The following is a 57,671-nucleotide window of genomic DNA, read 5'->3' as shown; positions in this document are numbered from 1 at the left end:
ATACCACTCCCCCAGTGGCGGCAGCGAATATTGCGCTGACGAACAACGATGGCGCCACGCCGGTGGCGATCGTCAGCGGCAGCATCACCACAGATAATACGCCGTTCCTCAGCGGCACCGCAGAGCCGGGCAGCGTGGTGACAATTCTGGACGGAACCGCAATCCTGGCCAGCGTGACCACCGGCAGCAACGGACAGTGGGGCTATCAGCTGCCGGCGCTGGATGATGGCAGCTACAGCCTCACCACCACCGTGACCGATGCGGCCGACAACACCGGTCCGGCCTCTGAGCCTGTCGCCTTTACCGTGGACGCCACGCTGCCGGATGCCACATCGCTGGTGGTCAGTAACGACAACGGCACGGTGCCGCAGCCTCTGACAAACGGCGCGCTGACCACGGACAATACGCCACTGCTGAGCGGCACGGCGGAACCTGAAAGCCTGATTACGCTGTATGACGGCGGCGTGGTGATTGGCTCGGTGACGGCGGACGGCGACGGCAGCTGGAGCTTCAGCTCACCGGTACTGACCGACGGCCAGCACACGCTGAGCGCCACGGTCACCGATGAAGTGGGCAACGTCAGCGCACCGTCCGGTGCGCTGACCATCACTATTGATGCCACTGCGCCGCAGCCGGCAGGCGATCTGCTGCTGCGGAATGATACAGGTGAGACGCCGGTAACCATCAATAGCAACAGCGTAACTCCTGATGCGACGCCGCTCATCAGCGGTACCGCAGAGGCAGGAGCGACCATTATTGTGTATGACGGTGCGCAGGAGGTTGGCAGAACCACCGCCGATCCTTAGGGGGCCTGGAGCCTCAACACCAGCGCGCTGGCTGAGGGGGCGCACACCCTGACGGTGACCGCCACCGATGTAGCGGGCAACGTCAGCGAGGTGGCGTCGACGGTCAGCTTTACGGTCGATACCAGCACGCCAGCCGCGGTGCTGAGCTTTGAGATCTACAACAACGCCAACATCACGCCGGTGCTGGTGGCGAACAACGGCTTCGCCAGTGACAGCACGCCGGTGCTGCGCGGAACCGGCGTCGCCGGCACGGTGGTGAATATCATTCAGGATGGAGCCATCGTTGGCACCACAACCGTGGGTGAGAATGGCGTCTGGCGTTATGAATCCGCAGCGCTGGACGATGCAACCTATGCCTTCAGCGTCTCGGTCAGCAACGCGGCGGGCACCGCCGGCCCGGTTACCGGCCCGATTACCATCACTATTGATACGGTGGCACCGGACGCTATCCCGGATCTGGTCGTTACCGACAGCGTCGGCGGCGCTGAAGGTCCGCTGACGTCAGGCGCGATCACTGATGATAATCTTCCGGCCTTCAGCGGCACGGCGGAGGCGGGCAGCACGATAACGGTCTATGACGACAACGTGCTGCTGGGAACGGCTACCGCTGACGAAAACGGCAGCTGGAGCTTTACGCCAGACGCCGCGCTGTCAAACCGCGTGCATAGCTTTACGTTTACCGTGACCGATGCGGCGGGTAACGTCAGCCCGGCTACTGACGTCTTTACGCTGACCGTTGAAGCCAATCTGCCACCGGTCGACAGCACGCTGCAGATCACCGATAACAGCGGCAGCACGCCAGTAACGGTAACAGAGGGGACCGCTATCCGCGACAACACGCCGGTCCTGCAGGGAACGGGGCCGGCAAATGGCACCGTGTCTATTCTGGATAATGGTGTGCCGATTGGCAGCGCTAACATTAACGCTGACGGACAGTGGAACTTCACGCCAACGCTGGGGCAGGGACCGCACGCAATTTCCGTCATCAGCACGGATGAAACCGGCAATCCTGGCGCTCCGTCAGAGGCGATTAATTTCATTGTCGATACCGTTATACCTGACGTCGTCACCGATCTCGCGGCGGCGAATAACAACGGCGCTACGCCGGTGCCGGTAACGGATAACAGCGTGACTAACGACAGTACACCACAGCTCAGCGGCACGGCGGAAGCGGGCGGGCTGGTGACCATCTACGATGGCAATACGGTAATCGCTTCGGTCACCGCTGACGGCGACGGCGCATGGAGCACTACGCTGCCGCTGCTGAGCCAGGGCGCGCACGCGCTCAGCGTGACGGTGACCGATGCGGTGGGCAACGTCAGCGATCGCTCCGGCACACTGAATATCACGGTTGATACGGTAGCTCCTGTGGCCGGCACGGTGAACGTCACTGCGGGTGATTCGGCTACGCCGCTCACCAGCGGAGCAACCATCAATGACAGTACGCCAGCGCTGAGCGGCACCACGGAGGCAAACGCCACGGTCAGCGTGTATGACGGCACCACGCTGCTCGGTACCGCTATCGCCAGCGGCGCAGGTGCCTGGAGCTTTACCCCTGCCGCGCTGGGCGAGGGCAGTCACGCCCTGAGCGTGCGCGTCACCGATGTGGCCGGTAATACCGGTATCGCTTCTGCCGTCACCACGGTGGTGGTGGATACCGTGGCGCCAGCGGCTATCTCCGGCCTGACGGCGGTCAATAACAACGGCAGCACGCCGCTGACTATCGCGGCTGGCAGCACCACCAGCGACAACACGCCGCAGCTGAGCGGCACCGCTGAGGCGGGCAGCATCGTTACCGTGCGGGACGGCACCACCGTGCTCGGCTCGGTAACCGCCGGCACCAACGGCGCGTGGAGCTTTACCACCGCCGCGCTGGCGGATGGTCCGCACACGCTGAGCGTGAGTGCCGCCGACGCGGCGGGCAACGTCAGCCCGGTGAGCGATATCAGCTTTACCGTGCTGACCGCAGCGGTTGCCCCGGTCACGGCACTGACGGTAACGGATAACGCCGGCGCGATTCAGGGGCCGCTGACCAGCGGTACGCCGACGGACGATACCACGCCAACGCTCTCCGGCAGCGCCGCGGCAAACAGCGTGGTGGTGATCAGTGAAGGCACTACGGTGCTGGGATCGGTGGTGGCAAACGGCGACGGAGCCTGGAGCTTCACCCCTGCCGCGCTGAGCGAAGGTACGCATCCGCTCAGCGTCACGGTACGCGACGCGGCGGGCAGCAGCAGCGAACCGGTGAACTTTACTGTAGTAGTGGATACCACTGCGCCAGCCACCTCAACGCTGGTGGTCACCAACGATGTGACCAGCGCAACCATCCCGGCGGGCGGCTACAGCAGCGATGCGACGCCGACCTTAAGCGGCGTGGCGGAAGCGAACGCCATTGTCACGGTACGCGACGGTAACGCGGTGCTGGGCTCGGTGACCGCTGATGCGGATGGACGCTGGAGCTATATCAGCACTACGCTGAACCAGGGACTGCATACCCTGAGCGTCACCGCCACCGATGTGGCGGGCAACGTCAGCGGCGCGACCAGCACCACGCTGATCGTGGATAGCGTGGCGCCAGTCGCCGTGAGCGGCCTGAACGCGGCTAACAACAACGGCAGCGCGCTGGTGGCAATTGCCGCCGGCGGCACCACCAGCGATGCCACGCCGCTGCTCAGGGGCACGGCAGAGGCGGGCAGCGTGGTGACGATCCGCGACGGCGACACCGTTCTCGGATCGGTAACGGTGGGCAGCGGCGGCGCGTGGAGTTTTGTCACGCCGGCGCTGGCAGAGGGGGCACACACCTTTAACGTTACCGCCAGCGATGCGGCCGGTAACGTCAGCCCGAATGCGACGCTGACGCTGACGGTCGATACCACTCCGCCAGCCGCAGTAAGCAATCTGGTGGTCACCGATGACGCCGCGCCGAACACCGGTCCTCTGACTAACGGCGACGTGACCAACGACACCACGCCGGTGCTGAGCGGTACGGCAGAGGCGGGGGGCGTGGTCACCGTCTATGACGGCACTGCAGTACTGGGTTCCGCTGTGGCCGACGGCAGCGGCGCGTGGAGCTTTACGTCGCCCGCGCTGAATAATGGTCCGCATGCGCTGAGCGTCACGGTGCGTGATGCGGCAGGCAACGTCAGCGCGGCGTCGCCCACGGTCGCAATCACCGTGGACACCGTAGCGCCGGCTGCGCCAACGCTGGTCGTGACTAACGACGTGGCGAACACCACGGTGGCGAACGGCGCAGCAAGCGGCGACAGCACGCCAACCCTGAGCGGCAGCGCCGAGGCCAATAGCCTGGTGATTATCCGCGACGGCACCACGCTACTCGGTTCAGTCACCGCCAGCGGTACCGGCAGCTGGAGCTTTACCCCTGCTACAGCGCTCGCTGAGGGATCGCATACCTTCAGCATCACCGCCACCGATGCGGCAGGCAACGTCAGCAGCAGCGTCAGCTCAACGGCGATCATTGATACCGTTGCGCCAGGTGCGGTTACCGGTCTGGCTGCCGCCAACAACAACGGCAGTACGGCGATCGCGATTCCCAATAATAGCGTGACCAGTGACAGCACGCCGCTGCTGACCGGATCCGGTGAGGCGGGCGCACGCGTAACTATCCTTGACGGCAATGTTGCGCTGGGCACGGCGATTGTCAGCAGTAACGGCAGCTGGAGCTTTGTCAGCCCGGTGCTGAGTGAAGGCAGTCACACCCTGAACGTGACCCAGACCGATGCCGCCGGAAACGTCAGTCCGCCAGCCAGCATCACGCTGACGGTGGATACGGTGGCGCCGGCAGCGGTCAGTAACCTGACGATCACGGACGATGTGGCGCCGGTGACCGGACCGCTGGCAAATGGCGCGGTCACCAATGACGCGACGCCAACGCTGAGCGGGACGGCGGAGGCGAGCGCGGTCGTCACGGTGTATGACGGCAGCACGGTGCTGGGATCGGTGGTGGCAGGCAGCGACGGCGCATGGAGCTTTACGCCAGCTGCGCTGAGCAACGGCGTGCATTCGCTGAGCACGACGGTACGTGACGCCGCGGGCAACGTCAGCCCGGCGACGCCGGCGGTGTCGATTACCGTTGATACCGTGGCCCCCGCTGCGCCAACGCTGGTGGTCACCAACGACATTAACAACACCACGGTGGTAAATGGCGGCGCGACGCGCGACAGCACGCCAACCCTGAGCGGCACGGCCGAGGCAAACAGTCTGGTGATTGTGCGCGACGGCACCACTGTCCTGGGGTCGGTGACCGCCAGCAGCAGCGGCAGCTGGAGCTTCACGCCGGGAACAGCCCTCTCCGAGGGATCGCACACCTTCAGCATCACCGCCACTGATGCCGCGGGTAACGTCAGCAGCAGCATCAGTTCGACGGCGATTATCGACACCACGGTGCCGGTTGCCGTAACCGGCCTGACCCTGGCTAATAACAATGGCAGTACGGCGATCGCTATCCCCAACAATGGCGTGACCAATGACAGCACGCCGCTGCTGAGCGGATCGGGCGAGGCGGGTGCACGCGTCAGCGTTTACGACGGCACTACGCTACTGGGAACTGCGACCGTCGGCGGCAGCGGCAGCTGGAGCTTCATCACGCCAGCGCTGGGTAATGGCCCCCATACGCTCAACGTGACGCAGACCGACGCGGCGGGTAACGTCAGCCCGCAGGCTTCGGTCACGCTGCGGGTTGACACCGTAGCGCCGGTGGCCAGCACGCTCACCATTACGGATGATGCGGGCAGCGCGCCGGTAACGCTGACCAGCGGTGCCTTTACGCGCGATACCACGCCGACGCTGAGCGGTACGGCAGAAGCGGGCGCGCTGGTGACCATTTTTGACGGCACGACCGCACTGGGTTCCGTCACGGTAGGTACGGGCGGCAGCTGGAGCTTTACCACCGCGGCGCTGAGCAACGGGGCGCATACCCTGAGCACCACGGTGACTGACCCGGCAGGTAACGTCAGCAGCACCAACGTAGCGACCACCATCACCGTTGACACGGTTCCACCGGCGGCGGTATCCGGATTGCTGATCAACAGCGCCGGCACCAGCGTCACCGGCAGCGGCGAGGTCGGCGCAACGGTGACGGTCCGCGACGCCAGCGGCGTCACGCTCGGCACCACCACGGTGGGCAGCGGCGGCAGCTGGTCAGTGGCGCTGAGCACTGCGCAGACTACCGGTGCCACACTCTCGGTGACGCAGAGTGACAGAGCGGGCAACGTTTCGCCATCGGCGTCGCTGCTGGGAGCCATCCGCGTTGTGGCGACCAACGATGTTAACGAGGTTGATTACGGCACCACGCAGGCCACCATCAATAACGGCACCGTGAACTCTTCGCACACGGCGCTGCTTACCCTGGGGGTCGGCTCGCTACTGGGCGCCAGCGTGCTCAATAACGGTAACGCCTATATCTTCAATGTGGGTCAGGACGATTTCCGCACGGTAACGCTCTACGGCTCAGTAAACAGTATCGGCGTGGCGGCTAACTACTCGCTAAACCTCTACACGCAGCTGAGTAACGGCTCCTGGCAGCTGGTGAGTTCGCAGAGCAACTACATCAGCTCTCTGCTCTCAATCGGAACGATTCGCGGCGGTAACGTCACCTACAGCAATCTGAGTACCGGTAACTACGCGGTAGTGGTCGGCGCGAATACCAACCTCAGCGTACTGCCCACCACTACCGTGAGCACGGTGTCAGACTTCACCACGCTGGCGGTGACCACGGCGGCCACCGTCACCGGTAATCTGCTGGCGAACGACACCAGTTCGATAGCCGGTACGGTACCGGCCGGTGTGGCGGTTACAACGGCGGGCGGCGCAACGGTTGCTGGCACGGGTAATACGGTGATCAACAGCAGCTACGGTACGCTGACCCTGGATGCGCGAGGCAACTATACCTATGCGCTGAAAGCGGGACTGAATATCGACACGCTGCCGGCGACGGATACCTTTACCTATTCAGTGCGGGACGCCAGCGGCACGGTAACCTCCGCCACGCTGACGGTAACGCTGCATAACGGCCCGGCGGCCACGCTGTTTGCCGCCACCAGTCTGCTGGCGGAAAGCAGCAGCGCTGAGCATGACGCGAGCGGCAGCATCTGGGCTGACAGCGCCGGCACGCACAGCGGAACCTTAACCATCACTAATGCTCTGGGGGCGGAAACCACGGTGGGAGCGGCCGGTATGACGCAGGTAGCCGGTGAGTTCGGCGTGCTGCAGGTCAGCGCCAGCGGAAGCTACACCTACTCACTCAATGCGGATGTTAACGTCCAGAACATTACGCATAAGGAGGTATTCAGTTACACCCTGGCGGGCCGGGACGGCACCCTGACCAGCCACAGCTTCACCATTGAGCTGCACCCGACCATTAACGGAACCGGCGGTAACGATACGCTGACCAGCAGCGCCTACGATGACACCATCACCGCTGGCGCCGGCGCAGATACGCTGGTTTACCATCTGCTGGATCGCGCTGACGCCACCGGCGGCAACGGCCACGACACCTGGACCGACTTTAACGTCGCCCAGGGAGACAAGATTGATATCAGTGAACTGCTGATCGGCTGGAATGATTCCACAAGTAATATTAATGATTTCGTGAAAGTGGACCATACTTCTGATGGCAGCACCGTGCTTTCAATCGATCGTGACGGTAGCGGGACGGGCTACAGCACTACGCAGCTGATCACGCTGGAAGGCGTTAACGTGTCACTGGAGGAGCTGCTGCAGCAACCGCACCAAAACCACACGGCATAGTGGTGTGTGACGCAGGGAAGCATCACGGGCACAGGAGGTGCCCTTTCTCTATTCTGACTGGTGGATAATCGATGGATCTGATGCAATCCGGCGCACCTTTTCGCCGTTCCTCTCTGCCCGCCGCAGTAAGCGCGGGCTTTCTGTTGTTTTACAGTGCGCATCTTAGTGCCGCCAGTGAGACGCTGATACGCGCTGGATCTATTACGCAAAGCGAGCTGGTTCAGCAGCAGGAGCTGCCGTCGCTCGCCGGTGAAGTCGCCGAACCGGCGCTAAGCCGCGTGCCGGACACCCTGACAATTGAGCAGGCGGTGCAGCGTGCGGTGCAGTGGCATCCTGATATCGCGCAGGCGATCGGCACCATGCTGGAGCAGGCGAATCAGGTCGATGTGGCAAAAGCAAAATATTATCCGCAAATCAGTGCGGGCATGAACAATGGCTATAGCAACAGTTACAGCGGCAGCGGCTTCAGCCCCTCATTTGTGCTGTCGGTGTCGCAGATGCTTTATGACTTTGGCAAAGTCAGCAGTTCGGTGCGCTCTGCCGAGGCGGGCGTGGCGCAGGAGCAGGCAAACGTGCTGGTGAGTATCGATAGCGTGGCGCACGATACCGCAGCGGCACTGGTTCAGGTGCAGGGCTATCAGCAGCTGGTAAAGATTGCCCGCGATCAGCTCAGCGCCCTGAGCCGGATTGGCGTACTGGCGCGGCAGCGTAATGAGGAGGGCGCCGCCTCGCTCTCCGACGCGACCCAGACCGATGCGCGTATTGAAGGCGCGCGCACCACCCTGACGCAGTATCAGGCGAGCCTTAACCGCTGGCGCGCAACCTTAGCCACCTATCTGGGCTGGCCGCTGGTAAAGCAGGTCAGCGACCAGTTTCCCGCAACGCTGACCCGCGGCTGCGCCAGTGGCAAAGCGGATGACAAAACCAACCCGGCGGTACTGGCCGCGTGGGCGCAGGCTAATCAGGCGCAGGCCAAACTTGATAATGCCAGTGCGCAGAACCTGCCGACTATCTCGCTGGAACCGCAGGTTACCCACTATCTCAACGATCGCTACGCCGGCAGTCAGTCGCTGGACCGCACGCAGTACTCTGCCTTTGTCAAAGTCGAGATGCCGCTTTATCAGGGCGGCGGGATCACCGCCGCGCGCGACGCTGCCGCCAGCGCGCTGCAGGCGGCAAACGCAGCGGTAAATTCCGCACGGCTAAAGGCGCGCCAGCAGCTGAGCGAGTCGCAGAATGAGGCGCTCAGCCTGTCGCAGAGTCTGGCGGTCATGGGGCGCCAGCAGGCGCTGGGCGAGAAAACCCGCCAGCTCTATCAGGATCAGTATCTGCAGCTTGGCACGCGCCCGCTGCTGGACGTACTCAATGCCGAACAGGAGGTGTGGCAGACCCGCTTTACGCTACAGCAGACCGTAAGTCAGCTGCGATCGCTGCAGCTCGACTGTCTCTACAGCACCGGACAGATCCGTTCAGCCTTTACGCTCAATAACCAGCGCATCCAGACCGTGGAGATCCAGCCATGACCCAATTACACATTCCGGACGCGCCTGAGGGCCAGTCCGCCAGCGGCGGCGGCGAGCTGCCGCTTAACGGCTGGGCCACGGCTATTATTCAGATCGCGACCCACTACCGGCTGCCCTGTTCGCCGGGCATGATCATGGCGGCAGCAGAGTGGCAGGGCAAACAGACGCGCGATAAAGCGCTGCGCCATCTGGCACGTCAGGCGGGGCTGTCGCTGCAGCTGTTTGCCGAGGAGAGCCAGGAGATCACGCGCTGGCGCCTGCCGCTGGCGGTAGAGCTGGATGATGGCCAGGTCGGCGTGGTGACGGCGTTTGATGGTGATGACCGCGTTCGGGTGCACTTTTCCGGCGATGAACAGCCGACGCCGGTGATGCTCACCGATCTGCTGCCCGCCCTCCGCGTGGTGGCCGCGCTGCGACCGGTGGCGGCGGCGAAAGATAGCCGGGTCGATCGCTATCTCGCCACCGTTCGCCCCGACTGGCTGCGGCGGCTGGTGCTGCACGATCTGCGTCCCTACGGCTATGTGATGCTGGCGTCCTTCTTGATCAATCTGCTGGCGCTGGTAGGAATTGTGTTTTCGATGCAGGTCTATGACCGGGTGATCCCGGCGCAATCTTATCCCACGCTCTATGTCCTCTATGCTGGCGTGATCATTTCGGTGGTATTTACCTATATTCTGCGCGTGGGCCGCGATCACGTCACCGATCTGCTGGGCAAGCGCGCTGATATGCGCGTCTCCGATCGGGTGTTTGGTCATGCGCTGCGGCTGCGCAACAGCGTGGTGCCGGGCCTGCTCAGCCAGAAAAAACTGGCGAAGCTGGCGCAGCAGGCGCTGAAAGAGTCCACGCTGCGTAACGCAGTGCTGGTGGAGAGCGTACAGGGGCTGGAGGATATCAAGCTGATGCAGGCGGAAGATCGCTTTCTGCAGCAGTGGAACAGCTATATCCGTATCACCGCGCAGTCGGGCGTGGCGATGCGTAAGGTGATGCACTCGCTCATTAGCTGGGGCGTAACGGTGCAGGGGCTGGTTTACGCCAGCGTCATTGTGGTGGGCGCGCCGATGGTGATCAACGGCGATATCACCACCGGGGCGATTGTCGCGGCGTCGCTGCTCTCCTCGCGCATGATTGCGCCGATGGCAACGCTGTGCGGCGTACTGGCGCGCTGGCAGCAGGTCAGGGCGGCGAAAACCAGCCTCGACGGCCTGATGAATCTGCCGGTAGAGAACAGCAGCGATGAGACGCGTATTCACTGTCCGGTGCTGTTTGGCCACTATCAGTTCACCGACGCCATGTTTCGCTACTACAGCGACTCGCTGACCATGGCGCTGCGCATCAAATCCCTGACCATTCAGCCTGGGGAGCGTATTGCGGTGCTGGGCCGCAACGGCTCCGGTAAATCCACGCTGCTGCAGGCGATGGCGGGCGGCATGGATCTGGTGAGCGGTGAGCTGCGGCTTGATAACCTCAGCCTGCCGCACATTGACGTGGCCGACGTGCGGCGCAACGTCGGGCTGCTGACGCAAAACGCGCGTCTGTTTCACGGTACGCTGCGTGAAAACCTGACGCTCGGCGCGGCGCACGCTACCGACGACGCCATCTTCTCTGCGCTGACGGTGAGCGGCGGAGCGGAATTTATTCGCCGCCTGCCGCTGGGGCTGGATCACCCGATCATGGAGGGGGGCACCGGCCTCTCCGGCGGGCAGCGGCAGTCGCTGCTGCTGGCGCGCATGCTGCTGCGCGATCCTAATATCGTGCTGCTGGATGAACCCACCGCCGCGCTCGACGACCATACGGAGAAAGAGTTTATTGAGCGCCTCGGCGCATGGCTGAACGGCCGCACGCTGATCGTGGCGACGCATCGCGCCGCGATTCTGTCGCTGGTGGATCGGATACTGGTGCTGAAAGAGGGGCAGCTGGTTATGGACAGTCCGAAAGAGAAAGCGCTGCCGCCAGCGCGCAGCGGCGGAAATCTGCCGGAGGTGAACGCATGAAGCAGCTGCCGGCAAAACTGCGGCTGGTCACGGCTGCTGAAACAGACGCGTCAGACGATCTGCTGGGCGAACTGAAATCGGAAACGCACTACAGCGGGGCGGTGCGGCTGATTGTTATCAGCGCCGCGCTGATGCTGGTCGCGCTGATCTGGGCGTGGTTTGGCGTGCTGGATGAAGTCTCAACCGGGACCGGCAAGGTGATCCCCAGCTCGCGCGAGCAGGTGCTGCAGTCGCTGGAGGGCGGTATTCTGACGGAGCTGTACGTGCATGAGGGCGATCAGGTGCAGGCGGGTGAGGTGGTGGCGCGTCTCGATCCGACCCGTTCCCAGTCAAGCGTGGGTGAGAGCGCGGCACGCTATCGCGCCGCGCTGGCGGCGGCGTCACGCCTGCGGGCAGAGGTTAACGACACCCGGCTGACCTTTCCGGATGAGCTCAGCGGCTGGCCCGATCTGATCGCGGCAGAAACCCGTCTCTATAATACTAAACGGGCACAGCTCAACGACGCGACGAAGCAGTTTAACGCGTCGCTGGCGCTGGCTAACCGCGAGCTGGCGATTACGCAGCGGCTGGCAAAGAGCGGGGCTGCCAGCAATGTGGAGGTGCTGCGCCTGCAGCGTGAAAAATCCGATCTGGAGCTGAAGCTGACCGATATGCGTTCGCAATATTATGTCCAGGCGCGTGAAGAGCTGGCCAAAGCGAGCGCGGAAGCGGACAGCCTCGCTGAAGTGATTAAAGGACGCGAAGATACGGTGACGCGACTGACGATCCGCGCCCCGATGCGCGGCATCGTTAAAAATATTAAAGTCTCCACGGTCGGTGGCGTGGTGCCGCCTAACGGCGAGCTGATGAACATTGTCCCGCTCAACGACCGGCTGCTGGTGGAGGCGCGCCTGTCGCCGCGCGATATCGCCTTTATTCATCCGGGGCAGCGCGCGGTGGTGAAGATCTCCGCCTACGATTACGCCATCTATGGCGGCCTCAACGGCGCAGTGGAGAGCATCTCACCTGACACTATCCAGGATGAGGTGAAACCAGAGATCTACTACTATCGGGTGTTTATCCGCACCGATAACGACTATGTGCAGAACAAAGCGGGCCGGCGCTTTTCTATCACGCCCGGCATGGTCTCCACGGTGGATATCAAAACCGGAGAGAAAACCGTGATGGATTATCTGGTCAAGCCGTTTAATAAAGCTGAAGAGGCGATGCGCGAGCGCTAAGCGGATGAGGATTGCAGGGGAGTATATTCCCGGCGATAATCACGCCATCAATCCCTTCCTCGTCGGGCTTAACGACGCGGAAGGGATTTTTTTATACCTGACCCGTAATCAGGCCGGTGCTGCCTGACGTAAAGAGGATGAATTATGTACAACACCCTGGGCAATCAGTATGACAACTCCCTGGTTTCCAACGCCTTTGGCTTCATGCGTTTTCCGCTCAACTTCCAGCCGTATGACAGCGATGCTGAGTGGGTGATCACCGGTGTGCCGTTTGACGCCGCTACGTCGGGCCGTCCGGGCAGCCGTCTGGGGCCGGGCGCGATTCGTCAGATCTCCACTAATCTGGCGTGGGAAGGGTGCCGCTGGCCGTGGGAGTTTGATCTGCGTCAGCGCCTGAATGTCGTGGACTGCGGTGACCTGGTTTACGCATTTGGTGACTCACAGGATCTCTCAGACAAACTGCAGGCGCATGCGGAAAAACTGCTGGCCAGCGGCAAGCGCATGCTGACCTTTGGCGGTGACCACTACATTACGCTGCCGCTACTGCGCGCTCACGCGAAGCATTTCGGCAAAATGGCGCTGGTGCATTTTGATGCGCATACCGACACCTACTCTAACGGCCCGACGTTTGACCACGGCACCATGTTTTTCACTGCGCCAAAAGAGGGGCTGATCGATCCGCAGCACTCGGTACAGATCGGTATTCGTACTGAATATGATAAGAGTCTGGGCTTTAACGTGCTGGACGCGGCGCAGGTTAACGATCGCAGCGTGGATGATATTCTGGCGGAGGTGAAGCGCACCGTGGGCGACCTGCCGGTCTACCTGACGTTTGATATCGACTGCCTCGATCCGGCGCACGCGCCAGGCACCGGCACGCCGGTGATTGGCGGCCTGAGCAGCGACAAAGCGACCAAACTGGTGCGCGGTCTGCAGGGAATGAATATTGTCGGCATGGATCTGGTTGAGGTGGCGCCGGGTTACGATCACGCCGATCTGACCGCGCTGGCAGCGGCTACGCTGGCGCTGGATATGCTGCACGTGCAGGCAGCGAACAAAGGCTGATAGCAGCAGCCCTTCTCCCGCCGGGAGAAGGGCTGCATCAGGCGCTTATTTACCGTCTGCGGCGATACGATCGCGGATATGCTGCGCGCGCGCTTCTGAATCAGGATGGGAGTCAAACATTGAACTCTGATGCCCCTGATCCATCTTCGCCAGCTTCTCAAAGCTGGTGGCTAAACCGAGCGGGTTAATGCCGCGCTTTTTCAGCAGATCATATGAGTAGTCATCTGCCTGCGACTCCTGAGTCTGCGAGAACTGCGCGTTAACCAGCTTCTCGCCGATATCGCCCAGCTGCGACTGCGACAGCGAACCAATAATACCGCCGACCGAGGCGGCAGCCCCGCGTGCGGCTTCGGTGGCAAAGGCAACCTGCATCGCTTTACGCGTGTGGCCCAGCGCGACGTGACCCATCTCATGGCCCAGCACGCCTTCCACTTCATTATCGGTCATCATATCCATCAGGCCGCTGTAAACGCGGATGCAGCCGTTAGCCATCGCCCAGGCGTTGACATCTTTGGTGACGTACACCTTGTAGTTCGCCGGCGTGCCGTTGATATTGTCGCCCAGCGCGGCAGCGATCTTATTCAGACGCTGCTGATAGCTGCTGTTTGCCGCCGCGACCTGATTCTCTTTATCCATTTGTGCACAGGACTGGTCACTCAGCTGTTTTACCTGCGCATCGCTGAGCGAATAGGCCTGATAGGCCTGCGCGCCCGACTGCAGCAGCGCGTTGTTATCAAACCCCTGACAGCCGCTCAGTAGCGCTGCCATTCCGATTGCCGTAACCGTAGCCCGGATTTTCATATCATCATCCTTTAAGTAACTCGTCGTAAAAACAGACACCTGAAAGCAGGCCAGATGTATAAACCCGATGTTTATAGCGCGCCCGTTTCACGGTTGCTAGCAGACGCGGCTTAAAATGCAATCGCAGCCATGATAATTAGCAAGCGGATGCATGTACTTTTGTGGCGATTTTCATGTACATTGATGGGCGACTTCTTTCACGCTTCGCCTTATAACTGATTAATTACAATACGTTAAGCGCGGCGGAGCCTTAATCCGATCTGGAGTAGAACATGCCCTCTCGTAAAGAGCTTGCCAACGCCATTCGTGCGTTAAGTATGGACGCAGTACAGAAAGCTAAATCGGGACACCCGGGTGCCCCGATGGGCATGGCGGATATCGCTGAAGTGCTGTGGCGCGACTTCCTGAACCACAACCCGGTTAACCCGCAGTGGGCTGACCGCGACCGCTTCGTGCTCTCGAACGGGCATGGCTCTATGCTGATCTACAGCCTGCTGCACCTTGCCGGCTACGATCTGCCAATGAGCGAGCTGCAGAACTTCCGCCAGCTGCACTCTAAAACCCCAGGTCACCCGGAATATGGCTACACGCCAGGCGTGGAAACCACAACCGGCCCGCTGGGTCAGGGCATCGCCAACGCCGTGGGCTTTGCGATCGCCGAGCGCACGCTGGCTGCACAGTTCAACCGTCCGGGTCATGATATCGTAGACCACCATACCTATGTTTTCATGGGCGACGGCTGCATGATGGAAGGGATTTCGCACGAAGTCTGCTCTATCGCCGGTACGCTGAAGCTGGGCAAACTGGTCGCGTTCTATGACGACAACGGTATCTCCATTGATGGTCACGTTGATGGCTGGTTCTCCGACGACACCGCAGCACGTTTCGAAGCCTACGGCTGGCATGTTGTGCGCGGCGTGGATGGTCACGACGCGGATGCGATCAAACAGGCTGTGGAAGAGGCGAAGCGCGTCTCTGACAAGCCGTCACTGCTGATGTGTAAAACCGTTATCGGTTTCGGTTCACCTAACAAAGCGGGCACGCACGATTCACACGGCGCGCCGCTGGGCGACGATGAAATTGCGCTGACGCGCAAGCAGCTGGGCTGGAGCCATGCGCCGTTTGAGATCCCGGCCGATATCTATGCGCAGTGGGATGCCAGAGAGGCGGGCCAGGCGAAAGAGTCAGCGTGGAATGAGAAGTTTGCAGCCTATGCGGCAGCTTTCCCGGCGCTGGCTGAAGAGTTTACACGTCGCGTTAACAATGAGCTGCCGGCTAACTGGCAGGCGGAGTCGCAGCAGTTTATTGAGCAGCTGCAGGCGAACCCGGCTAAAATCGCCAGCCGTAAAGCCTCGCAGAATGCGATTGAAGCTTTTGGCAAGCTGCTGCCGGAGTTCCTCGGTGGTTCTGCCGATCTGGCACCCAGCAATCTGACTATGTGGTCCGGTTCTAAACCGATCAATGAAGACGCAGCGGGTAACTATATCCATTACGGCGTGCGCGAGTTTGGTATGACCGCGATTGCCAACGGCCTTGCGCTGCACGGCGGTTTCCTGCCTTATACCGCGACCTTCCTGATGTTTGTTGAGTATGCCCGCAACGCAGCGCGTATGGCGGCGCTGATGAAGATCCGTCAGATCATGGTTTATACCCACGACTCTATCGGTCTGGGTGAAGATGGCCCGACGCACCAGCCGGTTGAGCAGATGGCCAGCCTGCGTACGACGCCAAACATGAGCCTGTGGCGTCCCTGTGACCAGGTTGAGTCTGCTGTCGCGTGGAAATATGCCATTGAGCGCGTCGATGGCCCGTCAGCGCTGATCTTCTCCCGCCAGAACCTGGCGCAGCAGGATCGTACCGCTGAGCAGCTGGCAAATGTAGTACGCGGTGGCTATGTGCTGAAAGATTGCAACGGCACGCCGGAACTGATCCTGATCGCTACCGGCTCTGAAGTTGAGCTGGCGGTAGCTGCCGCTGACAAACTCAGCAGCGAAGGCCGCAATGTGCGCGTGGTCTCCATGCCATCAACGGATGTGTTTGATAAGCAGGATGCCGCCTACCGTGAAGCGGTGCTGCCGAAAGCGGTTGGCGCACGCGTTGCCATTGAAGCGGGTATTGCCGATTACTGGTTTAAATATACCGGCCTGCACGGTGCGATCGTGGGTATGACCTCATTTGGTGAATCTGCACCGGCAGAGCTGCTGTTTAAAGAGTTCGGCTTTACCGTTGAGAATGTGGTTAATACCGCAAAATCTATTCTGTAATCCGGAGTCGCCTTAAAGGGCGGGTTACCAGATCAGATATTGTGAACCACAGGGTGCGCATTGATGCGCGCCCTGTTTTATTTTCTTCGCCTTCTCCACCTGAAACGTTTCAATTATTCCTGCAGTAATCGATTAATCGCTGCATTTTTGTGACGCAGATCCAATAATCATCACCATCCTTGATCGCAATCATTCCGGTTATTCCTCGCATGCTTTATTCTGGCTGAACCGTTTCAGTTAGCAGGATATCTCTCAGCAATGCTCCAGGCGCTGCGTAAGAATTCCCTGTACAAAATGGCATGAAACGCTCAAGGTATCTGGCACATTTCAGAGGTGCAGTTGCAGGAAAAGCGATGACCATTCGTATTGCTATCAATGGCTTTGGTCGTATCGGGCGCAATGTGTTGCGTGCGCTCTATGAAACGGGACGCCGGGCGGAAATTACGGTTGTGGCGATTAACGAGCTGGCAGACGCCGCCGGTATGGCGCATCTGCTGAAGTACGATACCAGCCACGGTCGCTTCGCCTTCGACGTGCGGCAGGAGCGCGATCTGCTGTGGGTAGGGGAAGACACCATCCGCATCCTGCATCAGGCTGAGATCGGCACACTGCCGTGGCAGCAGCTGGACGTTGATGTGGTGCTGGATTGCACCGGCGTTTACGGCAGCCGCGCCGACGGAGAGGCGCATCTGCAGGCGGGCGCCAGAAAAGTCCTGTTTTCGCATCCGGGCGGCAACGATCTGGATGCAACCGTGGTGTTCGGCGTAAACGAACAGGCTCTTAAACAAACTGACCGCATTGTGTCTAACGCATCCTGTACCACCAACTGCATTATTCCGGTGATCAAGCTGCTGGATGATGCCTTCGGGATCGAGTCCGGCACCGTGACCACGATCCACTCAGCGATGCACGATCAGCAGGTGATCGACGCCTATCACAGCGATCTGCGCCGCACCCGTGCAGCGAGCCAGTCGATCATTCCGGTCGATACGCGGCTGGCTGCCGGCATCACCCGCATTTTTCCGAAATTCAACGATCGCTTCGAAGCGATAGCGGTGCGCGTACCCACTATCAACGTGACGGCGATTGATCTGAGCGTCTCGGTACGGGCGGCGGTAAAGGCGTGTGAGGTCAATGCGCTGCTGCAAAACGCATCAGCAGGGGCATTTCGTGGTATAGTTGACTATACGGAATTACCGTTAGTCTCAGTAGATTTTAACCACGATCCGCACAGTGCCATCGTTGATGGTACGCAGACGCGGGTCAGCGGTCATCACCTGATCAAGACGCTGGTCTGGTGTGACAACGAATGGGGCTTTGCTAACCGGATGATCGATACTACGTTAGCAATGGCCGCAAGCGGTTTCAGGTAAGACGCGGATGGCGTCTGGCAAAACTTACGAGAATCAACGAGAGGATTCACCATGTCTGTAATTAAGATGACCGATCTGGACCTTGCTGGTAAGCGTGTTCTGATCCGTGCCGATCTGAACGTGCCAGTGAAAGAAGGAAAAGTGACATCTGACGCACGTATCCGTGCTTCCCTGCCTACCATCGAAGCGGCACTGAAACAGGGCGCGAAAGTGATGGTTACCTCTCACCTTGGTCGTCCGACCGAAGGTGAATATAACGAAGAGTTCTCGCTGCTGCCGGTTGTTAACTATCTGAAAGAAAAACTGAACGGTACCCAGGTTACGCTGGCGAAAGAGTATCTTGACGGCGTGGAAGTCGGCGCGGGCGAGCTGGTCGTGCTGGAAAACGTGCGCTTTAACAAAGGCGAAAAGAAAGATGACGAGACGCTGGCGAAGAAGTATGCCGCGCTGTGTGACGTCTTTGTGATGGATGCGTTTGGTACCGCGCACCGCGCGCAGGCTTCAACTCACGGCGTGGGCAAGTTTGCGCCAGTCGCCTGCGCAGGCCCGCTGCTCTCTGCTGAGCTGGAAGCGCTGGGTAAAGTCATGAGCAACCCGGAGCGTCCGCTGGTTGCCGTAGTTGGTGGTTCAAAAGTATCGACTAAATTTGATGTGCTGCAGTCGCTGGTAAAAATTGCGGATACCGTGATTGTGGGCGGCGGCATCGCCAACACCTTTGTGGCTATCGACAACAAGGTCGGTAAATCACTCTACGAGCCGGATTTCGTTGAAGCGGCCAAAGGCCTGCGTGACCAGTACGGTATTCCGGTGCCGACCGATTCCCGTGTGGGCACGGAATTCTCTGAAACTGCACCTTCTACCGTGAAAAAGGTTTCAGAAGTGCAGGATAACGAAGAGATTATGGACTTCGGCGATGAAACTGCACAGAACATGGCGAAGATCCTGAAAGAGGCCAAAACCATCCTGTGGAACGGCCCGGTAGGCGTCTTTGAGTTCCCTAACTTCCGTAAAGGCACCGAAATTGTGGCCAATGCGATTGCCGACAGCGACGCGTTCTCTGTAGCAGGCGGCGGCGACACGCTGGCGGCTATCGATCTGTTCGGTATCGAAGAGAAGATCTCTTACATATCAACCGGTGGCGGTGCATTCCTGGAGTTCGTGGAAGGCAAAAAGCTGCCTGCGGTGGCGATGCTGGAAGAGCGCGCTAAGCAGTAATTCTGGGGGCAGCGCTCCGGCGCTGCCTTAAAACTGGCCCCGACCGGGGCAAATAAATCCCATTCCCTTCGGGAATGAACGGTAACGAAACGGGACACAACCATGTCTAAAATTTTTGATTTCGTAAAACCCGGCGTTGTCACTGGTGATGACGTTCAGAAAGTCTTCAAGGTAGCGAAGGAGCACAAATTCGCTCTGCCTGCAGTTAACTGCGTCGGCACGGACTCCATCAACGCGGTACTGGAAGCTGCTGCCAAAGTTAAAGCGCCGGTCATCGTTCAGTTCTCTAACGGCGGTGCTGCATTTATCGCCGGTAAAGGTTTCAAAACCGACAAACCACAGGGCGCGGCAATTTTCGGCGCTATCGCCGGTGCGCACCATGTGCATCTGATGGCTGAGCAGTATGGTGTGCCGGTTATTCTGCACACTGACCACTGTGCGAAAAAACTGCTGCCGTGGATCGACGGTCTGCTGGATGCCGGTGAAGAGCACTTCAAAAAAACCGGTAAGCCGCTGTTCTCTTCACACATGATCGACCTCTCTGAAGAGTCGCTGGAAGAGAATATCGAAATCTCCAGCAAATATCTGGCGCGTATGGCGAAAATCGACATGACGCTGGAAATTGAACTCGGCTGCACCGGCGGTGAAGAAGATGGCGTGGACAACAGTCATATGGACGCTTCAGCCCTCTACACCCAGCCTGAAGATGTGGATTACGCCTACACCGAGCTGAGCAAAATCAGCCCGCGTTTCACTATCGCGGCCTCTTTCGGCAACGTGCACGGCGTGTACAAGCCAGGCAACGTGAAGCTGACCCCGACCATCCTGCGCGACTCACAGAAATATGTGTGCGAGAAGCATGGTCTGGAACATAACGCGCTGGACTTCGTGTTCCACGGCGGTTCCGGCTCTTCTGCAGCAGAGATTGAAGAATCAATCAGCTACGGTGTGATCAAAATGAACATCGATACCGATACCCAGTGGGCAACCTGGGACGGTATTCTGCAGTACTACAAATCTAACGAAGCGTACCTGCAGTCGCAGCTGGGCAACCCGAACGGCCCGGACAGCCCGAACAAGAAATACTACGATCCACGCGTCTGGCTGCGTGCGGCACAATCCTCAATGGTTGTGCGCTTAGAGCAGGCGTTTAAAGAGCTGAACGCAGTCGACGTACTGTAAGTCCGCTGCAGTAAAAAGGCCCCATCGGGGCCTTTTTTATGTGCTTTTCACGATGCGGCACCGTACTCTCTTCCCGACAAAACCACACGCCAGCCCGCCATACTTTGCCGCATACGTACCAGCAACCTGCAGGTCTGTGCTGCGCTAATCTGCATCAATTCCGGTACGTTTTTCCCTCAATACAATGTTAAATCAGCTTAATTTTGGCGCTTCATGCTGTTTTTGTTTAACCTTGAAGCCTGGAGTGCCGGAGTCAATCTGGCCGTTTTTGTAATTTCCTGCGGGAAACTCAACAACAGGGCTGACAAATGGAAGATTTAAATGTCGTAAATGGCATTAACAGTGCAGGTGGATGGCTGGTGCGTAACCAGGCGCTGATCCTGAGCTATGCGGTCAATATCGTGGCAGCAATTGCGATTATTATCGTGGGTATGATTATCGCGCGTATTGTTTCAAACGGCGTGAATCGTCTGCTGGTGGCACGCCACATCGATGCGACCGTGGCAGATTTTCTCTCAGCCTTAGTCCGCTATGGCGTTATCGCATTTACTATCATCGCAGCGCTGGGGCGGGTGGGTGTACAGACCGCGTCAGTTATTGCCGTGCTGGGTGCAGCGGGTCTGGCCGTAGGCCTGGCACTGCAGGGCTCGCTCTCTAACCTTGCCGCAGGGGTACTGCTGGTGACTTTCCGTCCATTCCGCACCGGCGAATTTGTTGACCTCGGTGGTGTGATGGGTACCGTTCAGAATGTGCAGATCTTCTCAACCACGCTGAAAAGCGCGGACGGTAAAATGGTGGTGGTGCCGAACGGTAAAATTATCGCCAGCAATATCGTTAACTTCTCCCGTGAGCCGATCCGCCGCAACGAATTTATTATCGGCGTGGCCTACGACGCGGATGTCGATCAGGTAATCGATCTGCTGCGCGAAGTTGTGGAAGCGGATGAGCGCGTGCTGAAAGATATGGGTATTCAGATTGGCCTGAACGAGCTGGCGGCTTCGTCACTGAACTTTGTCGTGCGCTGCTGGAGCAAAAGCGGCGACCTGCAGAACGTTTACTGGGATCTGATGAAAAACTTTAAGCGTACCCTGGATGCGCACGGCATCGGCATCCCTTATCCGCAGATGGATGTGCATCTGCACCAGGTTAAGGGTGAGGCGCAGGAGCAGCCGGTTAACCTGACTAAATAACGTTAGCGTAAGGCACCTGCGGGTGCCTTTCTTATTAACAGCGCTAATGACCGATTAAATCTTTCAATTTCCGCTAATATCCTCCGGCCGATATACTGCGCCCATCCTCTTCTCTTTTCAGGTTATTCAACGTGTTATCAATTTATCTGCAGGGGCTGGCGCTGGGCGCTGCACTGATTCTGCCACTGGGCCCGCAAAACGCCTTTGTTATGAATCAGGGCATCAAGCGCCACTATCATCTGATGACCGCCACGCTCTGTACCCTGAGCGATATTGCACTGATCTGCGGCGGCATATTTGGCGGCAGCGCGCTGCTGCATCAGTCACCGCTGCTGCTGACGCTGATCACCTGGGCAGGCGTGGCGTTTCTGCTCTGGTATGGCTGGGGAGCGTTACGCAGCGCATGGCGCGGCGGTATTGCGCTGGAGCAGGACAGCGCGCTGAAACAGGGACGCTGGCGCATCATTGCCACCATGCTGGCGGTGACCTGGCTCAATCCGCATGTCTATCTGGATACGTTTGTGGTGCTGGGCAGCCTCGGCAGTCAGCTGCCCTCCGCCGATGCCCGCCGCTGGTTCGCGCTGGGCACAGTCAGCGCCTCCGTAATCTGGTTTTATGGTCTGGCGCTGCTGGCGGCCTGGCTGTCGCCCCGGCTGCGCACCGCGCGCGCGCAGCGCATCATCAACCTGCTGGTCGGCAGCGTCATGTGGCTTATCGCTTTCCAGCTGGCGCATCAGGCGCTGACGGATTAAAAAGTAAAACGCGCAGGGGGCATTATTGACGCGACGAGGCTGCTAAGATTGAGTTTTTAGCGCCAGGAGGTGACCGATGTCTTCTCAACCTAACCAGAGCCTGATTGACGGTATCCGCTGCCTGCAGTATCTGGTCTCCAGCGACAGAGCCATTGGCGGGCGTGAGCTGGCGCGTCAGATGGGTATGAACAGCACGCGCGTTAACCGCCTGCTGATGACGATGGCGTCGATCGGCCTCACCGTTCAGGATGAGCAGCGTCGCTATCTGCCAGGACCGGGGGTTCACGCCCTGGCGGCGCAGGCGATTCGGGGTTCCTCGCTGTTTGCGCAGGCGCTGCCGCAGCTGGAGCTCTATGCACCGCACGATATCGTGGTGGCGCTGGGCGTGCTGTGGGAAGATCAGGTCATCTATATCTGGCACTCAGAACCCGGTGAACGCACCCGCACCAGTCAGGCGCTGGCCGGATTTCGCATGCTGCCGGCGTGGCAGTCGGTGATTGGCATGGCGCTGCTGGCCGCAGAGCCCGATGTGCAGCTGCAGCCGCGTTTTGCCGCGGCGCAGTGGACGCAGATGGCGCCTCTGCTGGCGCGCAAGCGCCAGAGCGATCATCTCATCTGGCAGCGTGATGATGGTGAGATTGGTATGGCGCTGCCGATCAATCATAATCGCGCAGCGCTGGCGTTCGCTAAAATCTGGCAGAGGGATGACGAGCATCTGGCGCAGCGGGTGGCGCAGCTGAAAAAGCTGGCGCAGAAGATCACCGGCGAGCAGTAATCTCATCGGGGCGGCCAACGATAAACAGATAGCTGCCGATCCCCACCAGCGCCAGGGCGGCGATAAATATCAGCGCCGGAGCAAAATCACTGCCGTCGATCAGCGCGCCAATGGCAATCGGCACCACAATCGCGGAGAGCGCACCGGTAAAGTTAAACATCCCGCCTGCCAGCCCGACCAGATGACGCGGCGCCAGCGTGGTGACAAAAACCCAGGTTATAGTTGCCAGCCCGTTGCCGAAAAAAGCCAGCGACATAAATAGCACGATCAGCGTGGTGTTATCCGTGTAGTTGGCGCCGAGAATAAACAGCGTCATCGTCAGCCCGAGCAGAACCGGCAGCTTGCGCGCTACGCTCGCTGAAACGCCGCGCCGCATCAGATAATCGGAGATAAACCCCGCCAGCAGGACGCCACAAAACGCCGCCAGATAAGGCAGCGAGGCGACATAACCGCTTTTGATGAAATCCATATGCCGGTACCGGACCAGATAGGTCGGAAACCATGTCAGAAAGAACCAGAACGTAGCGGAAATAGAAAACTGGCCCAGACAGATGCCCAGCAGTCTGCGGTTGCACAGCATCTGCTGCACGTCGCTCAGGCGTAGCGATGTGCGCCCGGCGGATGCGCTGTCGGGCAGCGCGCCATTCTCCAGCAGCCAGGCGCGCTCTGCGGCTGATACCCGTTTATGCTCGCCAGGCTCGCGATAGAGCGCAAACCAGACGCCCGCCCACAGAATGCCGGTCAGGCCGGTGATAGCGAACAGCCTGCGCCAGCCAAATGCGGCTTCAATATGAAACAGCAGCGGCGTGACGCAGGCGAGACCAGCAAACTGCGCCGAAGAGTAAATGCCAATGGCGCTGGCGCGCTCATGCAGGGGAAACCAGCCGGAAATAATGCGGTTATTCGCCGGCATCACCGGCGCTTCAAGCGCGCCGACGCCAAGCCGCAGCCCGACCAGCGCCGCCACGCTGCTGGCGCAGACGTGCAGCAGGGTGATAAGCGACCAGCCGATCATCGCCACGCCATACACCATACGCGCACCAAGTCGATCAATCAGCCAGCCGCCCGGGATCTGCAGCGCGGCGTAGATCCAGCCGAACGCAGAAAAAATCAGCCCCATCTGCAGCGGCGTGAGCTGTAACTCAGCGCTCAGCGCTGGCGCTGCCACGGCCAGATTAGCGCGATCCATATAGTTGATAATGATGTTCACAAACACCAGCGCCAGCATCAGAAAACGCGTGCGCCCGACGCGCACGTCAGCAGCAGGCGCGCCAGGGCTTGAGGGATCGTGCGCCATGGGCAGGGTTCCTGGAAACAGAGAGTATCCATCAAGCGAAACGCACAATGCTGTTTTTAGCAACCCTGTAGTGATAAGTTTGCAGCCAGCAGCAGGTTAAAACGCAGCGCGAACGAACTTTTCTGTCTGCGTAAACTCAGAGCATAACGCATAGTAAAGCGGTAGCGGTTTCGCCATAGTGGCAGCCGGTAACCCGATTTCCAAGGAGGAGTTTGTGAAACTGAAAGCACTGGCGCTGGTCGCCGCAATGAGCACTGGCGCACTGTCGGGCATGGTACAGGCCGGAGAAGTGCCTGAAGGACCGCACGTGGTCACTTCCGGTCAGGCAAGCGTTGATGCGCGTCCGGATATGGCGACGCTCTCAATTATGGTCAGCGTCGCCTCCAAAGAAGCCGCCGATGCTAAAAAACAGGCTGACGCGCGCGTTGCGCAATATTTTGATTTTCTGCAAAAGAGCGGTATCGAAAAGAAAGATATCGATGCGGCTAATCTAAGCACCCAGCCAGAATATGACTACACCAAAGAGGGTAAGTCGGTACTGAAAGGCTACCGCGCGGTACGCCAGGTGGAAGTGACGCTGCGTCAGCTGGATAAGCTGAACGATCTGCTGGATGGCGCGCTGAAGTCGGGTCTGAACGAAATCCGCACCGTTGAGCTGGGTGTGGCAGACGCAGAAAGCTATAAAGAGCAGGCGCGTAAAGCTGCAATTGCTAACGCGACGCAGCAGGCCAGCGCGCTGGCAGAAGGCTTTAACGCGAAGCTGGGACCGGTCTACAGCGTTCGCTATCACGTAGCCAACTATCAGCCGATGCCGATGGCGCGCATGTATAAAGCTGCCGCCGCGCCGGCGGATACCACCGCGCAGCAGACGTATGAACAGCAGAGTATTCACTTTGACGATCAGGTCGATGTGGTATTTGAAATCAAACCGAACGCCGCGACGCCCTGATAGCTGACAGCCGCAGCGGCATCTGCCGCTGCGCTATGCTCAGGCTGCGACCTCATCCTGACGCAGTACCCGATGCCCGTGAGCAATCAGCGCGTCGGTGACGCTGCGCATCAGGCGGCTCTCGGGCGCAAAGCGGTGCCAGTAGAGCATCCGGCGCTGATAGAGTCCCGGCGTCAGATCCACCAGCTCTCCCTGCGCCAGTTCGCGCTCAATCTGCAGATGCGGGATCATACAGCAGACCGATCCCTGCCGCGCCAGCTGCACAAACGCCTCTGACGAGTTAACGATATGGCAGGGTACGCTGCCCGGTGACAGATCGAAATTCTGCTGCAAAAACGCCTGATGCATATCATCCAGATGGTCAAACGCCACTGCCGGCGCCTTCAGCAAGGCAGATCGCGTTACGCCGTTGGGGAAATAGCGGGCGGCAAAATCGGGTGAGGCGCAGAACAGATAGTCGAGCGCTCCCAGCTGATCGACCAGGCAGCTCGGCAGCGGCTGCGGCTGGATACTCACGGCGCCCACCACTTCACCGCGGCGCAGACGTTCCTGCGTACGCGTTTCATCTTCTACCTGCAGATTCAGCCGCACCGGGGAGTCCGCCAGCACATCTTTCAGCGCCGGCAGCAGCCAGGTAGCAAGGCTGTCGGCGTTGACCGCCAGCGAGAGCAGCAGCGGCGTGGTTCCGCTCTGATCGTCACCCAGCCACTCCTCCTCCAGCAGCTCTACCTGATGCAGCAGCGCCAGCAGCTTCTGCCCCTGCTCAGTCGGGCGGGGCGGAACGGTGCGCACCAGCAGCGGCTGACCAAACAGGTTTTCCAGCTGTTTGATACGCTGCGATACGGCTGACTGGGTAATACAAAGCTTCTGTGCGGCGCGTTCAAAGCCGCGCTCGCGAATCACTGCATCCAGCGCCTGAAGCGTACGGTAATCCGGGCGTTTCATTATTGTTCTCTCTCGTTCAGGGTGGAAAGTACTATGCCACAAAATGGCCGCGCTGTGCGGCGGGTGCATTTTTGCGGACTGGCTTCCAAAGGTAAAAATCGGTGGTGCGTGAGTCGCGCACTTTTACAGCGCGTTGTTTTATACTACGCGCACTTTGATGTCGCACAGGTTTTAAACATACCATGACCCAGGATGAACTGAAAAAAGCGGTAGGGTGGGCGGCGCTGCAGTATGTGCAGCCAGGCACTATTGTTGGCGTAGGCACCGGCTCAACGGCCGCGCATTTTATCGATGCGCTGGCTACCATGAAGCACCAGATTGAGGGGGCGGTCTCCAGCTCTGAAGCCTCCACCCTGAAGCTGAAATCGCTGGGCATACCGGTTTTCGATCTTAACGACGTGGATGATATCGCGGTCTATGTCGATGGTGCCGATGAGATCAACCCGCATATGCAGATGATCAAGGGCGGCGGCGCGGCGCTGACGCGCGAGAAGATTGTGGCGGCGGTCGCACGGAGGTTTATCTGTATCGCGGATGCATCCAAAGAAGTTGATATCCTTGGCCGTTTCCCGCTTCCGGTTGAGGTGATCCCGATGGCGCGTGCCTATGTCGCGCGCGAGCTGGTTAAGCTTGGTGGCCAGCCGGAGTATCGGCAGCAGGTGGTGACCGATAATGGCAATATCATCCTCGACGTGCACAATCTGCAGATCCTCGATCCTGTCGCGATGGAAAAAAACATCAACGCGCTGGCGGGCGTGGTTACGGTCGGCCTGTTTGCCACACGCGGCGCTGATGTCGCGCTGATTGGCACGCCGGATGGCGTCAAAACCATTCTCAAATGATCTCTCCGGCGCGCCTGACGCGCCGTTTTTCCCCCGGCTAATTCTGCTTTTCTTTATCAGCCTGAATTTGGTGACTTATGTCACAAACAGAGCATGGAGAGCCGATTCCTGCTCTCTGCTCCCGGCATCCTGCGATTTTGTATGGGTTTGTGCTGCCTGAAAGCCAGGGCGTGCTGCCGTGGTCGCAATCGTTTGTATTGCCGCATTGCCAGAATTTGTTATTTTGGCAGAAGGTAATCTTATGGCACTCCACGTTGAATTCTGAATAAGGTCGGGAAATGGCAAAGGTATCACTGGATAAAGATAAAATTAAATTTCTGCTGGTGGAGGGCGTGCATCAGAGCGCGCTGGAGAATCTGCGCGCGGCAGGCTATACCAACATTGAGTTTCACAAAGGGGCGCTGGATGCGGAGTCGCTGAAAGCCTCTGTCCGTGATGCGCACTTTATCGGTATCCGCTCCCGCACCCAGCTCACGGAAGAGATCTTCGCCGCCGCGGAAAAACTGGTCGCGGTCGGCTGCTTCTGTATCGGCACCAATCAGGTCGATCTCAACGCCGCCGCCCGGCGCGGTATTCCGGTCTTTAACGCCCCTTTCTCCAACACCCGCTCCGTGGCTGAACTGGTGATTGGCGAGATGCTGTTGATGCTGCGTGGCATTCCGGAAGCGAACGCCAAAGCGCATCGCGGTATCTGGAACAAAGTGGCAACCGGCTCCTATGAAGCGCGCGGCAAAAAGCTGGGTATCATTGGTTATGGTCATATCGGTATGCAGCTCGGCGTGCTGGCTGAAGGCCTGGGGATGCACGTTTTCTTTTACGATATTGAAAACAAGCTGCCGCTGGGGAACGCCACGCAGGTACGTCACCTGTCGGATCTGCTCAATATGAGTGATGTGGTCAGCCTGCATGTGCCGGAGACCGCCTCAACCCAGAACATGATTGGCGCAGAAGAGCTGGCGCTGATGAAGCCGGGCGCGCTGCTGATCAACGCCGCACGCGGCACCGTTATCGATATTCCGGCGCTGTGCCATGCGCTCTCCAGCAAACATCTGGCGGGTGCGGCTATCGACGTCTTCCCGACTGAACCGGCAACCAACAGCGATCCGTTTAATTCACCGCTGTGCGAGTTTGATAACGTTATTCTGACGCCGCACATTGGCGGTTCAACGCAGGAAGCGCAGGAGAATATCGGCCTGGAAGTCTCGGGTAAGCTGGCAAAATACTCCGACAACGGCTCGACGCTCTCTGCGGTTAATTTTCCGGAGGTATCACTGCCGATGCACGGTGCCAGCGCCAGCCGTCTGCTGCACATTCACGAAAACCGTCCGGGCATTCTTACCGCCATCAACCAGATTTTCGCTGAGCAGAATATCAATATTGCGGCGCAGTTCCTGCAGACCTCGCCACAGCTTGGTTACGTGGTGATTGATATCGATGCGGAAAAAGATGTGGCGGATAAAGCGCTGCAGCTCATGCGCGCTATTCCGGGCACTATGCGCGCGCGCCTGCTTTACTGATTGGTGACGGGCATATGCCCGTCAGAACGAAGTATCCCACTGCCACAGCTTTGCCGGCGTCAGCACGGCGGGTAGCGGGATGTCCCATGCGGCTGCCGGCAGCGCCTCAACGCGCTGGCAGTCGTGGGCAATGCCAATCGGCAGACAGCCGTGGCGCTGCCAGTTCTGCAGCGTGCGATCGTAAAAGCCGCCGCCCATCCCCAGCCGTTGTCCACTTTCATCAAACGCCACCAGCGGAACCAGCATGACATCCAGTCGATCCAGCGTCGTCATCTGCGTAATATCCAGTGGCGGCTCCGGAATGCGCAGCTTATTCATGACCAGCTGCGTCTCAGGGGTATAACGCAAAAACAGCAGGTTGCCTGGCGCAAACGGATGCAGTACCGGCAGATAAACCGCTTTTTTTTGCTGCCAGAGACGGGCAATCAGCGGGCGGGTATTGATTTCACCGTCGGTAGAGAGAAACAGCGCAATGCTTTGTGCCGCTGAGACAGGTGCCAGGTTAATCGCGTGCTCAGCCAGCTGTTCGGCCGCTTCACTCTGCTGTTCAGGCGTCAGATGCCGGCGCAGATGGCGGATATGCTGACGCAGCAGCTGGCGTTCGGAATAATCGATAGCGGACACAGGATCCCCCTAAAGAGTGGGTTAGCTTGCGCTGACTATAACATGCAAAAGAAGGGGAGGGGGACTGGCTTCAGGTAGCAGCCGCAGTCTCGGCTGACGCTACTACCTGAAATGATGCCGGATAAAACAGAAAAGAGATCTCCGAGATGCCGCCGCAGGCTGTAACCCTTGAACCCTTGGTTCAAGGTGAGTATGCCGTCGCAACCATCAGGCTTCTCGGACGAACCGAGCATGCTCACAGGCTACAGAGCGTCACACTCTGTTGGTATGAAATATCGGCTCAGGGGACTGGCCCGCTTGCAAACATCTCAGAGAAACAGGACTTCATCGTTGCTCTGGCATGAGAACCATGAAGTATTATTCGAATTTAGGGCCCTGGCGGTCGGTAATGCGACCCTGCTCAACTAAAGCCTGTTCAATCGTCTGCTGCAGCATGCGGATACGTTGTTCCATGTTTGCTGCGTAGTCTCGCGTTTTACCTTTCTCTTGCGCCAGCTCGTGGCAGATATTTAACGCGGCGATGAACACCAGTTGCTCTGTATTTGTGACTCTAGTGCGAACTTTTAAATCTTGCAACCGTTGATTGAGGTCCTCTGCGGCAAGATTTAGTGCATCCTGCTGTTCAGGCGGACAATTTACTCTCAAAGAACGACCAAAAATTTGTATATCTACCGGTTGTGCAGACATGCCACCATCCTGACTGATTACTTCGTTCGCTCCACCCGGCTCGCCACTGGCCCGGAAGGTGCGCAACTATATAGACGCGGGTAAGAAGATACAACCCCTTTTCTGGAAACCCTGAGGCACCTGGTGGTAGCATATCACGAACTTATTCTGCCAACGACGACCAAAGCTTATGTCTTTACAGAACGCAACACCCACTTACAACGCGCTGGCCGCAGCCCTCTCTCAGCAGGGTGTGGGCATGACGCCTGCCGAAATGCATGGACTGCTGTGTGGCATCCTGTGTGGCGGTAATCAGGACGCCAGCTGGAAGACGCTGGTGCACGATCTGGCTAATGAAGGCATGGCCTTCTCGCAGAGCCTGGCGCAGCCGCTGCAGGCGCTGCATGACAGCCTGACTACGACCCTGGAAGAGGATGGCTTTCTGTTTCAGCTGATGCTGCCGGATGAAGATGATATTACCGTGTTTGACCGGGCTGATGCGCTGGCGGGCTGGGTTAATCACTTCCTGCTTGGCCTGGGCGTTACGCAGCCTAAACTGGATAAAGTCACCGGTGAAACCGGCGAGGCGATTGACGATCTGCGTACCATTGCTCAGCTTGGCTATGAAGAAGATGAAGATCAGGAAGAGCTGGAGCAGTCGCTGGAAGAGGTGATTGAGTATGTGCGCGTCGCGGCGCTGCTGTGTCACGACACCTTCACACGCCCGCATACGCCAACCGCACCGGAAGTGCAGAAACCTACGCTACACTAAGCGCGTCATTGCGGGCAGCGCTGCTGCCCGTTATCAACAGGGAGTGCAACTATGATCACACTGGAACAGTTCCGGCAGCGTCGTCAGGCGCTGATTACGCAGATGGCCCCCGGCAGCGCGGCGCTGATTTTTGCAGCACCTGAAGTCACGCGCAGCAACGACACCGAATATAGCTACCGCCAAAACAGCGACTTCTGGTATTTCACCGGGTTTAACGAGTCGCAGGCGCTGCTGGTGCTGATCAAAAGCGATGAACATCACAATCACAGCGTGCTGTTTAACCGCATACGCGATCTGACTGCCGAGGTGTGGTCTGGCCGTCGCCTCGGGCAGGAGGCTGCGCCGGCGAAGCTGGGTGTTGATCGCGCACTGCCGTGGGATGATATTGGCGAACAGCTGCACTTGCTGCTGAACGGGCTTGACGTGGTGTATCACGCGCAGGGCGAATATGGTTACGCTGACCAGCTGCTGTTTAGCGCACTGGAAAAATTACGTCGCGGTTTCCGGCAGAATCTTAGCGCACCAGCCAGCGTGACCGACTGGCGTCCCTGGGTGCATGAGATGCGGCTGTTTAAAAGCGCAGAAGAGATTGAGATGCTGCGTCAGGCGGGAAAAATCAGCGCGCTGGCGCATACCCGCGCCATGCAGCAGTGCCGCCCCGGCATGTATGAGTATCAGCTTGAAGGGGAGATCCACCATGAATTCTCCCGCCACGGCGCGCGCTTTCCTTCCTACAACACCATTGTCGGAAGTGGCGAAAACGGCTGCATTTTGCACTACACCGAAAATGAAAGCGCAATGCGCGACGGCGATCTGGTGCTAATCGACGCCGGCTGTGAGTTTCACGGTTATGCGGGTGATATTACCCGTACCTTTCCGGTAAACGGCAGGTTTACACCGCCGCAGCGGGAAATCTACGACATTGTGCTGGCTTCGCTGCATAAAGCGCTGTCGATGTTCCGGCCCGGCGTCAGCATTCATGAAGTGAATGATGAAGTTGCGCACATCATGATCACTGGCCTCGTTGATCTCGGTATTCTTGACGGCAATATCGACGAACTATTTGAAGCGCAGGCGCATCGCCCTTTCTTCATGCACGGCCTCGGCCACTGGCTGGGCCTGGATGTGCATGACGTCGGCGATTACGGTACGCCGAGCCGCGACCGCGTGCTGGAGCCGGGCATGGTGCTTACGGTAGAGCCGGGCCTCTATATTGCACCTGATGCCAGCGTGCCGCCGCAGTACCGCGGCATAGGCGTGCGCATTGAGGATGATATTGTGATTACGGCGACAGGCCATGAGAATCTTACTGATAGCGTGGTGAAAGATCCGGATGCGATTGAAGCCCTGATGGCAGCGGCGCGCGGCGTATGACCATTCTGATTGCAGGCGGAGGCATGACCGGCGGCACGCTGGCGCTGGCGATATCGCATCTGACGCAGGGCAGGTTACCGGTCACGCTCATTGAGCGCAGCGAGCCGGGCAGCCGTGCGCACCCCGGTTTTGATGGCCGGGCGATTGCGCTGGCCGCCGGCACCTGCCAGCAGCTGGCAGCAATCGACCTCTGGCGTTCGCTGGAGGACTGCGCCACGCCGATCACCCGCATTCACGTCTCCGATCGCGGTCACAGCGGCTTTGTGCAGCTCAGCGCAGAGGCGTATCAACTGGCTGCGCTGGGGCAGGTGGTGGAGCTATTCGATGTCGGACAGCGCCTGTTTGAGCGTCTCCGGCAGGCGCCCGGCGTAACATTGCGCTGCCCCGATTACGTCACGCAGGTCACGCGTGATAAAGCGCATGCGCAGGTGACGCTTAACAGCGGCGAAACGCTGGAGGGTACGCTGCTGGTGGCTGCAGATGGGTCGCGCTCATCGCTGGCGGCATCATGCGGTATTCAGTGGCAGCGCGAGGATTATCAGCAGCTGGCGGTGATTGCCAACGTGTCCACTCAGCTGCCGCATCAGGGGCAGGCGTTTGAGCGTTTTACGCCGCACGGGCCGCTGGCGCTGCTGCCGATGTCCGGCAATCGTATGTCGCTGGTGTGGTGCCATCCGGCAGCCGCAGAATCCCGGGTGCGGGCGTGGGATGAAGAGACATTCCGGCGCGAACTGCAGCGCGCATTTGGCTGGCGGCTGGGTCGCTTTACCCATGCCGGTCAGCGTGAAATTTACCCGCTGGCGCTGCAAACCGCCGATCGTCAGGTGACGCACCGGCTGGCGCTGGTCGGCAATGCTGCCCAGACGCTGCATCCGATCGCCGGACAGGGCTTTAACCTTGGCCTGCGCGATGTCATGTCGCTGGCGGAAACGCTGGCCGGCGCCTGGCGCCAGCAGCAGGATCCTGGCAGTTATGCGGTGCTGCAGCATTTTGCCGCCCGGCGTCAGGCTGACCGCGCGGCGACAATCGGCGTGACTGACGGCCTGGTGCGCCTGTTCGCTAACCGTTATGCACCGCTGGTTGCAGGACGAAATCTCGGGCTGGTGGCTATGGATCACCTCCCCTGGCTGCAACATCCGCTGGCCGCGCGTACGCTCGGCTGGGTAAAGCGTTAATAAAGAGGCAGCAATGCAAACATTTGATGTGGTGATTGCCGGTGGCGGCATGGTCGGTCTGGCAGTGGCCTGCGGTTTGCAGGGAAGTGGTCTGCGCGTTGCAGTACTGGAGAAAGCGGCGGAACCGCAGTTCGATCCGGCAGCCGCCGCGTCGATTCGGGTATCCGCAATTAATGCAGCCAGTGAACGTCTGCTACAGAAACTCGACGTCTGGTCATCTATTCTCGCCCTGCGCGCCAGCGCGTATCACGGTATGGAAGTGTGGGATCAGGACAGCTTTGGATCTGTCAGCTTTGATGATGAGCAGCAGGGGCTGTCGCATCTTGGTTATATTGTTGAAAATGAAGTGATTCACAGTGCGTTGTGGCAGCGTGCCAGCCAGTGTAAAGATGTTACGCTGTTTGCACCGGCCCGCCTGCAGCAGGTCGCGTTTGGTGATAATGAAGCCTTTATCACGCTGGAAGATGGCACCATGATGAGCGCCCGGCTGATGATAGCCGCCGACGGCGCCGGCTCCTGGCTGCGCGAAAAAGCGGATATCCCGCTGACGTTCTGGGATTATGAGCATCATGCGCTGGTCGCGAACGTGCGTACTGATATGCCGCATGATGCTATCGCGCGTCAGGTATTTCACGGCGAAGGTATTCTCGCCTTTCTGCCGATGCAGGATCCGCACCTGTGCTCAATCGTCTGGTCGCTGGCTCCACAGGAAGCAGCGCGCATGCAGTCGATGCCGGCAGCGCTGTTTAATCAGCAACTCTCTGTAGCCTTTGATATGCGGCTGGGATTATGCAGCGTTGAGAGCGAACGTAAAACGTTCCCGCTAACGGCACGCTATGCGCGCAATTTTGCAGCTCATCGTCTGGCGCTGGTCGGCGATGCGGCGCACACCATTCATCCGCTGGCCGGGCAGGGCGTGAATTTAGGCTTTATGGATGCGGCTGAGCTGATTGGTGAGATCCGCCGCCTGCATCAGGCGGGTCGTGATATCGGTGAGCATCTCTCACTGCGTCGCTACGAACGCAGCCGCAAGCACAGCGCAGCGCTGATGCTGGCCGGCATGCAGGGATTCCGCGAGCTGTTCGCCGGCACGCATCCGGCGAAAAAGCTGCTGCGTGACGTCGGGCTAAAGCTGGCCGATACGCTGCCAGGCGTGAAGCCGCGTCTGCTGAAGCAGGCGATGGGGCTGAACGACCTGCCAGAGTGGATCCGCTAGCTAACCAGGACGTTGTCGTTTCGTATCCGCATCAACCCGGGCGCCATAAATGGCGCCCCTATGGTGGCTCAATACAGGACGTCATCGTTTCGCATCGCCCTGGCGTAGGGGGCGCATTAATGCGCCCCGGTTTAAACCCATCCCCGGGCGTCATCATTTCGCACCCGCATCAACCCGGGCGCCATAAATGGCGCCCCTACGGTGGCTCAATACAGGACGTCATCGTTTCGCATCGCCCTGGCGTAGGGGGCGCATTAATGCGCCCCGGCAACCCCATCCCCCGGACGTTACATTTCGCACCCGCCCTATGGTAGGGGGCGCATTAATGCGCCCCGGCAAAAACCTCCTCCTGACTCCCTGTTCGCACTAAAACAGAGCGCTCTGCGCCATAATGATGCCTCGTTTGATTTATTCTAATTTTACCGCCAGATTCGCATTAGTTATTTTCATGCAGGATTAATCGCACAGCCGTGCCATTTAGGTCCTCACCCGCGGTGGCGTGTTTTATTTACTGAGATATCGCCCCGGAGTTGCATAATCTGCGCGTTTAATCACACAAAGGCAGCGGATTATGCTGCATGCTATGGGATGCACTGCAAAGATGAGGCCCGGCTTCGACTTCGTTTTGCTTATGGTTAAATCTGTTTTTCAGTGGTAACGTCAGCTGAAAGAGAACGTTTGCGTCGGCGTTTATTACCGCGCAGGCGAGCCCCGCTTATTGGTTTTCACAGGATGGTTATGACTCAGCAAACGCCTCTGTTTAAGCAGCACCAGCAGGACGGTGCACGCATGGTGGACTTCCACGGCTGGATGATGCCGCTGCACTACGGCTCGCAAATCGATGAGCACCACGCAGTGCGCAGCGACGCCGGCATGTTTGATGTATCGCACATGACCATCGTTGATCTGCACGGCGCACGGACCCGCGAGTTTCTGCGTTATCTGCTGGCAAATGATGTCGCAAAACTGACTCAACCCGGCAAAGCGCTCTACAGCGGCATGCTTAACGCATCGGGCGGCGTGATAGACGATCTGATCGTCTACTTCATGCAGGAGGATTTTTTTCGCCTGGTGGTCAACTCCGCCACGCGAGAGAAAGATCTCGCGTGGATAACGCAGCACGCCGCACCGTTTGGCGTGACGCTGACCGAGCGTCATGACCTGGCGCTGATTGCCGTGCAGGGTCCGAATGCGCAGCAGAAAGCACAGACGCTGTTTGATGAGAGCCAGCGTGCCGCCGTTGCCGGCATGAAGCCTTTTTATGGCGTGCAGTCAGGCGACCTGTTCATTGCCACCACCGGTTACACCGGCGAGGCAGGCTATGAAATTGCGCTGCCCGCTGACCAGGCGGAAATGTTCTGGCAGCAGCTACTGGCCGCGGGCGTAAAACCCGCCGGCTTAGGCGCGCGCGACACGCTGCGTCTGGAAGCCGGTATGAATCTCTATGGCCAGGAGATGGATGAAGGCGTTTCGCCGCTGGCCGCGAATATGGGCTGGACCATCAGCCGGGAACCGGCCGATCGCAATTTTATCGGACGTGAAGCGCTGGAAGCGCAGCGCGAGCAGGGCACTGAAAAACTGGTGGGGCTGGTCATGACGGAAAAAGGCGTACTGCGCGGTGGTCAGACGGTGCGCTTTACCGATGAGCAGGGCGTACCGCAGCAGGGTATGATTACCAGTGGTTCCTTCTCGCCGACGCTGGGCTGCAGCATCGCCCTGGCGCGCGTACCTGCCGGTATTGGCGGGCAGGCCATTGTGGAGATCCGCAATCGCGAAATGCCGGTAAAAGTGACTAAACCCGTTTTTGTACGCGCCGGTAAGCCGGTCGCTCAGTAAATTTTTCAGGAGAAATGGCGATGAGCAATGTGCCAAATACGTTGAAATACCGTGACAGCCACGAGTGGGTGCGTAAAGAAGAAGATGGCTCTTACACCGTGGGGATCACCGAGCATGCGCAGGAGCTGCTCGGTGATATGGTGTTTGTCGATCTGCCAGACGTTGGCGCTACGTTTAGCGCGGGCGACGACTGCGCCGTCGCGGAGTCGGTTAAAGCTGCTTCCGACATCTATGCACCGCTGAGCGGTGAAATTGTAGCGGTGAATGAGGCGCTGACCGACTCACCCGAGCTGGTGAACAGCGCGCCTTATGGCGATGGCTGGTTGTTCCGCCTGCAAGCCAGCGATGAAGCTGAACTCGACAGCATGCTTGATGCTGACGCCTATAAAGCCAGTATCGATGAGTAACCGGTAGCCTCTGAAGGTGTCGCAGTGCGGCACCTCTTCTTTATCTGCCTGTTGTAAGTCCTTTGTGTAACCCAGCCCGATGCAGGATCGACTGTAATGACCCAGACTCTCAGCCAGCTTGAACATAACGGTGCATTTATCGAGCGCCATATTGGTCCCACCGACGCCCAGCAGGCCAGCATGCTGGAAGCGATTGGTGCCGGTTCGCTAAACGAACTCATCAGCACCATCGTACCGGCGGATATTCAGCTGCCCGGGCCGCCGGCCACGGGTGACGCCGCGACCGAGCAGCAGGCGCTGGCAGAGCTGAAAGCGATGGCCAGTCAGAATCAGCGCTACAAATCCTGGATCGGCATGGGCTACAGTGCAGTAATCACTCCGCCGGTGATCCTGCGTAATATGCTGGAAAACCCTGGCTGGTATACCGCCTATACGCCGTATCAGCCTGAGGTGTCACAGGGGCGTCTGGAGGCGCTACTGAATTTCCAGACGCTGACGCTGGATCTGACCGGTATGGATATCGCCTCTGCGTCGCTGCTGGATGAAGCCACCGCGGCGGCTGAAGCGATGGCGATGGCGAAACGCGTCAGCAAGCTGAAGAGCGCCACCCGCTTCTTTATCGCCGATGATATTCATCCGCAGACGCTGGATGTCGTACGCACCCGCGCCGAAACATTTGGCTTTGATCTGATTATCGATCGGGCAGAGAAAGCACGCGATCATGAGGATCTGTTTGGTGTTCTTCTGCAGCAGGTGGGCACCAGTGGGGAAGTACATGACTATCACGATCTGATAGCAGAGCTGAAGAGCCGCAAAGTTGTCGTGAGCGTGGCCGCTGATTTCATGGCGCTGCTGCTGCTGGAGGCGCCCGGCAAACAGGGTGCTGACATTGTGTTTGGTTCCGCTCAGCGCTTTGGCGTGCCAATGGGCTATGGCGGACCGCACGCGGCCTTTTTTGCCAGCCGCGATGAGCACAAACGCTCAATGCCGGGCCGGATTATCGGCGTCTCACGCGATGCGGCGGGCAACACCGCGCTGCGCATGGCGATGCAGACGCGCGAGCAGCATATCCGTCGTGAAAAGGCGAACTCCAATATCTGTACCTCACAGGTTCTGCTGGCCAATATCGCCGGCCTCTATGCGGTCTGGCACGGTCCGCAGGGTTTGCAACGTATCGCCTCGCGCATTCATCGCCTGACCAGCATTCTGGCAACCGGCCTGCAGAAAGGCGGATTGACGCTGCGCCACGGCAGCTGGTTTGACACGCTGACCGTTGAGGTTGCTGACAAGGCCGGCGTGCTGAACCGCGCGCTGAGTTTTGGCGTAAACCTGCGCAGCGATATGCCTGACGCCGTAGGTATCACGCTGGATGAAACCACCAGCCGTGAAGATGTACAGGCGCTGTTTGCCATTTTTCTGGGCGACACGCACGGGCTGGATATCGATAAGCTTGATGCCGCCGTATCGGCGGAGAGTGCGGCTATTCCGGCAGGCCAGCAGCGCCGCAGTGACTACCTGACGCATCCGGTATTTAACCGCTATCACAGCGAAACAGAAATGATGCGCTACATGCACAGCCTGGAGAAAAAAGATCTGGCGCTGAATCAGGCAATGATCCCGCTTGGCTCCTGCACCATGAAGCTGAATGCCGCCGCAGAGATGATCCCGATCACCTGGCCGGAGTTCTCTGAACTGCATCCATTCTGCCCCGCTGAACAGGCTACAGGCTATCTGCAGATGATTGGGCAGCTGTCGCAGTGGCTGGTACAGCTCACCGGCTATGACGCGCTCTGCATGCAGCCTAACTCCGGGGCGCAGGGAGAGTATGCCGGCCTGCTGGCGATCCGCCGCTATCACGAAAGCCGCAATGAAGGCCGGCGCAACATCTGCCTGATCCCCGGGTCGGCACACGGCACCAACCCAGCCTCGGCGCAGATGGCGGGCATGTCGGTGGTTGTGGTTGCCTGCGATAAACAGGGCAATATCGATCTCGGCGATCTGCGTGAGAAAGCGGCTCAGGCGGGCGATGCGCTCTCCTGCATCATGGTGACCTATCCTTCTACCCACGGCGTTTATGAAGAAACCATCCGCGAAGTGTGCCAGATTGTGCATCAGTATGGCGGTCAGGTATATCTGGATGGCGCCAACATGAACGCCCAGGTGGGCATTACTACGCCTGGCTATATCGGTGCTGACGTCTCGCATCTTAACCTGCATAAAACCTTCTGCATTCCGCACGGCGGCGGCGGACCGGGCATGGGACCGATTGGCGTAAAAGCGCATCTGGCTCCGTTTGTGCCGGGGCACAGCGTGGTGCAGATTGATGGCGTACTGACGCAGCAGGGCGCCGTGTCGGCTGCACCGTTTGGCAGCGCCTCGATTTTGCCTATCAGCTGGATGTATATCCGTATGATGGGTGCAGAAGGGCTGAAACAGGCGAGCTCAGTGGCAATCCTTAATGCCAACTACATTGCGCGTCGTCTGCAATCGGCCTATCCGATCCTCTATACCGGACGCGATGGTCGCGTGGCGCACGAATGTATTCTCGATATTCGTCCGCTGAAAGAGCAGAGCGGTATCAGCGAGCTGGATATTGCCAAACGCCTGATCGATTACGGTTTTCACGCTCCGACCATGTCCTTCCCGGTAGCGGGCACGCTGATGGTGGAGCCGACTGAATCAGAGGGCAAAGCAGAGCTGGATCGCTTTATCGACGCGATGCTGGCGATCCGCATGGAGATTGACCGCGTCACCGCCGGTGAGTGGCCTGCTGATGACAATCCGCTGGTCAACGCACCGCATACGCAAATGGAAATTGTGGGCGAGTGGCAGCATCCCTATACGCGAGAGCTGGCGGTATTCCCGGCTGGCAGTGCGAATAAGTACTGGCCAACGGTAAAACGTCTTGATGACGTCTTCGGCGATCGCAACGTTTTCTGCGCCTGCGTGCCGATGAGCGAATATCAGTAAGCGCGATGAACTGACCCTTTAAGGACCGGCTGCCGGTCCTTTTTCTTTTGGAGGCACATATGGATCTGGCACTGGTTACCGGCGGCAGCCGGGGCATCGGACGCGCTACCTCGCTGCTGCTGGCGCAGGCGGGTTACCGCGTGGTAATCAACTACCGTCAGCGGGCTGCGGACGCAGAGCAGCTGGTCGGGGAGATTATTCGCCGGGGCGGCAGCGCCTGCGCGCTGCAGGCGGATATTGCTGATGAGGTGCAGGTCGTGAGGCTGTTTGCGCAGCTGGATGAGCAGCCGGGTGCCCTGCGGATAGTGGTGAACAACGCCGGAATTCTGTTTACGCAGTGCCGGGTGGAGGCGCTAAGCGCTGAGCGTATTCAGCGGGTGCTGGCGACGAACGTCACCGGGACTTTTATCTGCTGCCGGGAAGCGGTGAAACGCATGAGCAGGGCGCACGGCGGGGAGGGCGGTGTGATTGTGAATGTTTCATCAGGTGCCGTACACAGCGGCGCGCCGGACGAATATGTGGATTATGCAGCATCAAAAGCGGCGGTGGACACGCTGACCCGCGGGCTGGCGCGCGAAGTGGCCGCCCAGGGGATCCGGGTAACCGGTGTGCGTCCCGGCTCCACGTATACCGACATGCATGCGGATGGCGGCGAGCCGGAGCGGGTTGATCGGGTGGCGCAGCGTATTCCGCTGGGACGCGGCGCGCAGCCGGAAGAGATCGCCCGCGCCATCCTCTGGCTGAGCAGCGATGCTGCCGCTTATGTCACCGGCAGCATGCTGGACGTGACGGGCGGACTCTGACATCCGCCCGCATCGCCGGTCAGAGCGTGGCGCCGTTGCTGGCGATCACCTGCTGATACCAGCTGAAGCTCTTTTTCTTTGAACGCGCGAAGGTGCCGCCGTCGTCGTCGTTTTTGTCGACGTGGATAAAGCCATAGCGCTTGCTGTACTGACCGGTGGTGAACGAGACGCAGTCGATGCAGCCCCACGGCGTATAGCCCAGCAGCTCGACACCATCCAGCGCAACCGCTTTTTTCATCTCTTCGATATGCGCCCGCAGGTAGTCAATGCGGTAGTCGTCGGCGATAAAGCCCTCCGCATCAGGTTTATCGATCGCGCCGAAGCCATTTTCCACAATAAACAGCGGCTTCTGATAGCGCTCATAGAGTGAATTCAGCACATAGCGCAGGCCCACCGGATCGATCTGCCAGCCCCAGTCTGACGCTTTAACGTGCGGATTGGGTACCACGCCGTCAAAGCCGGTGATCGGATCATCCACGCCGCTGGCGCGGGTATCGACCGCGTTGCTCATGTAATAGCTGAAACCGATGTAGTCGCAGCAGCCCTGCTGCAGAGTTTCGGCATCATCTGCTGCCATCTCGATGTGGTAGCCTTTGCGCGCCCACTCTTTCAGCGTGTAAGCGGGGTAAGCGCCGCGCATCTGCACGTCGCTGAAAACGTAACGCTGATGCATCGCCTCCTGCGCCCGCATGACATCATCCGGATGACAGGAGAAGGGATAGACCGGCACCATGGCGATCATGCAGCCGATCTGAAAACCGGGATTGATCTCATGACCGCGTTTCACCACCTTTGCACTGGCGACAAACTGGTGATGCATAACCTGATACATCGTCTGCTCTGGCTTCTCATGCTCAGTAAACACCACGCCGGAACAGCAGTAGCCAAACAGCGGATATTGCCAGTTGCGCTGGTTGTTGATCTCGTTAAAGGTCATCCAGTACTTCACTTTGTGCTGATAGCGCGTCATCACCACGTCGCTGAAGCGCACAAAGAAATCGACCACCCGGCGGTCAGCCCAGCCGCCATACTCTTTTACCAGATGATAAGGCATCTCAAAGTGAGAGAGAGTGATCACCGGTTCGATACCATATTTCAGCAGCTCATCGAACAGGTCATCATAAAACTGCAGGCCCGCCTCATTAGGCTGCGCTTCATCGCCGTTAGGGAAGATGCGCGTCCAGGCAATCGAGGTGCGGAAGCACTTAAAGCCCATCTCAGCAAACAGCGCCACGTCCTGTTTGTAGTGTGAGTAAAACTCTACCGCCTGGTGATTGGGATAGTGTTTGCCCGGCTGTACGCCGTCGGTGATCACGCGGTCAACGCCGTGTGCACCACCGGTCAGCACGTCAGCGATACTGACGCCTTTGCCGCCCTGATCCCAGCCGCCTTCAACCTGATGCGCGGCTACTGCGCCGCCCCAGAGAAACCCTTGTGGTAACTGCAAATCATCACGCATTGTTCAGCCTCATCATACGTCGGGTGAAAACAGAATTTCCCGCAGTGTAACAAGCAGCCGGTGAATGTCACGCTATAACACCGCGTGCAGAATGTAACCTGTCACAGCTAAAAAACAGGGTGTTTTCAGGGGGATAGCATATGCGCCAGCGTGCGTCCCAGCGTTTCGATAATGTACATTACCGGCACCTGCGTGGTGATGTCGTGCTGCCCGGCCAGCGTGATCTGCGGCACGTGATAGGAGAGGGTAAAATCCGCCATTTTTGCCAGCGAGCTGGTGTCGTGATTGGTGATGGCGATGATTTTGCAGCGGTTAAGGCTGAACTGACTGGCGAAGCGCAGGATCTCTTCGGTCTCGCCGGAAACGGAGAGAATAATCGCCAGCGCGCCTTCACTGACTCCGGGCATAACCGGATAGTAAGGGTCGTCAATATGGTGGCTGAATTTGCCGACGTTGGAAAAGAAGCGTGCGCCATATTTACCGAGGCTGCCCGACGTGCCGGCACCAATAAAGAAAATATGCCCGGCCTGCAGGATCATCTGCGCGGCCTGCGCAATCTGCTGCTCAAACTCGGCATTGTGAATACTTTTGAAAAAACTCAGCATTTCGCCAGCGCCCGATGAGGGGATTGCAGGCGGGGTCTGCTCCTGAGCCAGGCGAAAGCGGATACGAAACTCTGACCAGCCGTCACAGTGCAGCTTGCGGCAAAAGCGCAGTACGGTGGTGGTAGAGACGCCCGCCTGCGCCGCCAGATCGCGAATGGTCATATAGCTGACGCTTTGCGGATGTTTGATGATGAAATGGTAAACCTGCATCTCAAGATCGTTCAGGCTGGAGAGATCGCGGTGTGCAAACATGCGGAACATCGCTCAGGCAGCAAAAGGAGCCTGCAGTGTACCAGATTGCACCGCAGGCCGGGTGACACACCCCGACACAGAAATAATTGAGCGTACATTTGTACACTGAAAATATTTCTGGTTAGGCTGAAGGGGTTAAAAAACACGCTCCTTTATCTTCAGGGATCCCGCACCATGGTAAAACCCGTACTCACTACGCCCGGTTATTCGCTGGCCGAAGAGATAGCCAACAGCGTCAGCCATGGCGTTGGCTGCCTGTTTGGTATTATCGGTCTGGTGCTGCTGCTGACGCAGGCAGTGGAAACGCAGGCGAGCATCACTGCTATCACCAGCTACAGCCTCTATGGCGGCAGCATGATTCTGCTCTACCTCGCCTCTACGCTCTATCACGCCATTCCGCATCAGCGCGCCCGGCCGTGGCTGAAGAAATTTGATCACTGCGCTATCTATCTGCTGATCGCCGGCACCTATACGCCGTTTTTGCTGGTCGGGCTGAAATCGCCGCTGGCACACGGACTGATGGTGGTGATCTGGAGTCTGGCGCTGGCGGGCATCATTTTTAAGCTGACAATTGCGCACCGCTTTAAGGTGCTGTCGCTGGTGACCTATCTCAGCATGGGGTGGCTGTCGCTGGTGGTGATCTATCAGCTGGCGATGCGGCTTTCCGCCGGAGGCGTCTGGCTGCTGGCGGCGGGAGGCGTGGTCTACTCCCTGGGCGTGATTTTTTACGTGTCGCGCCGGATACCCTTTAACCATGCGATCTGGCACGGCTTTGTACTCGGCGGCAGCGTGCTGCACTTCTGCGCCATCTACTTTTATGTGAAATAAACGGGCTTTATGCGCATTGCAGCGGGACGCCGGACGGCCTCCCGCTCTGTGCCTCTTACGCGTCCAGCGCGTAAGGCAGTGGCTGAATGGTGAGTTCACCACCTTCATCGCCTTCAGCACGCAGGATCGCATCTGGTTCCGGATCGTTATTCATCACCATCTGCACCCAGACGCTGCCATCCTCAAGCTGTACCGCACACAGTACCGTGCCGGTACGCCGCCAGCGATCGCCCATCTTCAGCTCCATTGAACTCCCCGCTTCCGGTACTTTACCGGCGCTACCCGCCAGCCAGAACAGGGCACGCTTGTTGGCACCGCGGAACTTCGCCCGCGCGACCATCTCCTGACCGGTATAGCAACCTTTCTTAAAGCTGATTGCATCCAGCGCCTGCAGGTTGGTGGCCTGCGGGATCAGCTGGGCGCTGGTAGCGCTATCGATAACCGGAATACCCGCTTCGATATCCAGCGCCAGCCACTGCCTGCTATCGTTGAACTGCGCCTCACCCTCCAGTGCCGCTTTAATCGCTTCCGCTTTGGCGGGGGTAGTAATCACGACAAAACGTTCCGCAGGCTGATCCAGCCACAGCAGCGTGCTCTCATCCTGCTGCACTACCGCATGCGCGGCATCCGGCAGCGTGGCAAACAGATTCGTCAGTGCCGCACGCGCCTGAAAGCCGGCAACGCCCAGTACGACAGCTTCATCGTCAGCTTCGATGGTCACTTTGGCAAACACCGCATATTTTTTCAGTTCAGCAATCTGCTGGTCACGCAGGCTGCGGCGCACCAGATAAGCGTATCCCTCGCCGCGATGAAACAGACGCAGGTTGCTCCACATTTTGCCTTTGGCGTCGCAGTGGGCAGCCTGACGATGCTGCTCACTGGTCAGCGTTGCGACATCCAGCGTCAGCTGTCCCTGCAGATAGCTGGTGCTGTCTTTGCCCTGTACCGCCACCAGCGCCCACTCATCAAGCGACATCAGCGTCAGGGGCAGGCGTGCCGCAGCGACAGGCTGGCGGGGAGGGAGGGTAAAAATCGGCATGTGTCCATCCTGATTAATCAAGTTTGTCCGGAGTTGTTTGTTCAATGTTAAAAGAGCAGCGGGGCAATGCAAACTGTTTACGGAACCGGGCGCACAAATCGCGTGATGATGCGGCAACACAGCCTGCCGCTTTGCGTAATCCTGCGCAGGAAACAGCACTCAGCCTGCAGCAGGTAAAAAAAGCAGGTACACTGACCCCACTGTTTACAGCCGTGGAACACGACACATGGATATTCATGATAAATCACGCGTTAAGTGGGCCTGCCGTCGGGGCATGCTTGAGCTTGATGTCTCCATTATGCCTTTTTTTCACTATGAGTATGATTCGCTGAGTGATGAAGATAAGCGGGTGTTTGTTGCTTTACTGAAGAGTGACGATCCGGATCTGTTTAACTGGATGATGGACCACGGCGAGCCCGCGGATCCCGAGTTTAAGCGCATGGTAAAACTGATCCAGCAGCGCAACCGTGAACGCGGTCCGGTGGCAATGTAGCCTGCGTCCTTCGCGCAGCGCCCGGCTGGCAAATCTGGCGGCGGGTTTCAGCTGCGTGACGCTGCTGCTGTTCGTCTGGCCTGCGGAGTGGCATGTGCTGCAGGCGCTGCTTTCCGTCGCGGTGCTGGCGGAAAGCTGGCGCACTGAGCGACGCTTACGGCAACGCTGCGGCGAGCTGACGCGGGATGTTCAGGGAAGCTGGGGCTGGCAGGGAACCCGCTGGTATACCGCCCGGACGGCGCAATGGCAGCCGTGGGGCGTGCTGCTGACCCTGCAGAATGCGCAGGGCCAGCGCTGGCGTTTCTGGCTGATGCAGGACGCCATGACGATGCGCAGCTGGCGGCAGCTGCGCGCGCAGGACGCGCTCAGTGGCGCGGCAGACCGGCGTTAAAGCCGGTCAGCTGTTTCCGTGAGAATCTGTTCGCACCACTGCTCAATACGCTCGTCGCTCTGCTCAAACTGGTTAACATCATCCAGCGCCAGACCTACAAACTGTGTGCCGTCAGCGGTCAGCGGCTTGCGGCTGGTAAAGGTATACCCCTCCAGCGGCCAGTAGCCGACAAACTGTACGCCCATCGGCAGCAGCAGTTCGTGCAGCATGCCCAGCGCATCAAGAAACCACTCGCTGTACTCAATCTGGTCGCCCATACCGTACAGCGCCACAATTTTCCCCTGCAGGTTAAGTCCCGGCAGCTGCGGCCATACCGCTTCCCAGTCCTCCTGCAGCTCGCCAAAATCCCAGGTCGGAATACCGAGGATCAGCAGGTCATACTGCTCCATCAGCGAGGGGTCATCATCTTTGAGGTTGTGCAGCGTCACCAGCTCTTCACCAATAAAGTCGCGGATTTTTTCCGCTGCCATCTCGGTGTAACAGGTACTTGAACCGTAAAAAAGTCCGATATTCATGCGGTTAATGCTCTGTATGAAACTCACTCTGGCGCAATTGTACCAGAACCCCTCTGCTTTAAGGCATAATGAGCACGATTTCACACTGGCGAGAGGATAACGTGCAGGATAGCGATCTGATTGAACAGTTTCTTGATGCGCTCTGGCTGGAGCGTAATCTGGCGCAAAATACGCTGGCCTCTTATCGTCAGGATCTGCAAACCCTCACCGCATGGCTGCAGCATCACAATCTGACGCTGCTGACGCTGCAGGCGCTGGATCTGCAGCAGTTTCTTGCCGAGCGTATTGAAGGTGGCTATAAGGCCACCAGTTCAGCCCGCACGCTGAGCGCCATGCGCCGGCTGTTTCAGTATCTCTACCGTGAAAAGCTGCGCAGTGACGATCCCAGCGCGCTGCTCTCCGCCCCTAAGCTGCCACAGCGGCTGCCGAAAGATCTCAGCGAGAGTCAGGTAGACCGGCTGCTGCAGGCGCCGGCCACAGATATTCCGCTGGAGCTGCGCGATAAAGCGATGCTGGAGGTGCTGTATGCCACCGGTCTGCGCGTCTCAGAGCTGGTCGGGCTGACCATCAGCGATGTCAGCCTGCGGCAGGGAGTGGTGCGCGTTATCGGTAAAGGTAATAAAGAGCGGCTGGTGCCATTAGGTGAAGAAGCGATCCACTGGTTAGAGCACTATATGGAATATGGCCGGCCGTGGCTGCTAAACGGACAGACGCTGGACGTTCTGTTTCCCAGCCAGCGCGCGCAGCAGATGACGCGTCAGACCTTCTGGCACCGCATCAAGCACTACGCGACGCTGGCGGGTATCGACAGCGATAAACTGTCACCGCACGTGCTGCGGCATGCATTTGCCACACATTTACTGAACCACGGCGCTGATTTGCGCGTCGTACAGATGCTACTGGGCCACAGTGACCTGTCGACCACCCAGATTTATACGCATGTTGCCACCGAGCGGCTGCGTCAGTTACATCAACAGCACCATCCGCGCGCCTGAGCAGCGGCAACAAGGACTTATGATGAAAAAACAGTTTACCGTTCTGGCGCTGCTGGTCAGCGCCTTTTCCGCTCTGGCACAGGCTGATGACAGCGCTATTCAGCAGACGCTGAAAAAAGTGGGTCTGCAGCAGGCTGAGATCCAGCCCTCGCCGCTGCCGGGCATGAAAACCGTGCTGACGGAAAGCGGCGTGATTTACATTACTGAAGATGGCAAACATATGATTCAGGGCCCGCTGTATGACGTCAGCGGCGCACAGCCGGTTAATGTCACCAACCAGCTGCTGGACAAAAAAGTCGCCGCGCTGGCGCCGGAAATGATTGTCTATAAAGCGCCGAAAGAGCAGCACGTCATTACGGTGTTTACCGATATCACCTGCGGCTACTGCCGTAAGCTGCATGAGCAGATGGCGGACTACAACGCGCTGGGTATCACGGTGCGCTATCTCGCCTTCCCGCGCGAAGGGCTGAACGGTCAGGTTGAGAAAGCGATGAAGGCGATCTGGTGCAGTGCCGATCGCAACAAAGCGTTCGATCAGGCGATGAAAGGCGATACGCCGCAGATGGATGCGCCAGCGACCTGCAGCCTCAATCTCGATAAGCACTACAAACTCGGCATTCTGTTCGGCATTCAGGGTACGCCCGCCATTCTTACCGACAGCGGTATGATGATCCCGGGCTATCAGGGCCCGCAGGAGCTGAAACAGGTGCTTGATGGTCAGAAGCGGGGCGGTTAATTCACAGTGATGCACACTACAGAACTGCGTCGGCGCACGCTGCCGGCTGATGCCAGCCTGCCTGACGACCTGCCGCCTCTGCTGCGCCGTCTCTATCTGCATCGCGGCGTTAAAACCGCAGCAGAGCTGGAGCGCGGGGCAAAATATCTGCTGCCGTGGCAGAGCCTCGGCGGTATAGAGGCTGCGGTTGCGCTGCTGCACCGGATGCTTACGGGCGGCCAGCGCATTATGGTCGTCGGCGATTTTGACGCCGACGGCGCGACCAGCACCGCACTGACCGTGCTGGCGCTGCGCAGCATGGGCGGCAACGTGGACTACCTGGTGCCTAACCGCTTTGACGATGGCTATGGCCTGAGTCCGGAAGTGGTGGAGCAGGCGCGTGCGCGCGGCGCGGAGATGATCCTCACAGTGGATAACGGCATCTCCTCGCACGCGGGCGTCGAAACGGCGTCAGCGCACGGCATCCCGGTCCTGATCACCGATCACCATCTGCCGGGCGAAACGCTGCCGGCCGCCGACGCTATTGTTAATCCTAACCTCAGCGACAGCGCTTTTCCGTCGCGCGCGCTGGCAGGCGTCGGCGTGGCGTTCTACCTGATGCTGGCGCTGCGCGCGCATCTGCGCGAGCAGGGCTGGTTTACCCCCCAGCGCAGCGAACCCAATCTGGCCGCGTGGCTCGATCTGGTCGCGCTCGGCACCGTAGCGGACGTGGTGCCGCTGGATGCGAACAATCGCATTCTGGTGTGGCAGGGGCTGAGCCGCATTCGCGCCGGTAAATGCCGCGCCGGTATTCGGGCGCTGCTGGAGATCGCAAACCGCGATGCGCGTCAGCTGGCAGCCAGCGATCTCGGCTTTGCCGTTGGCCCGCGTCTTAACGCGGCGGGGCGGCTTGACGATATGTCGGTTGGCGTAGCGCTCTTGCTGACCGAGGATATTGCGCAGGCGCGCATGCTGGCCAGCGAGCTGGATGCGCTGAACCAGACGCGCAAAGAAATTGAACAGGGCATGAAAAGCGAAGCGCTGGCGCTGTGCGATGCGCTGGAGCGTCAGCATAGCGACCTGCCGCTGGGCCTGGCATTTTATCACCCCGAATGGCACCAGGGGGTGGTCGGGATCCTCGCATCGCGCCTGAAAGAGCGTTTTCACCGGCCGGTCATTGCGTTTGCGCCCGCGGGCGATGGCACGCTAAAAGGATCGGGTCGCTCAATCGCCGGACTGCACCTGCGTGACGCGCTGGAGCGGCTGGATACGCTCTATCCGGGGCTGATTATCAAGTTCGGCGGCCATGCGATGGCGGCGGGACTCTCGCTGGAAACGGATAAGTATGACGCGTTTCGCGAGCGCTTTGCCGCGCTGATTGATGAGTGGCTCGATGGAGAAGCGCTGCAGGGCGTGGTCTGGTCTGACGGTGAGCTGCACGCGCAGGAGTTCAGCCTGCATACCGCTGAAATGCTGCGTGAGGCGGGGCCGTGGGGACAGGCATTCCCGGAACCGGTGTTTGACGGCAAATTTAAACTGCTGCAGCAGCGACTGGTGGGCGAGCGTCACCTGAAGGTGATGGTGGAACCGGTCGGCGGCGGACCGCTGCTGGACGGTATCGCGTTTAATGTTGATACCCGCCTCTGGCCGGATACCAGCGTGCGGCAGGTTGAGCTGGCCTATAAGCTGGATATCAACGAGTATCGCGGTAACCGTTCCGTGCAGCTGATAATCGATCATATCTGGCCGCTCTGACCGCGCGCGCCGCTACAAACCGCGCGCGCTTTCGGGTAAACTCATGCGTTACTTTATCTTTTCTCACCGTATCGCCAAAAAAGACTGAAAAGCCATGTTTGAAATTAATCCGGTCAAAAATCGTATCCAGGACCTTAGCGAGCGCAGCGGCGTTCTTAGGGGGTATCTTTGACTACGATGCCAAGAAAGAACGTCTTGAAGAAGTAAACGCCGAGCTGGAGCAGCCGGACGTCTGGAATGAACCTGAACGCGCGCAGGCGCTCGGCAAAGAGCGCGCGTCGCTCGAAGCCGTCGTTGAAACCCTCGATCAGATGCACCAGGGCCTGGAAGATGTGCAGGGACTGCTGGAGCTGGCGGTTGAAGCGGACGATGAAGAAACCTTCAACGAAGCCGTGGTTGAGCTCGACGCGCTGGAAGTAAAGCTGGGTGAGCTGGAATTCCGCCGCATGTTCTCAGGCGAGTATGACAGCGCCGACTGCTACATGGATATTCAGGCAGGCTCCGGCGGTACGGAAGCGCAGGACTGGGCCAGCATGCTGCTGCGCATGTATCTGCGCTGGGCAGAAGCCAAAGGGTTTAAAACCGAGATCATTGAAGAGTCGGAAGGCGAAGTTGCGGGCACCAAATCCGCCACCATCAAGGTGATTGGTGACTACGCCTACGGCTGGCTGCGTACGGAAACCGGCGTCCATCGCCTGGTGCGCAAGAGTCCGTTTGACTCCGGCGGCCGTCGTCACACCTCGTTCAGTTCGGTGTTTATCTATCCGGAAGTGGATGACAATATCGATATCGATATCAACCCGGCCGATCTGCGCATTGACGTCTACCGCGCATCAGGTGCGGGCGGTCAGCACGTTAACAAAACGGAGTCTGCGGTGCGTATTACCCACCTGCCGACCAACATTGTGGTGCAGTGTCAGAACGACCGTTCACAGCACAAGAACAAAGACCAGGCCTTCAAACAGCTGCGCGCCAAGCTCTATGAATATGAGATGCAGAAGAAAAATGCTGACAAGCAGGCCGCAGAAGAGAACAAATCGGATATCGGCTGGGGCAGCCAGATTCGTTCTTACGTGCTGGATGACTCCCGCATCAAAGATCTGCGCACCAGCGTAGAGACCCGCAATACTCAGGCGGTGCTGGATGGCGATCTGGATCGTTTTATTGAAGCAAGTTTAAAAGCAGGGCTATAAGGAACCGACATGTCTGAACAACAACCGCAGAACGCTGACGCCGCACTTGAGTTAAATAATGAACTGAAAGCGCGTCGCGAAAAACTCAGCGCGCTGCGTGAAAAGGGCGTGGCGTTTCCCAACGATTTCCGTCGTGACACCACCTCCGATCGGCTGCACGCCAGCTATGACGACAAGAGCAACGAAGAGCTGGAAGCGCTGGGCGTGGAAGTGAGCGTTGCCGGTCGTATGATGACGCGCCGCATCATGGGTAAAGCGTCGTTTGCCACGCTGCAGGATGTTGGCGGTCAGATCCAGATCTACGTTTCACGTGACGATCTGCCGGAAGGCGTCTATAACGAGCAGTTCAAGAAGTGGGATCTGGGCGATATTCTGGGTGCACGCGGTAAGCTGTTCAAAACCAAAACCGGCGAGCTTTCAATCCATATCTCAGAACTGCGCCTGCTGACCAAAGCGCTGCGTCCGCTGCCGGACAAGTTTCACGGCCTGGCTGACCAGGAGACGCGCTATCGTCAGCGCTATCTTGATCTCATCTCCAACGATGAATCGCGCCACACTTTCCAGGTACGCTCGAAAATCATGGCGGGTATTCGCCAGTTCATGGTAAACCGCGACTTTATGGAAGTGGAAACGCCAATGATGCAGGTGATCCCGGGCGGCGCTTCTGCGCGTCCTTTCATCACCCATCACAATGCGCTGGATATCGATATGTATCTGCGTATTGCGCCGGAGCTTTATCTGAAGCGTCTGGTTGTAGGCGGCTTCGATCGCGTGTTTGAGATCAACCGTAACTTCCGTAACGAAGGCATCTCGCCGCGCCATAATCCTGAGTTCACCATGATGGAACTCTATATGGCGTATGCAGATTACAAAGATCTGATTGAGCTGACCGAAAGCCTGTTCCGCACGCTGGCGCAGGACGTACTGGGCACCACTGAAGTGGCCTATGGCGAACATACCTTTGACTTCGGTAAGCCTTTTGAGAAGCTCACGATGCGTGAAGCGATCAAAAAATATCGTCCGGAAACGGACCTGGCTGACCTGGAAGACTTTGATAAAGCGGTAGCGATCGCCAGTGCGCTGCATATTAAAGTGGAAAAAAGCTGGGGTCTGGGCCGCGTGGTAACGGAGATCTTTGAAGAGACGGCGGAAGCCCATCTGATTCAGCCAACCTTCATCACCGAATACCCGGCAGAGGTTTCACCGCTGGCGCGCCGTAATGATGAGAACCCGGAAATCACCGATCGCTTTGAGTTCTTTATTGGTGGTCGCGAGATCGGTAACGGCTTCTCAGAGCTGAACGACGCTGAAGATCAGGCAGAGCGTTTCCTGCAGCAGGTGAATGCAAAAGATGCCGGCGATGATGAAGCGATGTTCTACGATGAAGATTACGTAACCGCGCTGGAGCACGGACTGCCGCCAACGGCTGGCCTCGGTATCGGTATCGACCGTATGGTGATGCTGTTTACCAACAGCCACACCATTCGCGATGTGATCCTGTTCCCGGCGCTGCGCCCGACGGCGAAGTAACGGCAGGCGCTGCCCGTCTCTCTCCCGCAGGGGAGAGTCGGGCAGCAGTTATCACGGCGCAATCGCCTCTGCCAGCCACGTCTGAAAACGCGCATAGGGTATGTAGAGTGCCACATCGCTATACAGCGTTTTTCCGCTTTGGTTATCATCGATCCGCCGGCTGTATCCTGTGATCACCCCAGCCAGCGTGTCATCACTGGCGTTATAGACTGCGCCGCCTGACATACCTTTCACTACGCCAGCACTGGCCGCCACCACCACACAGTTTGCTTTGTTCCAGCTGTTTACCAGCGTGGTATTCACCAGGTTCTCTCCGCTGGAGGCGACCGGCAGGGCAGAGATAAAGCTATAGCCATAAAGATTTACGCGATCGCCAATGTGGCCGTTACGGAACGCCGGCGGCAGGTTGCCCGCCCGGTTTTTATGGTAAACCACGGCGAGATCGCAGTCGGGGTGCCAGGCTTTTACCCGGTAGAGTGAGTATTTCGCCACGTGTGCCGCCGTCAGGCTGTAGTCGGCGGTCAGCGGGATAGTCGTGCCCAGCGTGCCGACCCCAAGAATGGTGGGAATACCGGTAACGGTCATATCCACCCGGCGCGCAGCTTCTTTACTGTATTCATAGTGTCCAACCGAGCAGCCGCTGAGGCAGCACGCCGCCAGCGCAATTATCCAGCGCATCTCTTTTTTCTCCTGTGGGGCGCTCACCTGCGCGCTGCGTTCTGACCGTTACCCGCTTCCGCCGGCTGAAAACCGGGCAACGCTATCACTATCCGCCACCGCGCCACAAGCCGGACCGGCGCTGATTATTGCCGCGCCGGCAACATAGCCTTGCGGCGCACAGGGTGGTTGCGCTGCCAGGGCTGTGTTTTAATGCAGCGTGACGCAGTTCAAATATTAATAAGCGTTCTGTTTTACCGTGCTGTGTTCGCAGTACGGCCCGCCTGCAAAATTATCTTGGGAGAGTGTGTTATGCCTGTTGCATTACTGGCGCTGGCGCTGAGTGCGTTCGCCATTGGCACCACGGAGTTTGTCATCATGGGGTTGCTGCCGGAAGTGGCAGGCGATCTGCAGGTGTCGATTCCTTCAGCCGGCTGGCTGATCAGCGGTTACGCGCTCGGCGTGGCGATTGGCGCGCCGATAATGGCGCTGCTGACCGCCAGCCTGCCGCGCAAGCGCACGCTGAGTCTGCTGATGGTGATCTTTATTATCGGTAACGTGCTCTGCGCGCTGGCCTATAGCTATAACCTGCTGATGCTGGCGCGTGTGGTCACCGCACTCTGCCACGGCGCGTTTTTTGGCATTGGATCGGTAGTGGCCGCAAGCCTGGTGGCGCCCGGCCGTCAGGCGTCAGCGGTGGCGCTGATGTTTACCGGGCTGACGCTGGCAAACGTGCTTGGCGTACCGCTTGGCACCTGGTTTGGTCAGCTGTTTGGCTGGCGTGCCACCTTCTGGGGCGTGGCGATTATCGGCATTCTGGCGTTTATCGCCCTGATTGTCAGCCTGCCGGCAAATAAAGAAGAGAAGCCGGTTCATCTGGCCAGTGAGATTAGTGCGCTGGCCAACGGACGACTCTGGCTATCGCTGCTGATGACGGTCTGCTTTGCCGCGGCGATGTTTGCGCTGTTCAGCTATATTGCGCCGCTGCTGCTTCAGGTCACCGGCATCAGCGACCGCGGCGTGAGCTGGACGCTGTTCCTGATTGGCGCCGGCCTGACGGCAGGTAATATCATTGGCGGCAAGCTGGCGGACTGGAAAGTCTCTTTCAGCCTGATCCTCAGCTTCTCACTGATTGCGCTGTTCTCACTGCTCTTCAGCTGGACCAGCCATGCGCTCTGGCTGGCTGAAATTACGCTGTTCCTGTGGGCCATGGCGACGTTTGCCACTGTACCCGGCCTGCAGATCAACGTGGTGCGCCACGGCAAAGAGGCACCGAACCTGGTTTCCACGCTCAACATCGCTGCTTTTAACGTGGGTAACGCGCTGGGTGCCTGGGTAGGCGGCGCCGTTATTGCGCGCGGCTACGGCCTGACGGCAGTGCCGGTTGCGGCTGCCGCCATCGCCGCTGTCGGCCTGGTGGTGTGTGTCATCACCTTCCGCAACGCTAACGGTCAGGGCGATACGGTCCGCGTCTGAGCAAGCTGCGCGGCGATAAGCCCCGGAAATGCCGCCACCTGCTGCTGCAGGTGGTGGCAGAAGCGGTCAACCAGCGCGGAGGCGGGCCGGTGCAGCGGGCGGATCAGGCTCACGGTAAACGGCACGCTGATACTGAAACGCCGCATCACCACGCCGCTCGCCGCGTAATCCAGCGCGGTGAGCGGATTTACAATCGATAAGCCAACCCCGGCGCGCACCATCGCGCATACCGACGCGGCGCTGTGCGTCTCCAGCACCAGCCGCCGCTCAACCTTCTGTTCCAGAAACAGCGCATCCAGCAGCTGACGATAGCTGTCATGCCGCGACAGGCTGACAAAATTCTGCTGATGGAAATCGGCAGGTGTCAGCACATCACGCTGACAGAGCGGATGCTGCGGCGGCAAAACGCACACTTCATCGCAGGTCAGCAGCGAGAGGCGTTCCGTGCCGGATGGCGCATGCTGTGTCTCAGTCAGGCCAAGATCGTAGCGCTGCGCCGACAGCCACTCCTCCAGCAGCGGCGACTCCTGCGGAATGATGTTCAGATTCACCTGCGGATAGCGCTGCATAAAGGGCTGCAGCAGAGGCGGCAGCAGCGACTGGGAAAATACCGGCAGGCAGGCCACCGACAGCTCGCCATGCCGGAACTGCCGTAATCCTTCCGCCGCATCGAGAATCCGGTCCAGTCCGTACCAGGAGCGCTGCACCTCTTCAAACAGACTCAGCGCCTGCATCGTGGGCTGCAGACGACCGCGCACCCGCTCAAACAGCGTCAGTCCCAGCTGCTGCTCCAGACGCGCCAGCTCACGGCTGACGGTGGGCTGCGAAGTGTGCAGCAGCGCGGCGGCCTGCGTCAGATTGCCACTGGTCATCACCGCATGGAAAATCTCAATATGCCGCCAGTTGATGTTCGCCATCGCTCCTCCATTAAAGGCATATCATATTTGCATAGCTGCCGCTAAAACAGATATTTCTGTGAATTGATGTGGTGTGGCTAAATGGGGGCAACAGTACAGGAGAATTGTTATGCCACGTCCGTTAGACACCACCGAATCTGCGCTTAACGCTACCCATCTGCTGCCGCTGGCGCAGCGCTACAGCGGTCCGTTCTGGGCCTATGACGCCGCCATTATTCAGCAGCGTATTGCGCAGCTCAGCCAGTTTGATGTGGTGCGCTTTGCGCAGAAAGCCTGCTCAAACATTCATATTCTGCGCCTGATGCGTCAGGCCGGGGTAAAAGTCGATTCCGTCTCGCTGGGTGAAATTGAACGCGCGCTGGCGGCGGGATTTGAACCGGGCGGTGAGGACATTGTGTTTACGGCGGACCTGCTGGATCTGCCGACGCTTCAGCGCGTGGCTGAGCTGCAGGTACCGGTAAACGCCGGTTCGGTAGATATGCTGCACCAGCTGGGCGCGCGTTCGCCGGGCCATAACGTGTGGCTGCGTATCAATCCTGGTTTTGGTCACGGTCACAGCCAGAAAACCAATACCGGCGGCGAAAACAGCAAGCACGGCATCTGGTATGGCGATCTGCCGCTGGCGCTGGCTGCGATTCAGCAGCACGGTCTGCAGCTGGTGGGGCTGCACATGCATATCGGCTCCGGCGTGGATTATGCGCATCTGCAGCAGGTGTGTGACGCCATGGTCGATCAGGTGATTGCGTTTGGTCAGGATCTCAGCGCCATCTCAGCCGGCGGCGGTCTCTCTGTTCCCTATCATTTTGGTGAAGAAGCGATCGATACCGATCACTACTTTGGCCTCTGGAGCCGCGCGCGCGATCGCATTGCCGACCACCTCGGGCATCCGGTAAAGCTGGAAATTGAGCCGGGACGCTTCCTGGTGGCTGAATCGGGCGTACTGGTTTCACAGGTACGGGCGGTTAAAGCGATGGGTAGTCGCCACTTTGTGCTGGTTGATGCAGGCTTCAGCGATCTGATGCGTCCGGCTATGTATGGCAGCTATCACCATATTTCGGTGCTGCCAGCCGATGGCAGCACGCCGGAGGCAGTCACGCAGGAGAGCGTGGTGGCCGGGCCGCTGTGTGAATCAGGCGATGTGTTTACCCAGCAGGAGGGCGGCAAGGTGGAGACCCGCGCGCTGCCTGCGGTGCAGCCTGGCGACTATCTGGTGTTTCACGACACCGGTGCTTACGGCGCGTCCATGTCCTCTAACTACAATAGCCGCCCGCTGATCCCGGAAGTGCTGTTTGAAAACGGCAGCGTGCGTGAGATCCGCCGCGCGCAGACGATTCAGGAGCTGCTGGCGCTGGAGCTGAACTGATGCGTATTTTGCCGCTCAGCAGCGTGCCGCATCACGCCAGTCAGATAACTGACTGGCTGTGGCAGGCGTTTGGCGATGGCACAACGCGTGAGTTTTATCACAGTGTCGTGCGCAGCAGCCTGAACGGTGCCGATCTGCCGGTGACGTTTGTCGCACTGGACGCGCACGATATTCCGCTGGGCACTATCGGTTTCTGGCGCTGCGATCTGATCAGCCGCCAGGATCTCTGGCCGTGGGCGGCAGCGCTCTATGTCGATCCCGCCTCACGCGGTCAGGGCGTGAGCGAGGCGCTGCAGCAGCACGTGATCGATTTCGCCCGCGATCGCGGCCACGCGCGTATCTGGCTCTGGTCAACGTTTTCCGGCTACTACGAGCGGCACGGCTGGGAGTATGTCTGCGAAGCGCTGGAGTTTCCCGCCGAGCGGGTGAGGGTGTATAAGCAGGATCTGTGACGGGAGCTGGTTCCGTTCGCCACGGGCGCGGGCGCCGGTTCCGTTCGCTACGGGGCCCCGAGGCTGGTTCCGTTCGCCGTCAGCGGCGGCAGCAGCCTGTGCTCCGGCACGGCGACCGGGCAGAGGACGCCTGGCCGCGCCCTCTGCACTCCCCGGCCCTGCGCCAGGGCGCATGTTAAGCGCCGGTTCCGTTCGCCGTCAGCGGCGGCAGATGCCTTTGCCCCGGCACGGCGACCGGGCAGAGGACGCCTGGCCGCGCCCTCTGCACTCCCCGGCCCTGCGCCAGCCCCGTCCGCCGCTGCGCGGTTCCCTCGCTCACGCCCGCTTCCCTGAGACCGGGCGCCATTCGCTCCTGCTCAGCGCGCCCTTTCGCCGACGTCCTGTCGGCTCATCCCGAAACCGTGCCCTCCCTCGGCGGACCCGGATGGCGCTTCCCCCGTCTTCCGATTTTTTCTCTTTCCTGGGCTTTTTTAATGGCGGTGGGTTCTGGTGGTTTGCGCTTTTTTCCTTTCACATGTGTTTTATGGCTGACGGTCCTGTCGAAAAGCTTCAGCGCACACCAGACCAAATTTAAAAAAAAATGAAGAATTTGCAGGCGGGGAGGGGGGCGCTTCCCGCAGCGCCGGGCGCAGAGTGACGGCCAGGGCGAGCCGGCAGGACGCCGGCGAGAGCGCGGGGTGAGCAGGAGCGAATCCGCGCGGTCCGTTAAGGCCGGAGGGAT

General features: G+C 59.0%; 46 protein-coding genes, 1 other RNA gene and 1 pseudogene (1 of these 48 running past the window's edge). 36 read left to right on the top strand and 12 right to left on the bottom strand.

The features are described from left to right. From B4056_RS14325 to speB, 7 genes and pseudogenes are all read left to right on the top strand, one after another. Window positions 1-806, top strand: the end of a protein-coding gene (locus B4056_RS14325; RefSeq protein ID WP_288655094.1) for an Ig-like domain-containing protein. The gene continues 6,958 nt to the left of window position 1, outside the view; only the last 806 of its 7,764 coding nucleotides appear in the window; the start codon falls outside the window, past its left edge; it ends in the stop codon at window positions 804-806. A gap of 12 nt (window positions 807-818) precedes the next feature. Next, a pseudogene (locus B4056_RS14320) lies at window positions 819-917 on the top strand (Ig-like domain-containing protein); the annotation flags it as partial. After that, window positions 897-7,571, top strand: coding sequence for an Ig-like domain-containing protein (locus tag B4056_RS14315; RefSeq protein ID WP_288655105.1), 6,675 nt, complete (start codon window positions 897-899; stop codon window positions 7,569-7,571). The pseudogene B4056_RS14320 and the gene B4056_RS14315, both read left to right, overlap by 21 nt. A gap of 71 nt (window positions 7,572-7,642) precedes the next feature. Further along, window positions 7,643-9,094 carry a TolC family outer membrane protein gene (locus B4056_RS14310; protein ID WP_288655093.1) on the top strand — a complete coding sequence of 484 codons (1,452 nt, stop codon included), beginning with the start codon at window positions 7,643-7,645 and terminating at the stop codon, window positions 9,092-9,094. Then, complete coding sequence (locus B4056_RS14305) at window positions 9,091-11,085, top strand: ATP-binding cassette domain-containing protein (RefSeq protein ID WP_288655092.1); 1,995 nt, start codon at window positions 9,091-9,093, stop codon at window positions 11,083-11,085. Before B4056_RS14310 ends, B4056_RS14305 begins: the two co-directional genes overlap by 4 nt. Before the next feature lie 23 nt (window positions 11,086-11,108). Continuing rightward, window positions 11,109-12,305 (top strand): HlyD family type I secretion periplasmic adaptor subunit, encoded by a 1,197-nt coding sequence (locus tag B4056_RS14300; RefSeq protein ID WP_370513594.1) that lies wholly within the window; start codon window positions 11,109-11,111, stop codon window positions 12,303-12,305. A 144-nt stretch (window positions 12,306-12,449) separates the two neighbouring features. Beyond that, window positions 12,450-13,370, top strand: a complete 921-nt coding sequence (gene speB, locus B4056_RS14295; RefSeq protein ID WP_094111525.1) for an agmatinase — start codon at window positions 12,450-12,452, stop codon at window positions 13,368-13,370. A 45-nt stretch (window positions 13,371-13,415) separates the two neighbouring features. On the opposite strand, the gene B4056_RS14290 is transcribed toward speB, so the two are convergent. After that, window positions 13,416-14,171, bottom strand: coding sequence for a M48 family metallopeptidase (locus tag B4056_RS14290; RefSeq protein WP_094111524.1), 756 nt, complete (start codon window positions 14,169-14,171; stop codon window positions 13,416-13,418). A gap of 272 nt (window positions 14,172-14,443) precedes the next feature. On the opposite strand from B4056_RS14290, the gene tkt reads away from it, so the two are divergent. The 7 genes from tkt (at window position 14,444) to B4056_RS14255 (ending at window position 22,922) form a co-directional block, all read left to right on the top strand. Next, window positions 14,444-16,435 carry a transketolase gene (tkt, locus tag B4056_RS14285; RefSeq protein ID WP_113655690.1) on the top strand — a complete coding sequence of 664 codons (1,992 nt, stop codon included), beginning with the start codon at window positions 14,444-14,446 and terminating at the stop codon, window positions 16,433-16,435. 353 nt (window positions 16,436-16,788) lie between these two features. Continuing rightward, on the top strand, window positions 16,789-17,808 hold the full coding sequence (gene epd / locus B4056_RS14280) for an erythrose-4-phosphate dehydrogenase (protein ID WP_039380059.1): 1,020 nt from the start codon (window positions 16,789-16,791) through the stop codon (window positions 17,806-17,808). A gap of 51 nt (window positions 17,809-17,859) precedes the next feature. Next, the gene (pgk, locus tag B4056_RS14275; RefSeq protein ID WP_094111522.1) at window positions 17,860-19,023 is read left to right on the top strand and encodes a phosphoglycerate kinase; all 1,164 of its coding nucleotides are present in this window, start codon (window positions 17,860-17,862) and stop codon (window positions 19,021-19,023) included. 102 nt (window positions 19,024-19,125) lie between these two features. Further along, window positions 19,126-20,205 (top strand): class II fructose-bisphosphate aldolase, encoded by a 1,080-nt coding sequence (gene fbaA / locus B4056_RS14270; RefSeq protein WP_039380055.1) that lies wholly within the window; start codon window positions 19,126-19,128, stop codon window positions 20,203-20,205. 308 nt (window positions 20,206-20,513) lie between these two features. After that, complete coding sequence (mscS, locus tag B4056_RS14265) at window positions 20,514-21,395, top strand: small-conductance mechanosensitive channel MscS (RefSeq protein WP_039380053.1); 882 nt, start codon at window positions 20,514-20,516, stop codon at window positions 21,393-21,395. Window positions 21,396-21,526: 131 nt separating this feature from the next. After that, window positions 21,527-22,147 (top strand): arginine exporter ArgO, encoded by a 621-nt coding sequence (gene argO / locus B4056_RS14260; RefSeq protein ID WP_094111521.1) that lies wholly within the window; start codon window positions 21,527-21,529, stop codon window positions 22,145-22,147. Window positions 22,148-22,223: 76 nt separating this feature from the next. Then, a complete protein-coding gene (locus tag B4056_RS14255; protein ID WP_071668576.1) occupies window positions 22,224-22,922 on the top strand; it encodes an IclR family transcriptional regulator domain-containing protein in 699 nt (232 codons plus the stop codon). On the opposite strand, the gene B4056_RS14250 is transcribed toward B4056_RS14255, so the two are convergent. After that, a complete protein-coding gene (locus tag B4056_RS14250; RefSeq protein ID WP_288655087.1) occupies window positions 22,906-24,219 on the bottom strand; it encodes an MFS transporter in 1,314 nt (437 codons plus the stop codon). The two genes, B4056_RS14255 and B4056_RS14250, sit on opposite strands and share 17 nt — an antisense overlap. 214 nt (window positions 24,220-24,433) lie before the next feature. Between B4056_RS14250 and B4056_RS14245 the strand changes: the two genes are divergently transcribed. Then, window positions 24,434-25,168, top strand: a complete 735-nt coding sequence (locus B4056_RS14245) for an oxidative stress defense protein (RefSeq protein ID WP_039380044.1) — start codon at window positions 24,434-24,436, stop codon at window positions 25,166-25,168. A 39-nt stretch (window positions 25,169-25,207) separates the two neighbouring features. Here the strand turns inward: B4056_RS14245 and B4056_RS14240 are convergent, their stop codons facing one another. Next, window positions 25,208-26,113 carry a LysR family transcriptional regulator ArgP gene (locus B4056_RS14240; RefSeq protein ID WP_094111519.1) on the bottom strand — a complete coding sequence of 302 codons (906 nt, stop codon included), beginning with the start codon at window positions 26,111-26,113 and terminating at the stop codon, window positions 25,208-25,210. Between the two features lie 182 nt (window positions 26,114-26,295). Between B4056_RS14240 and rpiA the strand changes: the two genes are divergently transcribed. Then, window positions 26,296-26,955 (top strand): ribose-5-phosphate isomerase RpiA, encoded by a 660-nt coding sequence (rpiA, locus tag B4056_RS14235; protein ID WP_094111518.1) that lies wholly within the window; start codon window positions 26,296-26,298, stop codon window positions 26,953-26,955. 278 nt (window positions 26,956-27,233) lie between these two features. Continuing rightward, window positions 27,234-28,472: a phosphoglycerate dehydrogenase gene (gene serA, locus B4056_RS14230; protein WP_039380039.1), complete on the top strand. Its 1,239-nt coding sequence runs from the start codon at window positions 27,234-27,236 to the stop codon at window positions 28,470-28,472. 21 nt (window positions 28,473-28,493) lie between these two features. On the opposite strand, the gene B4056_RS14225 is transcribed toward serA, so the two are convergent. The 3 genes from B4056_RS14225 to zapA all read right to left on the bottom strand — a co-directional run bounded on the left by B4056_RS14225 (window position 28,494) and on the right by zapA (window position 29,783). After that, window positions 28,494-29,096 (bottom strand): 5-formyltetrahydrofolate cyclo-ligase, encoded by a 603-nt coding sequence (locus B4056_RS14225; RefSeq protein ID WP_094111517.1) that lies wholly within the window; start codon window positions 29,094-29,096, stop codon window positions 28,494-28,496. A gap of 134 nt (window positions 29,097-29,230) precedes the next feature. Then, window positions 29,231-29,414: non-coding RNA, 6S RNA (ssrS, locus tag B4056_RS14220), on the bottom strand. 39 nt (window positions 29,415-29,453) lie between these two features. Next, on the bottom strand, window positions 29,454-29,783 hold the full coding sequence (gene zapA / locus B4056_RS14215; protein WP_034823204.1) for a cell division protein ZapA: 330 nt from the start codon (window positions 29,781-29,783) through the stop codon (window positions 29,454-29,456). A gap of 169 nt (window positions 29,784-29,952) precedes the next feature. Between zapA and B4056_RS14210 the strand changes: the two genes are divergently transcribed. From B4056_RS14210 to B4056_RS14175, 8 genes are all read left to right on the top strand, one after another. Then, on the top strand, window positions 29,953-30,534 hold the full coding sequence (locus B4056_RS14210) for a YecA family protein (protein WP_039380033.1): 582 nt from the start codon (window positions 29,953-29,955) through the stop codon (window positions 30,532-30,534). Between the two features lie 51 nt (window positions 30,535-30,585). Next, complete coding sequence (gene pepP, locus B4056_RS14205; RefSeq protein WP_288655083.1) at window positions 30,586-31,908, top strand: Xaa-Pro aminopeptidase; 1,323 nt, start codon at window positions 30,586-30,588, stop codon at window positions 31,906-31,908. Beyond that, window positions 31,905-33,083, top strand: a complete 1,179-nt coding sequence (gene ubiH / locus B4056_RS14200; protein ID WP_288655081.1) for a 2-octaprenyl-6-methoxyphenyl hydroxylase — start codon at window positions 31,905-31,907, stop codon at window positions 33,081-33,083. Before pepP ends, ubiH begins: the two co-directional genes overlap by 4 nt. A gap of 13 nt (window positions 33,084-33,096) precedes the next feature. Next, window positions 33,097-34,299, top strand: coding sequence for an FAD-dependent 2-octaprenylphenol hydroxylase (ubiI, locus tag B4056_RS14195; protein ID WP_039380028.1), 1,203 nt, complete (start codon window positions 33,097-33,099; stop codon window positions 34,297-34,299). A gap of 738 nt (window positions 34,300-35,037) precedes the next feature. Continuing rightward, window positions 35,038-36,135: a glycine cleavage system aminomethyltransferase GcvT gene (gcvT, locus tag B4056_RS14190; RefSeq protein ID WP_094112149.1), complete on the top strand. Its 1,098-nt coding sequence runs from the start codon at window positions 35,038-35,040 to the stop codon at window positions 36,133-36,135. A 20-nt stretch (window positions 36,136-36,155) separates the two neighbouring features. Further along, window positions 36,156-36,542: a glycine cleavage system protein GcvH gene (gene gcvH / locus B4056_RS14185; protein ID WP_039380024.1), complete on the top strand. Its 387-nt coding sequence runs from the start codon at window positions 36,156-36,158 to the stop codon at window positions 36,540-36,542. Window positions 36,543-36,638: 96 nt separating this feature from the next. After that, on the top strand, window positions 36,639-39,512 hold the full coding sequence (gene gcvP / locus B4056_RS14180) for an aminomethyl-transferring glycine dehydrogenase (protein ID WP_094112150.1): 2,874 nt from the start codon (window positions 36,639-36,641) through the stop codon (window positions 39,510-39,512). 59 nt (window positions 39,513-39,571) lie between these two features. Then, a complete protein-coding gene (locus B4056_RS14175; protein ID WP_094112151.1) occupies window positions 39,572-40,315 on the top strand; it encodes an SDR family oxidoreductase in 744 nt (247 codons plus the stop codon). A gap of 19 nt (window positions 40,316-40,334) precedes the next feature. On the opposite strand, the gene B4056_RS14170 is transcribed toward B4056_RS14175, so the two are convergent. Beyond that, complete coding sequence (locus tag B4056_RS14170) at window positions 40,335-41,774, bottom strand: 6-phospho-beta-glucosidase (RefSeq protein ID WP_288655077.1); 1,440 nt, start codon at window positions 41,772-41,774, stop codon at window positions 40,335-40,337. Between the two features lie 125 nt (window positions 41,775-41,899). Then, entirely contained in the window at window positions 41,900-42,631 is a 732-nt protein-coding gene (locus B4056_RS14165; RefSeq protein WP_039385630.1) for a MurR/RpiR family transcriptional regulator, read from the bottom strand. A 174-nt stretch (window positions 42,632-42,805) separates the two neighbouring features. Between B4056_RS14165 and trhA the strand changes: the two genes are divergently transcribed. Beyond that, window positions 42,806-43,459 (top strand): PAQR family membrane homeostasis protein TrhA, encoded by a 654-nt coding sequence (gene trhA, locus B4056_RS14160; protein ID WP_094112152.1) that lies wholly within the window; start codon window positions 42,806-42,808, stop codon window positions 43,457-43,459. A gap of 55 nt (window positions 43,460-43,514) precedes the next feature. Here the strand turns inward: trhA and ygfZ are convergent, their stop codons facing one another. Continuing rightward, on the bottom strand, window positions 43,515-44,498 hold the full coding sequence (ygfZ, locus tag B4056_RS14155) for a tRNA-modifying protein YgfZ (protein ID WP_094112153.1): 984 nt from the start codon (window positions 44,496-44,498) through the stop codon (window positions 43,515-43,517). A gap of 226 nt (window positions 44,499-44,724) precedes the next feature. Here ygfZ and sdhE point away from each other — a divergent pair, with 226 nt between their 5' ends. Together sdhE and B4056_RS14145 are read left to right on the top strand one after the other, a co-directional pair. Continuing rightward, window positions 44,725-44,991: an FAD assembly factor SdhE gene (gene sdhE, locus B4056_RS14150; RefSeq protein WP_039380010.1), complete on the top strand. Its 267-nt coding sequence runs from the start codon at window positions 44,725-44,727 to the stop codon at window positions 44,989-44,991. Then, on the top strand, window positions 44,966-45,382 hold the full coding sequence (locus B4056_RS14145; RefSeq protein WP_094112154.1) for a protein YgfX: 417 nt from the start codon (window positions 44,966-44,968) through the stop codon (window positions 45,380-45,382). The genes sdhE and B4056_RS14145 overlap by 26 nt, the downstream gene beginning before the upstream one ends. On the opposite strand, the gene fldB is transcribed toward B4056_RS14145, so the two are convergent. Further along, a complete protein-coding gene (fldB, locus tag B4056_RS14140; RefSeq protein WP_071668567.1) occupies window positions 45,379-45,897 on the bottom strand; it encodes a flavodoxin FldB in 519 nt (172 codons plus the stop codon). The genes B4056_RS14145 and fldB overlap by 4 nt on opposite strands. 68 nt (window positions 45,898-45,965) lie before the next feature. Between fldB and xerD the strand changes: the two genes are divergently transcribed. From xerD to lysS, 5 genes are all read left to right on the top strand, one after another. Then, entirely contained in the window at window positions 45,966-46,892 is a 927-nt protein-coding gene (xerD, locus tag B4056_RS14135; RefSeq protein ID WP_104085473.1) for a site-specific tyrosine recombinase XerD, read from the top strand. Between the two features lie 22 nt (window positions 46,893-46,914). Further along, complete coding sequence (dsbC, locus tag B4056_RS14130) at window positions 46,915-47,628, top strand: bifunctional protein-disulfide isomerase/oxidoreductase DsbC (protein ID WP_071668566.1); 714 nt, start codon at window positions 46,915-46,917, stop codon at window positions 47,626-47,628. Window positions 47,629-47,637: 9 nt separating this feature from the next. Further along, window positions 47,638-49,362 carry a single-stranded-DNA-specific exonuclease RecJ gene (recJ, locus tag B4056_RS14125; protein ID WP_039380002.1) on the top strand — a complete coding sequence of 575 codons (1,725 nt, stop codon included), beginning with the start codon at window positions 47,638-47,640 and terminating at the stop codon, window positions 49,360-49,362. Between the two features lie 94 nt (window positions 49,363-49,456). Continuing rightward, a protein-coding gene (gene prfB, locus B4056_RS14120; protein WP_104085475.1) for a peptide chain release factor 2 occupies window positions 49,457-50,555 on the top strand; the annotation gives its coding sequence in 2 pieces (ribosomal slippage) (window positions 49,457-49,531 and window positions 49,533-50,555; 1,098 coding nt in all). A 9-nt stretch (window positions 50,556-50,564) separates the two neighbouring features. Further along, on the top strand, window positions 50,565-52,085 hold the full coding sequence (gene lysS, locus B4056_RS14115) for a lysine--tRNA ligase (RefSeq protein ID WP_039380000.1): 1,521 nt from the start codon (window positions 50,565-50,567) through the stop codon (window positions 52,083-52,085). A gap of 51 nt (window positions 52,086-52,136) precedes the next feature. On the opposite strand, the gene B4056_RS14110 is transcribed toward lysS, so the two are convergent. After that, on the bottom strand, window positions 52,137-52,763 hold the full coding sequence (locus B4056_RS14110) for a hypothetical protein (RefSeq protein ID WP_104085477.1): 627 nt from the start codon (window positions 52,761-52,763) through the stop codon (window positions 52,137-52,139). Window positions 52,764-53,054: 291 nt separating this feature from the next. Between B4056_RS14110 and B4056_RS14105 the strand changes: the two genes are divergently transcribed. Next, the gene (locus B4056_RS14105) at window positions 53,055-54,218 is read left to right on the top strand and encodes an MFS transporter (protein ID WP_071668563.1); all 1,164 of its coding nucleotides are present in this window, start codon (window positions 53,055-53,057) and stop codon (window positions 54,216-54,218) included. Here B4056_RS14105 and B4056_RS14100 read toward each other — a convergent pair. Continuing rightward, on the bottom strand, window positions 54,194-55,135 hold the full coding sequence (locus B4056_RS14100; protein ID WP_150034599.1) for a LysR family transcriptional regulator: 942 nt from the start codon (window positions 55,133-55,135) through the stop codon (window positions 54,194-54,196). The genes B4056_RS14105 and B4056_RS14100 overlap by 25 nt on opposite strands. Window positions 55,136-55,244: 109 nt before the next feature. Here B4056_RS14100 and lysA point away from each other — a divergent pair, with 109 nt between their 5' ends. Both lysA and B4056_RS14090 read left to right on the top strand, forming a co-directional pair. Next, entirely contained in the window at window positions 55,245-56,498 is a 1,254-nt protein-coding gene (gene lysA / locus B4056_RS14095) for a diaminopimelate decarboxylase (protein WP_113655686.1), read from the top strand. After that, complete coding sequence (locus tag B4056_RS14090; RefSeq protein ID WP_175540455.1) at window positions 56,498-56,950, top strand: GNAT family N-acetyltransferase; 453 nt, start codon at window positions 56,498-56,500, stop codon at window positions 56,948-56,950. The genes lysA and B4056_RS14090 overlap by 1 nt, the downstream gene beginning before the upstream one ends. Window positions 56,951-57,671: the final 721 nt, after the last annotated feature.

This window comes from Pantoea sp. UBA7232, assembly GCF_002473195.1.
GTDB lineage: Bacteria > Pseudomonadota > Gammaproteobacteria > Enterobacterales > Enterobacteriaceae > Pantoea > Pantoea eucrina.
The sequence above is the reverse complement of the archived record's forward strand: the minus strand, read 5'-3'. Positions and strand labels throughout refer to the sequence as shown.

Excerpts from the sequence above, each read along its gene's own strand:
- pgk (WP_094111522.1), top strand. The coding sequence starts at position 17,860 with ATGTCTGTAATTAAGATGACCGATCTGGACCTTGCTGGTAAGCGTGTT.
- B4056_RS14175 (WP_094112151.1), top strand. The coding sequence starts at position 39,572 with ATGGATCTGGCACTGGTTACCGGCGGCAGCCGGGGCATCGGACGCGCT.
- epd (WP_039380059.1), top strand. The coding sequence starts at position 16,789 with ATGACCATTCGTATTGCTATCAATGGCTTTGGTCGTATCGGGCGCAAT.
- recJ (WP_039380002.1), top strand. The coding sequence starts at position 47,638 with ATGCACACTACAGAACTGCGTCGGCGCACGCTGCCGGCTGATGCCAGC.
- tkt (WP_113655690.1), top strand. The coding sequence starts at position 14,444 with ATGCCCTCTCGTAAAGAGCTTGCCAACGCCATTCGTGCGTTAAGTATG.
- B4056_RS14250 (WP_288655087.1), bottom strand. The coding sequence starts at position 24,219 with ATGGCGCACGATCCCTCAAGCCCTGGCGCGCCTGCTGCTGACGTGCGC.
- B4056_RS14290 (WP_094111524.1), bottom strand. The coding sequence starts at position 14,171 with ATGAAAATCCGGGCTACGGTTACGGCAATCGGAATGGCAGCGCTACTG.
- rpiA (WP_094111518.1), top strand. The coding sequence starts at position 26,296 with ATGACCCAGGATGAACTGAAAAAAGCGGTAGGGTGGGCGGCGCTGCAG.
- ygfZ (WP_094112153.1), bottom strand. The coding sequence starts at position 44,498 with ATGCCGATTTTTACCCTCCCTCCCCGCCAGCCTGTCGCTGCGGCACGC.
- B4056_RS14100 (WP_150034599.1), bottom strand. The coding sequence starts at position 55,135 with ATGGCGAACATCAACTGGCGGCATATTGAGATTTTCCATGCGGTGATG.
- zapA (WP_034823204.1), bottom strand. The coding sequence starts at position 29,783 with ATGTCTGCACAACCGGTAGATATACAAATTTTTGGTCGTTCTTTGAGA.
- B4056_RS14240 (WP_094111519.1), bottom strand. The coding sequence starts at position 26,113 with ATGAAACGCCCGGATTACCGTACGCTTCAGGCGCTGGATGCAGTGATT.
- B4056_RS14305 (WP_288655092.1), top strand. The coding sequence starts at position 9,091 with ATGACCCAATTACACATTCCGGACGCGCCTGAGGGCCAGTCCGCCAGC.
- speB (WP_094111525.1), top strand. The coding sequence starts at position 12,450 with ATGTACAACACCCTGGGCAATCAGTATGACAACTCCCTGGTTTCCAAC.
- pepP (WP_288655083.1), top strand. The coding sequence starts at position 30,586 with ATGATCACACTGGAACAGTTCCGGCAGCGTCGTCAGGCGCTGATTACG.
- B4056_RS14165 (WP_039385630.1), bottom strand. The coding sequence starts at position 42,631 with ATGTTTGCACACCGCGATCTCTCCAGCCTGAACGATCTTGAGATGCAG.
- serA (WP_039380039.1), top strand. The coding sequence starts at position 27,234 with ATGGCAAAGGTATCACTGGATAAAGATAAAATTAAATTTCTGCTGGTG.
- B4056_RS14255 (WP_071668576.1), top strand. The coding sequence starts at position 22,224 with ATGTCTTCTCAACCTAACCAGAGCCTGATTGACGGTATCCGCTGCCTG.
- B4056_RS14090 (WP_175540455.1), top strand. The coding sequence starts at position 56,498 with ATGCGTATTTTGCCGCTCAGCAGCGTGCCGCATCACGCCAGTCAGATA.
- ubiH (WP_288655081.1), top strand. The coding sequence starts at position 31,905 with ATGACCATTCTGATTGCAGGCGGAGGCATGACCGGCGGCACGCTGGCG.
- fldB (WP_071668567.1), bottom strand. The coding sequence starts at position 45,897 with ATGAATATCGGACTTTTTTACGGTTCAAGTACCTGTTACACCGAGATG.
- trhA (WP_094112152.1), top strand. The coding sequence starts at position 42,806 with ATGGTAAAACCCGTACTCACTACGCCCGGTTATTCGCTGGCCGAAGAG.
- dsbC (WP_071668566.1), top strand. The coding sequence starts at position 46,915 with ATGAAAAAACAGTTTACCGTTCTGGCGCTGCTGGTCAGCGCCTTTTCC.
- B4056_RS14310 (WP_288655093.1), top strand. The coding sequence starts at position 7,643 with ATGGATCTGATGCAATCCGGCGCACCTTTTCGCCGTTCCTCTCTGCCC.
- xerD (WP_104085473.1), top strand. The coding sequence starts at position 45,966 with ATGAGCACGATTTCACACTGGCGAGAGGATAACGTGCAGGATAGCGAT.
- fbaA (WP_039380055.1), top strand. The coding sequence starts at position 19,126 with ATGTCTAAAATTTTTGATTTCGTAAAACCCGGCGTTGTCACTGGTGAT.
- B4056_RS14110 (WP_104085477.1), bottom strand. The coding sequence starts at position 52,763 with ATGCGCTGGATAATTGCGCTGGCGGCGTGCTGCCTCAGCGGCTGCTCG.
- B4056_RS14210 (WP_039380033.1), top strand. The coding sequence starts at position 29,953 with ATGTCTTTACAGAACGCAACACCCACTTACAACGCGCTGGCCGCAGCC.
- gcvT (WP_094112149.1), top strand. The coding sequence starts at position 35,038 with ATGACTCAGCAAACGCCTCTGTTTAAGCAGCACCAGCAGGACGGTGCA.
- gcvH (WP_039380024.1), top strand. The coding sequence starts at position 36,156 with ATGAGCAATGTGCCAAATACGTTGAAATACCGTGACAGCCACGAGTGG.
- B4056_RS14170 (WP_288655077.1), bottom strand. The coding sequence starts at position 41,774 with ATGCGTGATGATTTGCAGTTACCACAAGGGTTTCTCTGGGGCGGCGCA.
- sdhE (WP_039380010.1), top strand. The coding sequence starts at position 44,725 with ATGGATATTCATGATAAATCACGCGTTAAGTGGGCCTGCCGTCGGGGC.
- lysS (WP_039380000.1), top strand. The coding sequence starts at position 50,565 with ATGTCTGAACAACAACCGCAGAACGCTGACGCCGCACTTGAGTTAAAT.
- mscS (WP_039380053.1), top strand. The coding sequence starts at position 20,514 with ATGGAAGATTTAAATGTCGTAAATGGCATTAACAGTGCAGGTGGATGG.
- gcvP (WP_094112150.1), top strand. The coding sequence starts at position 36,639 with ATGACCCAGACTCTCAGCCAGCTTGAACATAACGGTGCATTTATCGAG.
- B4056_RS14105 (WP_071668563.1), top strand. The coding sequence starts at position 53,055 with ATGCCTGTTGCATTACTGGCGCTGGCGCTGAGTGCGTTCGCCATTGGC.
- ubiI (WP_039380028.1), top strand. The coding sequence starts at position 33,097 with ATGCAAACATTTGATGTGGTGATTGCCGGTGGCGGCATGGTCGGTCTG.
- lysA (WP_113655686.1), top strand. The coding sequence starts at position 55,245 with ATGCCACGTCCGTTAGACACCACCGAATCTGCGCTTAACGCTACCCAT.